Source organism: Pseudomonas sp. NPDC008258 (genome assembly GCF_042956345.1).
Taxonomy (GTDB): Bacteria; Pseudomonadota; Gammaproteobacteria; order Pseudomonadales; family Pseudomonadaceae; genus Aquipseudomonas.
Genome location: NZ_JBIBGE010000027.1, coordinates 1 through 57,442 on the forward strand (window position 1 = coordinate 1; position 57,442 = coordinate 57,442).

The 57,442-nt window shown below is 64.0% G+C and carries 48 protein-coding genes and 1 pseudogene (1 of these 49 cut by a window edge); 27 read left to right on the forward strand and 22 right to left on the reverse strand.

Annotated features, from left to right (window positions below; genetic code table 11):
* Positions 1-118 precede the first annotated feature (118 nt).
* On the reverse strand, positions 119-1,306 hold the full coding sequence (pobA, locus tag ACFY9W_RS20550) for a 4-hydroxybenzoate 3-monooxygenase (protein WP_391133838.1): 1,188 nt from the start codon (positions 1,304-1,306) through the stop codon (positions 119-121).
* Positions 1,307-1,478: 172 nt separating this feature from the next.
* Here pobA and ACFY9W_RS20555 point away from each other — a divergent pair, with 172 nt between their 5' ends.
* The 7 genes from ACFY9W_RS20555 (at position 1,479) to ACFY9W_RS20585 (ending at position 9,881) form a co-directional block, all read left to right on the forward strand.
* Positions 1,479-2,357 carry a helix-turn-helix domain-containing protein gene (locus ACFY9W_RS20555; RefSeq protein ID WP_391133840.1) on the forward strand — a complete coding sequence of 293 codons (879 nt, stop codon included), beginning with the start codon at positions 1,479-1,481 and terminating at the stop codon, positions 2,355-2,357.
* Positions 2,358-2,555: 198 nt separating this feature from the next.
* Complete coding sequence (locus tag ACFY9W_RS20560) at positions 2,556-2,954, forward strand: MerR family DNA-binding transcriptional regulator (RefSeq protein WP_346645690.1); 399 nt, start codon at positions 2,556-2,558, stop codon at positions 2,952-2,954.
* 18 nt (positions 2,955-2,972) lie between these two features.
* Positions 2,973-3,872 (forward strand): hydroxymethylglutaryl-CoA lyase, encoded by a 900-nt coding sequence (locus ACFY9W_RS20565; RefSeq protein ID WP_391133842.1) that lies wholly within the window; start codon positions 2,973-2,975, stop codon positions 3,870-3,872.
* A 636-nt stretch (positions 3,873-4,508) separates the two neighbouring features.
* Positions 4,509-4,748: a DUF3203 family protein gene (locus ACFY9W_RS20570; RefSeq protein ID WP_391133844.1), complete on the forward strand. Its 240-nt coding sequence runs from the start codon at positions 4,509-4,511 to the stop codon at positions 4,746-4,748.
* A 121-nt stretch (positions 4,749-4,869) separates the two neighbouring features.
* A complete protein-coding gene (gene ccoG, locus ACFY9W_RS20575) occupies positions 4,870-6,273 on the forward strand; it encodes a cytochrome c oxidase accessory protein CcoG (protein ID WP_391133846.1) in 1,404 nt (467 codons plus the stop codon).
* A gap of 50 nt (positions 6,274-6,323) precedes the next feature.
* Positions 6,324-7,733, forward strand: a complete 1,410-nt coding sequence (mapR, locus tag ACFY9W_RS20580; protein ID WP_391133848.1) for a GntR family transcriptional regulator MpaR — start codon at positions 6,324-6,326, stop codon at positions 7,731-7,733.
* An 81-nt stretch (positions 7,734-7,814) separates the two neighbouring features.
* Positions 7,815-9,881 carry a PAS domain-containing protein gene (locus tag ACFY9W_RS20585; protein ID WP_391133850.1) on the forward strand — a complete coding sequence of 689 codons (2,067 nt, stop codon included), beginning with the start codon at positions 7,815-7,817 and terminating at the stop codon, positions 9,879-9,881.
* Between the two features lie 9 nt (positions 9,882-9,890).
* Here the strand turns inward: ACFY9W_RS20585 and ACFY9W_RS20590 are convergent, their stop codons facing one another.
* The 6 genes from ACFY9W_RS20590 to ACFY9W_RS20615 form a co-directional block, all read right to left on the reverse strand.
* On the reverse strand, positions 9,891-10,637 hold the full coding sequence (locus tag ACFY9W_RS20590) for an SDR family oxidoreductase (protein ID WP_391133852.1): 747 nt from the start codon (positions 10,635-10,637) through the stop codon (positions 9,891-9,893).
* Between the two features lie 496 nt (positions 10,638-11,133).
* Positions 11,134-12,669, reverse strand: a complete 1,536-nt coding sequence (locus tag ACFY9W_RS20595; protein ID WP_391133855.1) for a DHA2 family efflux MFS transporter permease subunit — start codon at positions 12,667-12,669, stop codon at positions 11,134-11,136.
* Entirely contained in the window at positions 12,666-13,859 is a 1,194-nt protein-coding gene (locus ACFY9W_RS20600; RefSeq protein WP_391133858.1) for an HlyD family efflux transporter periplasmic adaptor subunit, read from the reverse strand. The genes ACFY9W_RS20595 and ACFY9W_RS20600 overlap by 4 nt, the downstream gene beginning before the upstream one ends.
* Positions 13,860-13,889: 30 nt before the next feature.
* On the reverse strand, positions 13,890-14,363 hold the full coding sequence (locus ACFY9W_RS20605) for a MarR family winged helix-turn-helix transcriptional regulator (RefSeq protein ID WP_012272018.1): 474 nt from the start codon (positions 14,361-14,363) through the stop codon (positions 13,890-13,892).
* A gap of 259 nt (positions 14,364-14,622) precedes the next feature.
* Entirely contained in the window at positions 14,623-15,252 is a 630-nt protein-coding gene (locus ACFY9W_RS20610) for a response regulator (protein ID WP_391133862.1), read from the reverse strand.
* Positions 15,253-15,262: 10 nt separating this feature from the next.
* On the reverse strand, positions 15,263-16,669 hold the full coding sequence (locus ACFY9W_RS20615) for an ATP-binding protein (protein ID WP_391133865.1): 1,407 nt from the start codon (positions 16,667-16,669) through the stop codon (positions 15,263-15,265).
* Between the two features lie 195 nt (positions 16,670-16,864).
* Between ACFY9W_RS20615 and ACFY9W_RS20620 the strand changes: the two genes are divergently transcribed.
* The 3 genes from ACFY9W_RS20620 (at position 16,865) to ACFY9W_RS20630 (ending at position 21,566) form a co-directional block, all read left to right on the forward strand.
* Positions 16,865-18,487: an AMP-binding protein gene (locus tag ACFY9W_RS20620; RefSeq protein WP_391133868.1), complete on the forward strand. Its 1,623-nt coding sequence runs from the start codon at positions 16,865-16,867 to the stop codon at positions 18,485-18,487.
* Positions 18,488-18,621: 134 nt separating this feature from the next.
* Positions 18,622-20,391, forward strand: a complete 1,770-nt coding sequence (locus tag ACFY9W_RS20625; protein WP_391133871.1) for an acyl-CoA dehydrogenase C-terminal domain-containing protein — start codon at positions 18,622-18,624, stop codon at positions 20,389-20,391.
* Between the two features lie 167 nt (positions 20,392-20,558).
* Positions 20,559-21,566: a FecR domain-containing protein gene (locus ACFY9W_RS20630; RefSeq protein ID WP_391133874.1), complete on the forward strand. Its 1,008-nt coding sequence runs from the start codon at positions 20,559-20,561 to the stop codon at positions 21,564-21,566.
* Between the two features lie 13 nt (positions 21,567-21,579).
* Here the strand turns inward: ACFY9W_RS20630 and ACFY9W_RS20635 are convergent, their stop codons facing one another.
* Positions 21,580-22,899, reverse strand: a complete 1,320-nt coding sequence (locus ACFY9W_RS20635; RefSeq protein WP_391133877.1) for a Na+/H+ antiporter NhaC family protein — start codon at positions 22,897-22,899, stop codon at positions 21,580-21,582.
* Positions 22,900-23,428: 529 nt separating this feature from the next.
* On the opposite strand from ACFY9W_RS20635, the pseudogene ACFY9W_RS20640 reads away from it, so the two are divergent.
* The 7 genes and pseudogenes from ACFY9W_RS20640 to ACFY9W_RS20670 all read left to right on the forward strand — a co-directional run.
* Positions 23,429-24,394: pseudogene (locus tag ACFY9W_RS20640) on the forward strand (HAMP domain-containing protein); the annotation flags it as partial.
* A 102-nt stretch (positions 24,395-24,496) separates the two neighbouring features.
* Positions 24,497-25,252, forward strand: coding sequence for a methyl-accepting chemotaxis protein (locus ACFY9W_RS20645; protein WP_391134077.1), 756 nt, complete (start codon positions 24,497-24,499; stop codon positions 25,250-25,252).
* Between the two features lie 96 nt (positions 25,253-25,348).
* Positions 25,349-26,365 carry a glycine betaine ABC transporter substrate-binding protein gene (locus ACFY9W_RS20650; protein ID WP_391133880.1) on the forward strand — a complete coding sequence of 339 codons (1,017 nt, stop codon included), beginning with the start codon at positions 25,349-25,351 and terminating at the stop codon, positions 26,363-26,365.
* Positions 26,362-27,210 carry an ABC transporter permease subunit gene (locus ACFY9W_RS20655; RefSeq protein WP_391133883.1) on the forward strand — a complete coding sequence of 283 codons (849 nt, stop codon included), beginning with the start codon at positions 26,362-26,364 and terminating at the stop codon, positions 27,208-27,210. Before ACFY9W_RS20650 ends, ACFY9W_RS20655 begins: the two co-directional genes overlap by 4 nt.
* Positions 27,211-27,522: 312 nt before the next feature.
* Positions 27,523-28,386, forward strand: coding sequence for a LysR substrate-binding domain-containing protein (locus tag ACFY9W_RS20660; protein WP_391133886.1), 864 nt, complete (start codon positions 27,523-27,525; stop codon positions 28,384-28,386).
* A 252-nt stretch (positions 28,387-28,638) separates the two neighbouring features.
* Positions 28,639-29,556: an AEC family transporter gene (locus ACFY9W_RS20665; RefSeq protein ID WP_391133889.1), complete on the forward strand. Its 918-nt coding sequence runs from the start codon at positions 28,639-28,641 to the stop codon at positions 29,554-29,556.
* Between the two features lie 34 nt (positions 29,557-29,590).
* Positions 29,591-30,202, forward strand: a complete 612-nt coding sequence (locus ACFY9W_RS20670; protein ID WP_391133892.1) for a cell wall hydrolase — start codon at positions 29,591-29,593, stop codon at positions 30,200-30,202.
* A 1-nt stretch (position 30,203) separates the two neighbouring features.
* Here the strand turns inward: ACFY9W_RS20670 and ACFY9W_RS20675 are convergent, their stop codons facing one another.
* On the reverse strand, positions 30,204-32,372 hold the full coding sequence (locus ACFY9W_RS20675) for a TonB-dependent siderophore receptor (protein ID WP_391133895.1): 2,169 nt from the start codon (positions 32,370-32,372) through the stop codon (positions 30,204-30,206).
* A gap of 260 nt (positions 32,373-32,632) precedes the next feature.
* Between ACFY9W_RS20675 and ACFY9W_RS20680 the strand changes: the two genes are divergently transcribed.
* Complete coding sequence (locus tag ACFY9W_RS20680) at positions 32,633-33,484, forward strand: CAP domain-containing protein (protein WP_391133898.1); 852 nt, start codon at positions 32,633-32,635, stop codon at positions 33,482-33,484.
* Here the strand turns inward: ACFY9W_RS20680 and ACFY9W_RS20685 are convergent.
* Entirely contained in the window at positions 33,451-34,455 is a 1,005-nt protein-coding gene (locus ACFY9W_RS20685; protein ID WP_391133901.1) for a helix-turn-helix domain-containing protein, read from the reverse strand. The genes ACFY9W_RS20680 and ACFY9W_RS20685 overlap by 34 nt on opposite strands.
* A 105-nt stretch (positions 34,456-34,560) precedes the next feature.
* Here ACFY9W_RS20685 and ACFY9W_RS20690 point away from each other — a divergent pair, with 105 nt between their 5' ends.
* Positions 34,561-35,172: a LysE family transporter gene (locus ACFY9W_RS20690; protein WP_391133904.1), complete on the forward strand. Its 612-nt coding sequence runs from the start codon at positions 34,561-34,563 to the stop codon at positions 35,170-35,172.
* A 210-nt stretch (positions 35,173-35,382) separates the two neighbouring features.
* Here ACFY9W_RS20690 and ACFY9W_RS20695 read toward each other — a convergent pair whose 3' ends face one another.
* Positions 35,383-36,582: an MFS transporter gene (locus ACFY9W_RS20695; protein ID WP_391133907.1), complete on the reverse strand. Its 1,200-nt coding sequence runs from the start codon at positions 36,580-36,582 to the stop codon at positions 35,383-35,385.
* Between the two features lie 105 nt (positions 36,583-36,687).
* The gene (locus ACFY9W_RS20700; protein WP_391133910.1) at positions 36,688-37,593 is read right to left on the reverse strand and encodes a LysR substrate-binding domain-containing protein; all 906 of its coding nucleotides are present in this window, start codon (positions 37,591-37,593) and stop codon (positions 36,688-36,690) included.
* Between the two features lie 117 nt (positions 37,594-37,710).
* Here ACFY9W_RS20700 and ACFY9W_RS20705 point away from each other — a divergent pair, with 117 nt between their 5' ends.
* From ACFY9W_RS20705 to ACFY9W_RS20720, 4 genes are all read left to right on the forward strand, one after another.
* Positions 37,711-38,061 carry a cupin gene (locus ACFY9W_RS20705; protein WP_391133912.1) on the forward strand — a complete coding sequence of 117 codons (351 nt, stop codon included), beginning with the start codon at positions 37,711-37,713 and terminating at the stop codon, positions 38,059-38,061.
* A gap of 211 nt (positions 38,062-38,272) precedes the next feature.
* Positions 38,273-40,690 carry a membrane-bound PQQ-dependent dehydrogenase, glucose/quinate/shikimate family gene (locus ACFY9W_RS20710; protein WP_391133915.1) on the forward strand — a complete coding sequence of 806 codons (2,418 nt, stop codon included), beginning with the start codon at positions 38,273-38,275 and terminating at the stop codon, positions 40,688-40,690.
* A 108-nt stretch (positions 40,691-40,798) separates the two neighbouring features.
* Positions 40,799-42,067, forward strand: a complete 1,269-nt coding sequence (locus ACFY9W_RS20715) for a carbohydrate porin (RefSeq protein ID WP_391133918.1) — start codon at positions 40,799-40,801, stop codon at positions 42,065-42,067.
* 117 nt (positions 42,068-42,184) lie between these two features.
* Positions 42,185-43,687: an amino acid permease gene (locus ACFY9W_RS20720; protein WP_391133921.1), complete on the forward strand. Its 1,503-nt coding sequence runs from the start codon at positions 42,185-42,187 to the stop codon at positions 43,685-43,687.
* A gap of 114 nt (positions 43,688-43,801) precedes the next feature.
* Here the strand turns inward: ACFY9W_RS20720 and argE are convergent, their stop codons facing one another.
* Both argE and ACFY9W_RS20730 read right to left on the reverse strand, forming a co-directional pair.
* Positions 43,802-44,962, reverse strand: a complete 1,161-nt coding sequence (gene argE, locus ACFY9W_RS20725) for an acetylornithine deacetylase (RefSeq protein ID WP_391133924.1) — start codon at positions 44,960-44,962, stop codon at positions 43,802-43,804.
* Positions 44,955-45,632, reverse strand: coding sequence for a DUF1028 domain-containing protein (locus tag ACFY9W_RS20730; protein ID WP_391133927.1), 678 nt, complete (start codon positions 45,630-45,632; stop codon positions 44,955-44,957). Before ACFY9W_RS20730 ends, argE begins: the two co-directional genes overlap by 8 nt.
* Here ACFY9W_RS20730 and ACFY9W_RS20735 point away from each other — a divergent pair.
* The 3 genes from ACFY9W_RS20735 (at position 45,631) to ACFY9W_RS20745 (ending at position 47,706) form a co-directional block, all read left to right on the forward strand.
* Entirely contained in the window at positions 45,631-45,870 is a 240-nt protein-coding gene (locus tag ACFY9W_RS20735) for a hypothetical protein (RefSeq protein ID WP_391133930.1), read from the forward strand. The genes ACFY9W_RS20730 and ACFY9W_RS20735 overlap by 2 nt on opposite strands.
* Before the next feature lie 100 nt (positions 45,871-45,970).
* On the forward strand, positions 45,971-47,290 hold the full coding sequence (locus ACFY9W_RS20740) for an NAD(P)-binding domain-containing protein (RefSeq protein ID WP_391133933.1): 1,320 nt from the start codon (positions 45,971-45,973) through the stop codon (positions 47,288-47,290).
* Positions 47,290-47,706 (forward strand): Rid family hydrolase, encoded by a 417-nt coding sequence (locus tag ACFY9W_RS20745; RefSeq protein ID WP_391133936.1) that lies wholly within the window; start codon positions 47,290-47,292, stop codon positions 47,704-47,706. Before ACFY9W_RS20740 ends, ACFY9W_RS20745 begins: the two co-directional genes overlap by 1 nt.
* On the opposite strand, the gene ACFY9W_RS20750 is transcribed toward ACFY9W_RS20745, so the two are convergent.
* From ACFY9W_RS20750 to ACFY9W_RS20765, 4 genes are read right to left on the reverse strand one after another with little or no spacing between them, the layout of a single operon-like run.
* Positions 47,697-48,527, reverse strand: coding sequence for a TIM barrel protein (locus tag ACFY9W_RS20750; protein WP_391133939.1), 831 nt, complete (start codon positions 48,525-48,527; stop codon positions 47,697-47,699). The genes ACFY9W_RS20745 and ACFY9W_RS20750 overlap by 10 nt on opposite strands.
* A complete protein-coding gene (locus ACFY9W_RS20755; protein WP_391133942.1) occupies positions 48,524-49,264 on the reverse strand; it encodes an SDR family oxidoreductase in 741 nt (246 codons plus the stop codon). Before ACFY9W_RS20755 ends, ACFY9W_RS20750 begins: the two co-directional genes overlap by 4 nt.
* On the reverse strand, positions 49,261-50,610 hold the full coding sequence (locus tag ACFY9W_RS20760; RefSeq protein WP_391133945.1) for an MFS transporter: 1,350 nt from the start codon (positions 50,608-50,610) through the stop codon (positions 49,261-49,263). The genes ACFY9W_RS20755 and ACFY9W_RS20760 overlap by 4 nt, the downstream gene beginning before the upstream one ends.
* Positions 50,611-50,651: 41 nt before the next feature.
* Complete coding sequence (locus ACFY9W_RS20765; protein WP_391133948.1) at positions 50,652-51,479, reverse strand: amidohydrolase family protein; 828 nt, start codon at positions 51,477-51,479, stop codon at positions 50,652-50,654.
* A gap of 147 nt (positions 51,480-51,626) precedes the next feature.
* On the opposite strand from ACFY9W_RS20765, the gene ACFY9W_RS20770 reads away from it, so the two are divergent.
* On the forward strand, positions 51,627-52,565 hold the full coding sequence (locus tag ACFY9W_RS20770) for a LysR substrate-binding domain-containing protein (RefSeq protein ID WP_391133951.1): 939 nt from the start codon (positions 51,627-51,629) through the stop codon (positions 52,563-52,565).
* 146 nt (positions 52,566-52,711) lie between these two features.
* Here the strand turns inward: ACFY9W_RS20770 and ACFY9W_RS20775 are convergent, their stop codons facing one another.
* The 4 genes from ACFY9W_RS20775 to pgm all read right to left on the reverse strand — a co-directional run.
* A complete protein-coding gene (locus ACFY9W_RS20775; protein ID WP_391133954.1) occupies positions 52,712-55,117 on the reverse strand; it encodes a TonB-dependent siderophore receptor in 2,406 nt (801 codons plus the stop codon).
* A 67-nt stretch (positions 55,118-55,184) separates the two neighbouring features.
* Complete coding sequence (locus ACFY9W_RS20780) at positions 55,185-56,129, reverse strand: FecR domain-containing protein (protein WP_391133957.1); 945 nt, start codon at positions 56,127-56,129, stop codon at positions 55,185-55,187.
* Positions 56,126-56,638, reverse strand: coding sequence for a sigma-70 family RNA polymerase sigma factor (locus tag ACFY9W_RS20785; protein WP_391133960.1), 513 nt, complete (start codon positions 56,636-56,638; stop codon positions 56,126-56,128). Before ACFY9W_RS20785 ends, ACFY9W_RS20780 begins: the two co-directional genes overlap by 4 nt.
* A 78-nt stretch (positions 56,639-56,716) precedes the next feature.
* Positions 56,717-57,442: the end of a phosphoglucomutase (alpha-D-glucose-1,6-bisphosphate-dependent) gene (gene pgm / locus ACFY9W_RS20790; RefSeq protein ID WP_391133963.1), read on the reverse strand. Its footprint extends 912 nt past the window's final position; only the last 726 of its 1,638 coding nucleotides appear in the window; its start codon lies beyond the right edge, outside the window; it ends in the stop codon at positions 56,717-56,719.

Sequence of the window (57,442 nt, forward strand, 5' to 3'; positions counted from 1 at the left end):
TTGGAATTGACTTGAGACTTTGGGGCCGCTGCGCAGCCCATCGCCGGCAAGCGCGGCTCCCACACCGAAGGCAGCGGGCTTGCGGGCAGAGTTCCTTGCGCGACAGCGCAGCCAGAAATCAGGCCACTTCTTCGTACGGCAGCCCCACATAGTTCTCGGCAATGTTCACCAACCCCGCCGGCGAGTTCAGGAAGTACTCGCGGTCGGCCTCCTGCATCTTCTGGTCCCAGGCATCCTTGTGGCTGCCGAAGTCATGCAGCAACTGGGTCATGAACCAGCTGAAGCGTTCGCCCTTCCATACCCGGCGCAGGGCCAGCGGCGAATATTGCTGCAGCAGGTCGGTGCGCCCTTCGCGGTACACCTTGACCAGAATGCGGTAGAGGTAGTTTACGTCCGAGGCAGCCAGGTTCAGGCCTTTGGCACCGGTAGGCGGGACAATATGCGCGGCGTCGCCGACCAGGAACAGGTGGCCATATTGCATGGGCTCGACCACCAGGCTGCGCAGCGGGGCGATGCTTTTTTCCAGGGCTGGGCCAGTCACCAGGTCAGCCGCCACATCAGCAGGCAAACGGGCTTTGAGTTCGTCCCAGAAACGCTCGTCAGACCATTCCTCGACCCGGTCCTGCAAGGGGACCTGCACGTAGTAGCGGCTGCGTGTTTGCGAGCGTTGGCTGCACAACGCAAAACCGCGCTCGTGATGGGCATAGATCAGCTCGTGATTGACCGGCGGTGTGTCCGACAGCAAGCCCAGCCAGCCAAACGGGTAAACCCGCTCGTACTGCTTCAGCACACCCTCGGGGATGCTTTGCCGCGAAACACCATGGAAGCCGTCACAGCCGGCGATATGGTCGCAGTCCACCCGGTGCACGCGGCCATCTTTTTCGAAGGTGATGTAAGGCTTCTCGCCTTTCAGTTCATGCGGCTGGACATTGCTGGCGCAATAGATAATCGGCGCACCGCTGGCTTCACGGGCCTGCATCAGGTCACGGGTGACTTCGGTCTGACCGTACACCATCACCGTCTTGCCACCGGTCAGGGCCTTGAGGTCCAGGCGCTGACGGCGCCCGCCAACCAGCAGCTCGACCCCTTCGTGCACCAGGCCTTCACGGTCCATGCGCTCAGCTACACCGGCTTCGCGCAGCAGGTCGACCGTGCCTTGCTCCAGCACCCCGGCGCGGATGCGGCCCAGTACGTACTCGGGCGTCTGGCGCTCGACAATGATGTTGTCGATGCCGGCCTTGTGCAGCAGCTGACCCAGCAGCAGGCCAGACGGACCTGCACCAATAATTGCAACCTGAGTTTTCATTGTTGTTGTCTCTGTTCGGACGATGCCGGCCCTGGACTGGCAGTGGGGCGGCATCTGCTGTTAGGGTTTGCCCTTGCATTTTTACTGGCAGAAACCGCCAGATAAGTGTGCTATCCCATGGGAAATCTGCACTTTTACAAAAAACGTTCGATTAACGGACAGGCGAACCTGCATGAAATCCACCCTCCCCGGCGTCCCGTTGTTCAAGCTGTATGGCGAAAACCAGGCCTGGCCCGGCACCGACCTGCTGCACTGCGAGTCGATCCCGGCGCGTAGCCGCCTGCACCACTGGGAGATCAAGCCGCACCAGCATGCCGAGTTGTTCCAGTTGCTTTACGTACAGCGCGGCCAGGCCCAGGTGGAGATCGAGGGCGCGCGCAGTGCCATCGGCGAGGCAGCGATCCAGGTGGTGCCGCCGATGACCGTGCACGGCTTTCGCTTCAGCGCCGATATCCAGGGGTATGTGCTGACTTTCGGCATGGCGCTGGTGGCGAACCTGGAGCAGCGCCTGGGCGCGCCGCTGACGGTGCTGGCAAAACCGGCGTGTTACCCGCTGGGCCGTGATCGCGTGCACCTGCGCAGCCTGATCGGCACTTTGCAGCAGGAGTACCAAGGCAGTGCGCCGGGGCGGGCCACGCTGCTGGAGGCATTGGTGACTGCGTTGATGGTATGGATCAGCCGCCGCCAGCAACTGGGCCAGGCGCCGCGTACCCGGGATGAACGTGACCGGCAGTTGCTGGGGCAGTACCTGCGCCTGGTCGAGGCGCATTACCGTGAGCACCTTTCGGTGGAGGATTTTGCCGCCCGGCTGAATGTGCCGAGCCTGCAGCTGAACCAGCTGTGCCGGGCCTTGAGCGGGCAGACCGCATTGCAGGTGGTGCATCAGCGGTTGTTGCTGGAGGCCCGGCGTAACCTGACTTATACGCGGATGAGCATCGGGCAGTTGTCGGATAGCCTGGGCTTTACCGACCCGACCTACTTTGCACGGTGGTTCAAGCGGTTGAGTGGGCAGACGCCCAATGGGTATCGCAGGTCGGGTTTGGCTGAATGATTGCCGTGGCCTGTGGGGGCCTCTTCGCGGGCACGCCCGCTCCCACAGTGACCGCGCCGCTCTCAAAGTTTGCTCAGTACCTGTGGGAGCGGGCGTGCCCGCGAAGAGGCCCCCACAGGCGGCACACATCTACAGTTTGCTTGACGTTTACGTCAACCTACCCTCAGGATACCGGCATACCCCACGCCGAGCCCCAGCATGAGCACCCAGACCTACAGCATCTCCGACCTGTCCCGCGAGCTGGACATCACCACCCGGGCCATCCGCTTCTATGAAGAGCAAGGCTTGCTGAGCCCCGAACGCCGTGGCCTGGAGCGTATCTACTCGGCGCGTGACAAGGTCAGCCTGAAACTCATCCTGCGCGGCAAGCGCATCGGCTTTTCGCTGGCGGAGTGCCGTGAACTGATCGAACTCTACGACCCCACCAGCGGCAACCTCAAGCAGCTCCACAGCATGCTGGCAAAAATCGCCGAACGGCGCGCCCAGCTGGAGCAGCAGATGCTCGACATCCACCAGATGCAACTGGAACTGGACACCGCCCAGGAGCGCTGCGAACAAGCCCTGGCCGCCACCCTGAACAACAAAGACAACCGCTGACGCCACAGGAAACCCGCCATGTCCTTGCCCAAAGAAGTCCGCCTGGTCGAAGTCGGCCCCCGCGACGGTTTGCAGAACGAAGCCCAGCCCATCAGCGTCGCCGACAAGGTGCGCCTGGTGGACGACCTCACCGAAGCAGGCCTGGCCTACATCGAAGTGGGCAGTTTTGTCTCGCCCAAGTGGGTGCCGCAAATGGCCGGCTCCGCCGAGGTGTTTGCCGGTATCCGGCAGCGCCCTGGCGTTACCTATGCAGCACTGGCCCCCAACCTGCGCGGTTTCGAGGACGCCCTGGCGGCGGGGGTAAAGGAAGTGGCGGTATTCGCGGCCGCCTCTGAAGCCTTCTCGCAGCGCAATATCAACTGCTCGATCAGCGACAGCCTGACGCGCTTCGAGCCGATAATGGAAGCGGCTCGTAACCACGGCGTACGCGTGCGCGGCTACGTGTCATGCGTGCTCGGCTGCCCCTACGAAGGCAAGGTCAGCGCCGAGCAGGTAGCACCGGTGGCCCGCGCCCTGCACGACATGGGCTGCTATGAGGTGTCGCTGGGTGACACCATCGGCACCGGCACGGCCGGCGATACCCGCCGCCTGTTCGAGGTGGTTTCGGCCCAGGTACCGCGCGAACAGCTGGCGGGGCACTTCCACGACACTTATGGCCAGGCCCTGGCCAACGTCTATGCCAGCCTGCTCGAAGGCATCAGCGTGTTCGACAGCTCGGTAGCCGGGCTGGGTGGCTGCCCCTACGCCAAAGGCGCGACGGGCAACATCGCCACCGAAGACGTGGTGTACCTGCTACAGGGGCTTGGGATTCACACCGGCATCGACCTGGAGCGGCTGATTGCCGCTGGCCAGCGGATCAGCAGCGTGCTGGGCCGCGGCAATGGGTCGCGGGTAGCACGGGCGCGTAGCGCGCAGTGAGTCACACGGGTGTCACAAAGGTGTGGGCGGAGTGTTACCGCCCCCACGTTTCACAGCAAAAAATCGGGTAACAGGGAAACAAATCGACAGAATTTCAGGGCTGGCTATTTTGGCGCTATACGCTAAGTGCTTGATTTTAAAGGATTTGAAAAAGTTGGCACGCACTCTGCTATATATTTGGTACAAGAACAAAAAAAACAACGTGACACCCAATAAAAACAACAGATAACGGCTCTGACATAACAAGAACAACACGGCAGAGGCGCAGCAAGCAGATCTTTTTGGAGTCGACACGCTTTTCAGGGGTACGCCCCGCGGTCTGGCACAGAACAATAAAACTACCTCAAGGTAGCAGCAGCCAGGTTCGGATCAGCAATGATGAAGGCAGGTCAGCGCTCAAAAAAATACGTTTGCTCTTGACCCCGCATGGGGGTCGCCCGCAACACCAAGGCAGGCTTACAAAAACAACAAAAAGCCCGTCTCAATAATAAAAAAAGAGCAAGCAACAACGCTTTGGGGGGAGCTACGGCTCCCCTTAGTGCTTCCTGTCTCCCCCTTCCCCTCCGTTCAGCCTGCTGATGCAGCAATCTGCCTTGTACTGCGGTCCACCCTGTAACCCCACAGGAGGACAACGCCATGCCGGTTGAAATCGATGAAACCACTCGCCGCTGTACCCTGATCGGCGAAGACTCGCGCATCGAGGGTGATGGCCCTGATATCGAAATCATCACCGACGAGCAGCTGCGCATGTCGGTGGCCTTGCTTGCAGGCCATCGCGTACCCATTACCGAAGCCGAGGCCGATGCACTGACCGTGGCGGGTGCGGTGGATAGCCGCAGGCATCTGAAAGCTAGCGTGCCAGGCTCGGTAATCTAAGGGCTGGCGGGGTGAAGGGGACAATCTGATACGGTTTTTATCGCGAAACCTGAGCCTGTGCTGATAACAGCCTCAGGGCCATAGTGCTCATGCCTGATCGAGGCCTGATGAGCACCGAGCCATGAACAATAGAATCCCTTTCACAGAGATCGCCACCGCCCCAGCCAGTTCTCAACCGCGACGCGCCGACAGCGGCATCCACACCCGCAGCTTCACCGGGCTGTACCGCACACTGCGCATCAGCTTTGCCGGCGCCCTGTTCGTGCTGTTCTTCGGCACGGCCTGGCTGAACTGGAACGGCCGCCAGGCTGTACTGTGGGATTTGGCCAACAGCAAATTCCATATCTTTGGTGCCACCTTCTGGCCGCAAGACTTCATCCTGCTGTCGGCGCTACTGATCATCTGCGCCTTCGGCCTGTTCGCCATCACCGTGTACGCTGGCCGCGTGTGGTGTGGCTACAGTTGCCCGCAGAGCACCTGGACGTGGCTATACATGTGGTGCGAAAAGGTTACCGAGGGCGATCGCAACCAGCGTATCAGGCTGGCCGCCGCCCCCTGGAGCCTGAACAAACTGGCGCGTCGTGCCTTGAAGCACAGCCTGTGGCTGGCCATTGGTGTCGCCACTGCCCTCACCTTCGTCGGCTACTTCACGCCCATTCGCCCGCTGGCCGCGGAACTGTTCACCCTGCAACTGGGCGGCGTGGCGCTGTTCTGGGTGCTGTTCTTCACTGCCGCCACCTACATCAATGCCGGCCTGCTGCGTGAAGCGGTGTGCCTGCACATGTGCCCGTATGCACGCTTCCAGAGCGTGATGTTCGACAAGGACACCCTGGCAGTTGCCTACGACCCGCGCCGCGGCGAGGCCCGCGGCCCGCGCAAGAAAGGCAGTGACGTACAAGCCCAAGGCCTTGGCGACTGCATCGACTGCACGCTGTGCGTGCAGGTGTGCCCCACCGGCATCGACATCCGCGATGGCCTGCAAATGGCCTGCATCGGCTGCGCAGCGTGCATCGACGCCTGCGACGGGGTGATGGACAAGATGGGCTACGCCCGCGGCCTGATTGGCTACAAGTCCGAGCACAGCTTGCAGGGCGGCACTACCCACTGGCTGCGCCCGCGCCTGATCGGCTACGCGGTCGCGCTGGTGGTGATGATCGGTGCGCTGGTGGTGGCCTTGCAACTGCGCCCGATGGTATCGCTGGACGTCATCAAGGACCGTGGCCTGTTCCGGGAGAATGCCCAGGGCCAGATCGAGAACATCTACCTGCTCAAGGTCATCAACAAGACCGAGCGCACCCAGCACTACGAAGTGCGCCTGCTGGACGCAGAAGGTTTCACCTTGCAGGGCAACACCACCTTGGTAATCCCCGCTGGCGAAATGAGCGAACTGCCGGTGTCGGTGGCGATGCTGGCCGAACGCCCGGCCAGCAGCTCGCAAACCCTCAGCTTCGAAATTCGCGAGCGTGACGACGCCGCCATCCGCAGCGTTGCCCAAAGCCGCTTCGTCGCACCGATGAACCGCTGATCCCTTACACTGACTCCACCTTGCCTGCCAGGCTTCGATAGAAGGCCAGAATGAAACGCTACGAACGCTTCGCCGACGACATTGCCGAACTGATCCGCTCCGGGGTACTGGGCCCCGGCCAGCGCGTGCCTTCGGTGCGCTATGCCAGCCAGACCCACGGGGTCAGCCCGTCCACCGTGTTCCAGGCCTATTACCTGCTGGAACGGCGCGGGCTGATCCGCGCCCGGCCGCGCTCGGGCTATTTCGTCAACGCCCACGCCCCGCGCCAGTTCAGCGAGCCCCAGGCGTTGCAGCCCGTCAGCGAATCCACTGACGTGGACGTCAGCGCACTGGTGTTCTCGATCCTCGACTCTATCAAGGACCCCAACACCATCCCGTTCGGCTCAGCCTTCCCCAGCCCCGAGCTGTTCCCGCTGCAGCGCCTGTCGCGCTCGCTGGCAAGCGCCAGCCGCAGCATGGACCCGCGCATGGTGGTGACCGACCTGTCGCCTGGCAACCCACAGCTGCGCCGGCAAATTGCCCTGCGCTACATGGTCGGTGGGCTGATGCTGCCCATGGAGGAGTTGCTGATCACCAACGGTGCACTGGAAGCCCTGAACCTGTGCCTGCAGGCGGTGACCCAGCCGGGAGACCTGGTGGCCATCGAAGCCCCTGCCTTCTACGCCTGCCTGCAAGTACTGGAGCGCCTCAAGCTCAAGGCGGTGGAAATCCCCGTGCACCCACGCGAAGGCATGGACCTCGGGGTACTGGCACAAACGCTGGAAAAGCATCCGGTGAAAGCCGTCTGGTGCATGACCAACTTCCAGAACCCTGTTGGCGCGAGCATGCCGGAGGCGAAGAAGCAGGCGCTGGTGGAACTGCTGACGCGTCACCAGGTGCCGTTGATCGAGGACGATGTATACGCCGAGCTGTATTACGCGCAACAGGCGCCCAAACCCGCCAAGGCCTTCGATACGCAAGGCCTGGTGATGCATTGCGGTTCGTTCGCCAAAAGCCTTGCGCCCGGTTACCGCATCGGCTGGGTGGCGGCCGGGCGCTTTGCGCAGAAAATCGAGCGGCTCAAGCTGATGACCTCGCTGTGCGCCTCGATGCCGGCCCAGGCAGCCATCGCCGACTACCTCCAGCACGGCGGCTACGACCGCCACCTGCGCAAGCTGCGCTATGCACTTGAAGGCCAACAGGCCAACATGCTGGCGGCCATCACCCGCTACTTCCCGGCACCCACGCAGGTCAGCCAGCCGTCGGGTGGCTACTTCCTGTGGCTGGAGCTGCCCGAGCAGATGGACGCGCTGAAGCTGTTCCACATGGCCCTGGCCCAAGGCATCAGCATCGCCCCCGGGCCGATCTTCTCGCCTACCCGGCGCTTCGGCAATTGCATCCGCCTGAACTATGGCAGCCCCTGGCATGACGGGGCCGAACGGGCCATGGACACCCTGGGGCGGATCATTCGCTCGTTCTGATGGATGATGGCCCGGCGGGCGACTGTTCGCTTGAAGGCGAACGCGATAAAGTCTGTGTTTCCCCTTTTGTCGGACGTCGGCATGCCCTCCCGCGACCTGCTTTCACTGCGCCAACAAGTCGAAGCCCTTCAGCGGCAGAACGCGCAATTGCAATCACAGCTTGCCGGCCATCAGGCCCACGACCAGAACTTTTATCGTTCGCTGTTCGACACCATGGACGAGGGCTTTTGCATCATCGAGTTCTTCGACGGCCCACACGGCCCGTTGAGTGACTATGTGCATGTGCTGGCCAACGCAGCCTACGCCAAGCATGCCGGCATCCCCAACGTGGTCGGGCAGAAGCTGCGCGAAATGGTGCCCGATGAGGCCGATGACTGGGTGGCCCGTTATGGCGCGGTGTTGCGCACGGGGGAGCCGCTGCACTTCGAGCAGGAACTGGTTGCCACCGGCCGCGTACTGTCCGTCACCACGTTCCGCGTAGAACCCGCCGAAAAACGCCAGGTCGCCGTACTGTTCAAGGACGTTACCGAACGCCGGCTGACAGAGCAGGCCCTGCAGCACCTGAACGAAGAGCTTGAACAGCGGGTGAGCGCTGCACTGGCAGGGCGCCGGCTGTTTGCCGAACTGGTCGACCACAGCATGGCGAATGTGCATGTGGTCGACAGGGGCATGCGCTGGCTGGCCATCAATCGCCAGGCCAAGCATGACTTTCAGCTGCTGTTCGGGCGTACGCCTGCAATCGGTGATTACTTGCCAGAGCTGATCAGTCATGAGCCCGAAGTCCGGGCACTGAGCGTGGCCATGTGGCAGCGTGCCCTGGCAGGCGAGCAGTTCGTCGAGGTCGGCACCTTCGGCAAGGTGCCCGAGCAGCGCCACTTTGAACTGCGCTTCAATGCCTTGCGCGACCATGAAGGCGAAATACAGTGCGCCTTCCTCTTCGCTTATGACATCACCGAGCGGGTGCAGGAGCAAGACCGCCTGGCCCAAGCCGAAGAGGCCTTGCGCCAGGCCCAGAAGATGGAAGCGGTGGGCCAGCTCAGCGGCGGCATCGCCCACGACTTCAACAACCTGCTGGGCGGCATCCTGGGCGCTCAGGAGCTGATGCGCCAACGCCTGGACCAGTCTCGTTTCGACACCCTGCAGCCACTGCTGGAGCTGTCCAGCAGCTCGGCGCAACGTGCATCCTCACTGGTTCACAGGCTGCTGGCCTTCGCTCGCCAGCAAACCCTGCAGCCTTGCTCCACGCAGGTGGCCACGCTGGTGGCCGGCATGGAAGAACTGCTGCGCCGCACCATGGGCCCGGCCATCACCCTGGGCAGCCAGTTTCCCAACCAGCTATGGCCGACCTTCATCGACCCGCCGCAGCTTGAAAGTGCGCTGCTCAATGTGTGCATCAACGCCCGCGATGCCATGCCGGCAGGCGGGGTGATCGAGATCATCGGCGACAACCTGCTGCTGGACGAGGTACAGGCTCAGGCGCTGGAACTGCCCGCCGGCGAGTACGTGCGCCTGAGCATCTCCGACAACGGCAATGGCATGTCGGCAGAGGTGGCCGAGCGTGCCGTCGACCCGTTCTTTACCACCAAGCCCATGGGCCAGGGTACCGGCCTGGGTTTGTCGATGACCTACGGTTTCGTCCGCCAGTCGGGTGGCCAACTGCGCGTCCTTTCCACGCTGGGTGAAGGCACGCGCATCGAATTGCTGCTCCCCCGCTACTACAGGCAACCCAAGGCACCCGTTCCCAAGCCACAGCGCATGTTGCAGGAGAGAAGCGGCACGGCGGTGCAGCGCATCCTGCTGGTCGAGGACCAGACGGCGTTGCGCCTGGTGGTTTGCGAAGTGCTGGAGGAGCTGGGTTACCTGGTGGATGCGTTCGAGGATGGCCCCTCTGCCCTGGCCTACCTGCAAAACAGTGAACGCCCAGACCTGCTGCTAAGCGATATCGGCTTGCCCGGCGGCCTGAATGGCCGCCAGGTGGCCGAGCGTTGCCGCGAGCGCTACCCCGACCTCAAGGTGCTGTTCATCACCGGTTACGACGAAAGCGCGGCGCTCAGTGACGGCCAACTGCTGCAAGGCACCGCGGTGCTGACCAAGCCGTTCGATCTGGAGGTGTTGGCCGAGCACGTACGCACCCTGCTTGAGGCGTGACGGGCGCGTTCAGCGCCCACCGCCCAGGTCGATGAAGCTACCAGTGGAGTAGGACGCGTTGTCCGACAGCAGCCAGAGAATGGCCTGCGTCACTTCGTCAGGGCGCCCGCCGCGGCCCATGGGCAAGCCGGGTTCGAGCTTGCTGACCCGGTCGGGGTCGCCGGATAGCGCATGAAAACCGGTGTGGATGTAGCCCGGCCTTACACCATTGACCCGCACGCCTTCTCCTGCCACTTCCTTGGCCAGGCCGATGGTGAAGGTATCGAGTGCACCTTTGGAGGCGGCATAGTCGACATATTCGTTGGGCGAGCCCAGGCGTGCCGCTACCGAAGACACGTTGACGATGGCGCCGCCCTGCCCGCCGTGCCGACGGGCCATACGCAGCAGGGCGTGCTTGGCGCAGAGCATGGGGCCGACGACGTTGGTCTTCATGACCTTGAGCAGGCGGAACTCGGACATGTCCTCGACCCGGCTCTGCTGGCCGATGGTGCCGGCATTGTTGACCAGTGCGGTAACCGGGCCGAGTGCTTCGTCGACGTGCTGGAACAGCTGGATGATTTCATCTTCGACGCTGGCGTCGGCGCGCACGGCAATGGCTTCGGCGCCGAGGGCGCGGACCTGGCCGAGTGTGCTTTCTGCGGCCTGCTCGTCGGCGTGGTAGTTGATGCAGATGCGGTAGCCCTGGCGGGCGGCCAGCAGCGCCGTGGCAGCGCCGATGCCACGGCTGCCGCCGGTGATGACGATGACTTTGTCCATGGCTTTGTCTATCGCTCTGGGGAGGGAGAGCCGACAATAGGCGAATTAACTGTGCAGGGGAATGACCACGGTCAGCACAGACACTTCTTGGTTTTTGGTTTTTGGGTGTGGGCATTTACATCGCGTAGCTATTCATTGCCGAGGGTGGCGCTCAATCACCTTTCCGCCCTTACGGCGGGTCCCTTTTTGTCGTGGCAAAAAGGAACCAAAAACCGTTCGCTCCCATCATGCGGCCCCTACGCTGCGCTCCGGGGTTCCCTCGCTACGGGCTTGCTCCCGGGAGTACGCGCTGCAGGCCCCATCCATGGGGCCTCAGCGCTTGACGGGCATCCATGCCCGTCACCTCCCTCCGCAAGCCCTCCGCTCGGCCTCCTGAAGTCGCAATCGGCGGCGCCTGGACTATCGCGCGCTTAGAAGCAAAAGCCGAAGCAAGAGCAAGAGCAAGAGCAAGAGCAAGAGCAAGAGCAACGCATGTGGTCTGGTCTCTCGGATTGCCTCAATGGCCCGCCGACGCGGGCCCCGCCTTCGCGGTAAACGGCGGTTTGGCGAACCACACGAGCAGGATCAACCCTGCAAACACCCAGGTCATCAGGGTGAAGTAGTCCACGGTCGACATCATGTACGCCTGCCCGTTGAGTATCTGCTCAAGCTGCGCATAGCTTTGCGGGTTGGCCCCGCCCAGCTGCTCAAGCGTGTGCCGCGTTGCCGGGTCGAACTGGCTGATGTTCTCGCTCAGGTAAGCATGGTGCTGGTCCGCCCGGCGAATCCAGATCCAGGTCGTCAACGACGCTGCAAAACTCCCGCCCAGGGTACGCAGGAAGGTCGCCAGCCCCGAGCCATCGGCAATCTGGTGCGGCGGCAGGTCGGACAGCAGGATGCTCAAGGTCGGCATGAAGAACAGCGCCACGCCAATGCCCATGAACAACTGCACCAGGGCCACATGCTGGAAGTCCACCTCACTGGTGAAGCCCGCACGCATGTAGCAACTGGTGCCGATCGCCAGAAACGCCAGCCCCGCCAGCACACGCAGGTCGAAGCGGTGCGCATACTTGCCCACGAACGGCGACATGACTACCGGCAACAGGCCGATCGGCGCCACCGCCAGGCCCGCCCAGGTGGCGGTGTAACCCATCTGTGTCTGCAACCACTGCGGCAGGATCAGGTTGATGCCGAAGAACCCGGCATAGCCCCCTACCAGCACAATGGTGCCGACGCGGAAGTTGCGGTGCACGAACAGGCGCAGGTTCACTACCGGGTGGCGGTCGGTCAGCTCCCAGATCACGAACACCGCCAGGAACACCACCGAGATCAGGCTACCGATAATGATGAACGACGACTCGAACCAGTCCAGGTCATTGCCTTTGTCCAGCACCACCTGCAACGCACCAACACCGATAATCAGCGTCAGCAGGCCGATGTAGTCCATTGGCTGGCGGCTGGTGACCACTGGCCGCGTGCGCATCTGCTGGCGCACCACGGCAGCGGCAAACAGGCCGATGGGTATGTTGATGAAGAAGATCCACGGCCAGCTGTAGCTGTCGGTTATCCAGCCGCCAAGAATAGGCCCGGCAATCGGCGCCACCACCGTAACCATCGCCAACAGCGCCAGGGCCATGCCTCGCTTGGCGGGCGGGTAGACAGCAATCAGCAACGTCTGCGTCATGGGGTACAGCGGCCCCGCTACAACGCCCTGCAACACGCGAAACCCGACCAGCTCAGGCATCGACTGGGCAATACCGCACAGGAACGAGGCCAGCACGAACAGCAGCGTGGCCCAGATGAACAGTTTCACTTCGCCAAACCGCCGGCTTAGCCAGCCCGTCAGTGGCAAGGCGATGGCGTTGCTCACCGCAAACGAGGTGATAACCCAGGTGCCCTGCTCGTAACTCACCCCGAGGTTGCCGGAAATGGTCGGCAACGCCACGTTGGCGATGGTGGTGTCGAGCACCTGCATGAACGTGGCCAGCGACAGGCCGATGGTGGTCAGCAGCAGGCTGGGCGGCGTGAACTGGGCTGCGGCATTGTTGCTCATCGCTGGGCCGTCTTGCCGGTTGCGCTGTTTTCGTGGATCAAGCGGGCGATCAGGTCATCGGCCTCGACCAACTGACGGTCGTACACCTGCGTGGTGTAGCTGGCCTGTTGCGGCGGCTGTTGGGCCAGCGCCGGGCCGCTCTGGTCATGAAGGTCGACTTCCACCACGGTGGAAAGGCCAATGCGCAGCGGGTGGTCCTTGAGCTGATCCGGGCTCAGGTGAATACGCACCGGGACACGTTGCACGATCTTGATCCAGTTGCCAGTTGCGTTTTGCGCTGGTAGCAAGGCAAAGGCGCTGCCGGTACCGGCGCCAAGGCTGTCGACCGTACCGCTGTACTTGACCTCGCTGCCATACAGGTCGGCGCTGATCTGTACCGGCTGGCCGATACGCATCTCGCGCAACTGGGTTTCCTTGAAGTTGGCGTCGATCCATACCTGGTCCAGCGGGATCACCGCCATGGTCGCAGTGCCCGGCTGCAAGCGCTGGCCCAGTTGCACGGTACGCTTGGCAACATAACCGGTAACCGGTGCCACCAGGGTGGTGCGGGCGTGGTCGAGGTAGGCCTGGCGCAGGTCGGCAGCAGCGGCCATCACCTCAGGGTGCGAGGACACCACGGTGTCGTCGACCAGCGCACTGCTGGTGCTGAGTTGCTGGCGGGCACTGTTGACGGCGGCCTGGGCCACGCTCAGGTCATCGCGGGCATGGGACAGCTCTTCGGCAGCAATCGCACCGCTGTCGGCCAGCACCTTGCGCCGGTTGAAATCCTGCTGGGCCTTGCGCAGTTCGGCCTGGCGGGTTTCCAGCTGGGCCTTGAGCGAGTCGACGTTGCTGTACAGCCCGCGCACCTGGCGCACACTGCGCGCCAGCTTGGCTTCGGCAGACTGCAAGGCCACCTCGCTTTCGGCCGGGTCGAATTGCAGCAACACCTGGCCGGCATGGACCAGGTCGCCGTCATCGGCGCCAATGCTGGTGACCGTGCCGGTAACCAGCGGGGTGATCTCCACCACGTTGCCGTTGACGTAGGCATCGTCAGTGCTTTCGTGCCAGCGCCCGACCAGGCTGTACCAGGCCCAGGTACACGCACCGGCAACAATCAGCAGCAACAGCAGGCCTAGCAGCCAGGCCTTGCGCTTGCGTGACGGCTCGGGCGTGGCGGAGGGAGTCGGGGTGTCTGCGGGGGTAGCCATGGCAATACCTTGGATAATTCGTGACAGGGTTCAACGGTCGCCAAAGCGGCGGATCGTCAACGGGTCGCCGGCACCGAGCAGGACCTTGGCCAGCAGGCCTTCCAGGGTCTTGAGCTCTTCGGGAGCCAGCACGCCGCACAACTCGTTCATGGCGGCGGCGCCAATTTCCGGCAGGCGGTCGGCCAGGCGCTGGCCGTCGGCGGTAAGCGCCAGGCGCACCAGGCGGCGGTCGTCGGCGCAGCGGTTGCGCACGATCAGCTCCTTCTGCTCGAGGCGGTCGAGCATGCGGGTCATCGAACCGCTGTCCAGGCCCAGGTAGCGGCACAGCTCGGCCGGGGTATCCACCTGGTACTGGGTGACGATGATCAGCACCTTGAACTGCGCGGCGGTGACGCCCTCTGATTCAAGGTGCCAGTCGAGAATGCGGTCCTTCAGGATCGCCGCGCGGCCGAGCAGCATGCCGATGGCGCAGGTCTGGAAGTTTTCGGGAGAGAAATGGGCCATTGGGGACTGCTCAGGCAATTGTTTAAAAATATTACTGCTTAGGCAGTGAATGTCAAAGCTTTGATTAGCTTGCTATGGAAAATTTCATGAATTGGCGCTTTTCTCGCTTGGAATGCCCGCCCTTTGTGGGAGCGGCCTTGCGTCGCGAAAGGGCTGCGCAGCGGCCCCGGCAATCTTCGCTATGACGCGGGATTCTGGGGCTGCTGCGCAGCCCTTTCGCGACGCAAGGCCGCTCCCACAGGGGCCGCGCTCGTCGCTGTTACAACGCCCCCAGGCCCAGCGCCTGCACGGCCCCGCAGGCAATCGCCATACCCACCAGCTCCGCCAGGCTGCCGGCCTGCAAACGCTTCATCACCCGCCCCCGGTACAGGTCTACGGTCTTCACGCTGATGCCCAGCAGCTCGGCAATCTCACGATTACTCAACCCTTGGGCCAGCGGCACGAACACGTCACGCTCGCGCGGGGTGAGGCCGTCGATACGCGCCTGTACCTGGGCCAATGCCTGGTCGCCCTGGCGCGCACGCTCAGCCTGTTCCAGCGCGGCCTGCACACTGTCGAGCAGCAACTGGTCGTTGTAGGGCTTTTCGATGAAGTCGCAGGCACCAGCCTTGAACGCACGCACCACGATCGGCACATCGGCATGGCCGCTGACAAAGATCACCGGCAGCGCCAGGCCGCGCGCGCGCATCGCCTGCTGCACCGCCAGGCCGCCCAACCCTGGCATGCGCACATCCAGCAGCACGCAGGCGGGCCCATCGTCGACGCAGGCGTCGAGAAACGCCTGCCCACTGGCAAACGGCAACGCCTGCAACCCTACCGATTGCAGAAGCCAGACCGTTGAATCACGCATACCCTGATCGTCATCGACCACATACACTTTTGCTTGCACCCTTACCCCCCTATCCCCTGCTTACCGCCAGCCGGCAGCACAATACCAAACCGCCGTTTTCACCCGCCCGCGCCCACAGGCTGCCGCCAAAGCCTTCGATCAGGCTGCGGCTCATGCTCAAGCCCAGGCCCAGGCCATCGGCCTTGCTGGTGGTGAACGAGGTGAAGATTTCATCCAGCCGCTCGGGCGCGACACCTGGGCCCTGGTCGGCCACCTCCACCAGTACGCCGTCGCCATCACGCACAGCGCCAAGCAGGATACGTGACGGCTGTTCGCCATGCCGCTCGCGGTTGGCATCGATGGCATTGCGCAACAGGTTGAGCAGCACCTGCTCCAGCAGCACCCGGTCGGCATACACCGAGGGCAGTTGCGCGCTCATGCGCAAATCGACCGTTACCTGGTCGCGTGCGGCCTCCCAGGCGCAAAGGCGCATGGCTTCGCCGGCCACCTCGACCACGTCCAGTGCCTGCAGGCGCCGTGGCCCCTTGCGCAGGAACGCCCGCAGGCGGCGGATTACTTCAGCGGCATGGGTGGCCTGCTCGCTGATGCGCTGCAGGCCCTGCCCTACCCGCTCGCGGGCCTGGGGGTCGCGCTCGATACCCGCGAGGTAGCGCTGGCTGGCGTTGGCATAGTTGACCACAGCGGCCAAGGGTTGGTTGATTTCGTGGGCAATGCCCGAGGCCAGCTCGCCCAGCGTGGCCAACCGGGCACTGTGCGCCAGGTTTTCCTGGGCTTCGATGCGCAAGGTGATGTCGCGGGATACGCTGACCACTTCCACCACCGCGCCGGTGTAGGTTTCGCGGATGGCACGGCTGGCGATTTCGAACCAGCGGTAGCCCCCGGCAGCCTGGCGCACCCGGCAAGTCATGGTGTGGTAGCCATCCTGGTCCAGGGCGGCGGCGGCCTGGCGCAGCACCTGGCGACGCTCGCCCGGGTGCAGCAAGCTGTGTACGGCCATGCCACGCAACTGCTCGGGCCACAGGCCAAGCAGACGAAAAGCGGCCGGCGATGCATCGAGGAAACGGCCATCCGGGCTGTGCCGGGAGATCAGGTCGGTGGTGTTCTCGATGATTAGCCGGTACAGGCGCCGGGCGCGGCTGGCTTCGCGGGCGCCGCGGCGCTCTTCGCTGGCGTCACGGCAGCGCCCCAGCACCTGCTGGCGCTGATCATCCGGAATGAACGACCACAGCACGGTGCGCTCCCCCACCTGCACCTCGACATCGGCAATCGCCCGGTGCTGGCGCAGGCAGGCACGCACCAGGGCGGCGCAGTTGGCCGGCAGCCAGCTGGCCAGCGGCGGGCCTTCATCGACCCAGGCTTGCAGCGCCCGGTTGAGCACCAGCGGCGTGGCATCCCCCGCCAGCAACAGGCTGGGTTGTGGGTCTTTGGCAAGCAACGGATAAGCAGTCTTGTCCACGGTAGGCGGCTCGTTGTTATAGTAGTTTTACCATATTGCTATAGTCGATATTCCTACTACCATAGCGAATCGCGTAAAACTGCGACAGAGGAAGGCGGCCTACCGTACGCCTTCCCGCACCCTGAACAGAGCTAACAATCAGCCACCGGGGGCCAAGCGCACAGGCTGCGCCTGCCTCCCTTACAGGATTACCGCATGTCGATCTATGCCCAGGGCCTGATGCCCGCTGCCGTCAACCATGTCGCCCTCACCCCGCTGAGTTTCATCGAACGCACCGCTGCCGTTTACGGCCAGTATCCGGCCGTGATCCACGGTGCCATCCGCCGCAACTGGCAGCAAACCTATCAACGCTGCCGGCGCCTGGCCAGTGCCCTTGCGGGCCGTGGCATCAGCCGTGGCGACACCGTGGCAGTCATGCTGCCCAATACCCCGGCCATGCTTGAAGCCCACTTTGGCGTACCCATGACCGGTGCCGTGCTCAATACCCTGAATGTGCGCCTGGACGCCGAGGCCATTGCTTTCATGCTGCAGCACGGCGAGGCCAAGGTGCTGATTACCGACCGCGAGTTCCATACGGTGGTCGAAGCCGCCCTGGCGTTGCTTGATCACCCGCCGCTGGTGGTGGATGTGGATGACCCGGAGTACGGCGAAGGCCGTGCAGTCAGCGCACTGGACTACGAGGCGCTGCTCGCCGAGGGCGACCCGGAGTTTGCCTGGGAATGGCCCGATGACGAGTGGCAAGCCATTTCGCTCAACTACACCTCCGGCACCACCGGCAACCCCAAAGGCGTGGTTTACCACCACCGCGGCGCCTACCTGAACGCCCTGGGCAACCAGATGACCTGGGCCATGGGCCACCGCCCGGTGTACCTGTGGACCCTGCCGATGTTCCACTGCAACGGCTGGTGCTACCCCTGGACCATCACCGCCCTGGCCGGCACCCACGTGTTCCTGCGCCGGGTCGACCCGCAGAAGATCCTGACCCTGATCCGCGAACACCGGGTCAGCCACCTGTGCGGCGCGCCCATCGTGCTCAACGCCCTGGTCAACATGCCCGAGTCAGCCAAGGCGGCCATCGAGCACCCGGTACAGGCCATGGTCGCCGGTGCTGCACCGCCGGCCAAGGTAATCGGCGCAGTCGAGGAGATGGGCATCCAGGTCACCCATACGTATGGCCTGACCGAAGTCTACGGCCCGGTGACCGTGTGCGCCTGGCATGACGAGTGGGATGAACTGACGCTGGAAGAGCGCGCGCGCATCAAGTCACGCCAAGGCGTGCGCTACCCGACCCTTGACGGGCTGATGGTCGCCGACCCGCAAACCCTTGAGCCGGTGCCGCGCGACGGCAACACCCTGGGCGAGATTTTCATGCGCGGCAACACGGTGATGAAGGGCTACCTGAAAAACCCCGAAGCCACCGCCGAAGCCTTCCGTGGCGGCTGGTTCCATACCGGCGACCTGGCCGTGTGGCATGCCGACGGCTATGTGGAGATCAAGGACCGGCTCAAGGACATCATCATTTCCGGTGGCGAGAACATCTCCACTATCGAAGTCGAGGACGCCCTGTACAAACACCCGGCAGTGCTTGAAGCCGCCGTGGTGGCGCGACCGGACGAAAAATGGGGAGAGACGCCGTGCGCGTTCGTTGCCCTGAAGCCAGGCCGGGAAGACACCCGCGAAGCCGATATCACCAGCTGGTGCCGCGAGCACCTGGCCGGGTTCAAGGTGCCGAAGACCGTGGTGTTTGGCGAATTGCCAAAGACCTCGACCGGCAAGATCCAGAAGTACGTGCTGCGCGATCGGGCCAAAGCCCTCTGATCCCGTAGTGGCCTTTTCGCGGGCGCGCCCGCTCCCACAGGTATTGCATAAGGCCCAGGTTGGTGCGGTCCCTGTGGGAGCGGGCGTGCCCGCGAAGAGGCCCGCCCAGATTTCCACTATCCCGAGAGCTACCGATGACCACCTACGCCGCCCCCCTGCGCGACATGCGCTTCATCCTGCATGACGTATTCAACGCCCCGGCCCTGTGGGCCCGCCTGCCCGCCCTGGCCGAGCGCATCGATGCCGACACCGCCGACGCCATCCTCGAAGAGGCAGCCAAAGTCACCGGCCAGCTGATAGCCCCGCTCAGCCGCAACGGCGATGAACAAGGCGTGCACTTCGATGCCGGCAAGGTCACCACGCCAGACGGTTTCCGCCAGGCCTGGCACACCTACCGTGAAGGCGGCTGGGTCGGCCTGGGCGGTAACCCGGAATATGGCGGCATGGGCATGCCGAAAATGCTTGGCGTGCTGTTCGAAGAAATGCTCTACGCCGCCGATTGCAGCTTCAGCCTGTATTCGGCGTTAAGCGCCGGCAGTTGCCTGGCAATCGATGCCCACGCCAGCGAAGCGCTCAAGGCCACTTACCTGCCCCCCCTGTACGAAGGCCGCTGGGCCGGCACCATGTGCCTGACCGAACCCCAGGCCGGCACTGACCTGGGGCTGATCCGCACGCGCGCCGAACCCCAGGCGGATGGCAGCTACCGCATCAGCGGCAGCAAGATTTTCATCACCGGCGGTGAGCAGGACCTGACCGAGAACATCATCCACCTGGTGTTGGCCAAGCTGCCGGATGCACCCAGCGGCGCCAAGGGCATTTCGCTGTTCCTGGTGCCAAAGTACCGGGTCGAGGCCACTGGCAGCCTGGGCGAACGCAACGCCGCCCATTGCGGCTCGATCGAGCACAAGATGGGCATCAAGGCCTCTGCGACCTGCGTGATGAACTTCGACGGTGCCATTGGCTACCTGGTGGGCGAGCCGAACAAGGGCCTGGCGGCGATGTTCACCATGATGAACTACGAGCGCCTGTCCATCGGCATCCAGGGCATCGGCTGCGCCGAAGCCTCGTACCAGAGCGCCGCCCGTTACGCCAACGAGCGCCTGCAAAGCCGCGCCGCCGGTGGCGCGCAGGCACAGGACAAGGCTGCCGACCCCATCATCCACCATGGCGATGTGCGGCGCATGCTGCTGACCATGCGCACCCTGACCGAGGGTGGCCGGGCGTTTGCCGCCTACGTTGGCCAGCAACTGGACCTGGCGCGCTATGCCGAGGACGCCGGCGAACGTGAGCATGCCCAGCGCCTGGTGGCGCTGTTGACGCCAGTGGCCAAGGCCTTCTTCACCGACAATGGCCTGGAAAGCTGCGTGCTTGGCCAGCAGGTGTTTGGCGGCCATGGCTACATCCGCGAATGGGGACAGGAGCAGCGCGTACGTGACGTGCGCATTGCGCAGATCTATGAAGGCACCAACGGTATCCAGGCCCTCGACCTGCTGGGGCGCAAGGTGCTGGCCGACGGCGGCCAGGCCTTGGCCGGTTTTGCCGCCGAGGTGCGGGGCTTTGCCGTGGATGCGCCGTTGCACCGTGCGCCCCTGCAGGCCAGCCTGGCGCGGTTGGAGGCGACGAGCGCGTGGTTGCAGGCGCGTGCCGGGGAGGATGCCAACCTGGTCAGTGCGGTGGCGGTTGAGTACCTGCAACTGTTCGGGCTTACGGCGTATGCCTACATGTGGGCACGGATGGCGGCAGTGGCATTGGCCAGGCATGACGAGGATGCGGGTTTCCACGGGGCCAAGCTGGCGTGTGCCGAATTCTTCTTCCAGCGGGTGCTGCCGCGGGGGCTGGGGCTTGAGGCCAGCATTCGCGCAGGCAGTGGCAGCTTGTACAAGCTGGAAGCAACACACTTCTAATCCGCAAAGCGGTTACAGCTACGTGGTCTTGTGCGCGAAGGGTTCTCAAACGCTGAAAAACCATTGCAAATCCGACGAAAAACCGTCACAACTGATAGTCATTCGCCATTACGTCGGTTCTCGGGAGCCCTCTAGCAAGGGTAGAATGCGCAAAACCCGGAGCCGCAATGAACCAAGACCGCCTCAACCCCAGCCCAGACGATGCCATCACCGACGCCGCAGCGCATTGGTGCATGCGCCTGCATGCCGAAGATTGCACGGCGGCCGAGCGCGAGGCGTTCGCTGGCTGGCTGGCGGCGGACCCGCGGCATGCCGAGGAATACCAGGCGATGCTGGAAATCTGGCAAACCGCCGACCTGTTGCCGCGCAACGCCACCGTGGTCGACTTCAACCCGCCCGTTCGCCAACCTGCGCGCCCGCGCAACTGGCGCCCGCTGGCATCCGCCGCCGCCATTGCCCTGGCGGTCCTGCCGCTGGCCGGCTGGGTGGGCTGGGAACAAGGCTGGCTGCCCAACCACTACCAGCACTTCGAAGCCGGCGACCGCATGCAGACCGTGGAGTTGAGCGACGGCAGCACGGTGCAACTCAACCTCAATACCGAACTGACCTACCTCAATTACAAGGACCAGCGCCAGGTCACCCTCAAGCGTGGGGAGGCATTCTTCAAGGTGCAGCACGACAGCAGCCACCCGTTCATCGTGCATGCCGGCCGTGGTCAGACCCGCGTCACCGGTACGCAATTCAACGTGTGGAAGTACCAGGATCAGGTCAAGGTCACCCTGGTGGAGGGCTCGGTGCTGGTGACCAGTGACGGCAGTGCCGGCGGCTACCGCCTGGGCCCAGGCATGCAGGCCAGCTACCACAAGGGCGACTTTGAGCCACAGCTGGAACAGAGCGATGACTATGGCAACAGCCTGGCCTGGCGCAGCGGCAAGCTGGTGCTCGACAACCTGAGCCTGGAACAGGCGCTGCCGGTGATCAACCGCTACCTCGACGCGCCGCTGCTGCTGGCCGATGCCAGCACCGGCCGCATCCGTATCAGCGGCATCTACAACACCCGCGAGGTGGGTCGCCTGGTCAACAACCTGCCCAAGGTGCTGCCGGTCTACCTGACCCGCAGCAAGGACGGCAGCACCGTGCTGAACCGCATCTCGCCGCCGCCCGACAAGGGCTGACACCCTCCCCGCGTTACAAGGTCATTGCTGCCAGCCAGCCGAACGCCAGCAGCGGCAGGTTGTAGTGGATGAAGGTCGGCACCACGGTGTCCCAGATATGGTGGTGCTGGCCATCCACGTTCAGGCCCGAGGTCGGCCCCAGGGTCGAGTCCGAGGCCGGTGAACCTGCATCGCCCAACGCACCCGCAGTACCGACGATGCACACGGTGGCCACCGGGTCGAAGCCCAGTTGCACGCACAGCGGCACAAAGATCGCGGCCAGGATCGGCACCGTGGAGAACGACGAGCCGATGCCCATGGTCACCAGCAGGCCTACCAGCAGCATCAGCAAGGCACCGATGCCCTTGCTATGGTCGATCCACTGCGCCGAGGTTTCCACCAGGCTTTTCACTTCACCCGTGGCCTTCATCACATCGGCAAAGCCCGAGGCGGCAATCATGATGAAGCCGATCATGGCCATCATTTTCATGCCTTCGGTGAACAGGTCGTCGGTGTCCTTCCACTTGACGATGCCCGACAGCGAGAAGATCAGGAAACCGACCATGGCACCGATGATCATCGAGTCGAGCAACAGTTGCACGATGAACGCCGCGGCAATGGCCAGCCCCGCCACCAGCAGTGTCAGCGGGTTGTACTGCACGCTCACCTGCTCCACCTGCTCGATGCGCGCCAGGTCGTAGTCACGCTTCTTGCGGTAGCTGATGAACACCGCCAGCAGCAGGCCGACAAGCATGCCGGCAGCCGGGATGGCCATGGCATGGGTGACATTGACACCACTCACATCGACACCGGCACGGGCAACGTTGGCCAGCAGGATTTCGTTGAGGAAAATGTTGCCAAAGCCTACCGGCAGGAACATGTACGGGGTAATCAGGCCGAACGTGATCACGCAGGCGATCAGCCGGCGGTCGATGCGCAGCCGGGTCAGCACGTACAACAGCGGCGGCACCAGCAGCGGAATGAAGGCGATATGAATGGGCAGGATGTTCTGCGACGACACCGCCACCGTCAGCATCAGGCCGATCATCAGCCATTTCACCTTGCCGCCATTGGCGTGGCCCTGGCGATCGATCATGGCCAGGGCGCGGTCAGCCAGCGCATGCGCCAGCCCGGACTTGGCGATGGCCACGGCAAACGCACCCAGCAGCGCATAGGACAAAGCCACCGTAGCACCACCGCCCAACCCGCCGTTGAAGGCCTTGAGCGTACCTTCGATACCCAGGCCCCCGACCAGCCCACCGACCAGGGCGCCAATGATCAGGGCGATGACCACGTGCACGCGGGACAGGCTGAGTATCAGCATGATGCCGACCGCGGCGATCACTGCATTCATGGTTGGCTTACCTCATTACGACAGAAAAAAAGCGCGAACTCTGAAGCAGTGGGGGGCAGATGTCAAAAATGCCATGTTGCGGCGCATTACCAATGCCCTACAACGGGACCACGCAGGCCTGAAATTAAATTGAACGTTTGAATAAAGAAAAAACCGCACCCGCCGACACAAACGCTAGCCACACTCTTATTACAAGGGATCCGCCCCCATGCCTTTGCGACAACTTTCCATCCAGTGGAAGATCACCCTGCTCGCCGGTCTCTGCCTGGCCGGCATCGTCACCTTGCTTGTCGGCCTGTCGCTGTACCGCATGGACCACAGCTCGGACCTGGTCAAGGCCAGCAGCATGCAGATGCTGACCGAAGCGGCGCAGTCGCGCATCGAGTCGCAGGGTGAGGTGCAAGCCCTGAATATCCGCCGCCAGTTCATGGACGCCTATCAATACGGTGCAGGCTTCGCCCGCCAGGTGTTGTTCCTGCGCGAGCAGGCGGAAAAGCGCTATCTCGATGCCTTCGACCTGCGCGAGGACATGACCCGCCAGGTGCGCGCCGCCCTGCAGGCCAACCCCGACCTGCTTGGCCTGTCGCTGGTGTTCGAACCCAACGCACTGGACAGCAAGGACAGCCTGTTCGCCGGCAAGGCAGAGCTTGGCAGCAACGAAACCGGGCGCTTTGCCCTGTACTGGTCGCAGCCGCGTGCCGGCCAACTGACCGCCATGGCGTTGCCCGAGCATGACATGGCCAACACCGAGATCGGCCCCAGCGGCCAGCCGGCCAACACCTGGTGGGTGTGCCCACGCACAACCGGCAAGGTGTGCGTGGTGGAGCCCTACTTCTACGAGATTGATGGCCAACAGGTGCTGATGACCAGCATCGTCTTCCCGCTGGCCGTCAACGGCAAGACCATTGCCACCCTGTCCATCGACATCAACCTAAACAGCCTCCAGGCCCTGAGCCAGGAAGCAAGCCGCAGCCTGTACGAAGGCCGCACGACGGTCGGCATCCTCAGCCCGGTCGGCCTGCTCGCCGGCTACAGCGCCGACGCCAGCAAGCTGGCCCAGCGCTTCGACCAGGTAGACACGGCCAAGGGTGCCGAGCTGGTGCGCAAGCTGGCCGATGGCAAGTTGACCATCCTGCACGACCAGCAGCGCCTGAAGGTGCTGGCCGCGTTCCGCCCGATCCCCGACGCGCAACCCTGGGGTGTGCTGCTGGACGTGCCGGAAAACGCCCTGACCGGGCCTGCCGAAAAACTGAAGCAGGAACTGGACGCACTGAACACCAGCGGTACCCTGCTGGAGCTGGGCCTGGGCCTGGCGGCGGCCATTGCCGGCCTGCTTATGGTGTGGCTGATGGCGCGCGGGGTTACCCGGCCGATTCTTGGCGTGGCCGCCATGCTCAAGGACATTGCCAGTGGTGAAGGCGACCTCACCCGCCGCCTGGCCTACCAGAAGCAGGACGAGCTGGGCGAGCTGGCCGGCTGGTTCAACCGCTTCCTCGACAAGTTGCAGCCGACCATCGCCGAAGTAAAACGCTCGGTGCAGGCTGCCCGCGGCACCGCCGACCAGTCCTCGGCCATTGCCACGCAAACCAGCGCTGGCATGGAACAGCAGTACCGCCAGGTCGACCAGGTGGCCACCGCCTCGCACGAGATGAGTGCCACCGCACAGGACGTGGCCCGCAGCGCGGCCCAGGCTGCGCAGGCCGCCCGTGACGCCGACCAGGCCACCCGTGAGGGGCTGGCGGTGATCGACCGCACCACCACCAGCATCGATGCCCTGGCCGCCAACATGAGCGACGCCATGGCCGAAGTCGAAGGCCTGGCACAGAACAGCGAGAAGATCGGTTCGGTGCTGGAGGTGATTCGTTCGATTGCCGAACAGACCAACCTGCTGGCCCTCAACGCCGCCATCGAGGCGGCCCGCGCAGGTGAAGCCGGCCGTGGCTTTGCCGTGGTTGCCGATGAAGTACGCAACCTGGCCCGGCGCACCCAGGAGTCGGTGGAAGAAACCCGCCAGGTGATCGAGGCCTTGCAGGACGGCACCCGCGAAGTGGTCGGCGCCATGGACAACAGCCACCGCCAGGCCCAGGGCGGTGTCGAGCAGGTCGGTCAGGCCGTCACGGCGTTGCAGCGCATCGGCCAGGCAGTGACAGTGATCACCGACATGAACCTGCAGATCGCTTCTGCCGCCGAGGAGCAAAGTGCGGTGGCCGAGGAGATCAACAGCAACGTGGCGACCATCCGCGATGTCACCGAATCGCTGTCGGGGCAGGCCAACGAGTCTGCACGCGTCAGCCAGTCCTTGAACAGCCTGGCCAACCAGCAGCAGGCGCTGATGGACCAGTTCCGCGTGTGAGGCAAACAGGGCCGCCCCGTGCGGCCCTGAATCCCCCCCTACCTCGTCGTCTACACTTGCCCCCACCCCCAAGGCGCGGCAAACGACGAGGTCTGGATGAAGACATTTCAAACACTGCTGGCCGGCCTTCTGCTGGCCGCAGGCTTGGCAAGTACCGACACTGCCGCTTCGGCAGAGCAACGCCCGCCTATCCACTTTGGCGCCATCGGCTGGGAAAGCGGCGCCCTCACCACCGAAATCCTGCGCCTGATCGTGGAACGTGGCTACGGCTACCCCACCGACACCCTGCCCGGTAGCACCGTCAGCATGGAAGTGGCCCTGGCCCGCAACGACCTGCAAGTGATCGCCGAAGAATGGGCCGGACGCAGCCCTGCATGGGTCAAGGCCGAGCAGGCGGGCCAGGTGTTTGCGCTGGGTGACACGGTCAAGCATGCCGAAGAAGGCTGGTGGGTACCGGCGTATGTGATCGAAGGCGACGCTGCCCGCAAGCTCAAGCCCGTGGCGCCAGAGTTGCGCAGCGTCGACGACCTCAAGCGCTACCCGCAGGTGTTTCGTGACCCCGAGTCGCCCGACAAGGGCCGCTTCCTGAACAGCCCCAGCGGCTGGACATCGGAAACAGTCAACAGCCAGAAGCTCAAGGCGTATGGCCTGAACGACCTGTACACCAACTTCCGCAGCGGGTCCGGGGCGGCGATGGATGCCGAAATCGGCTCGGCCATTCGCCGCGGCCAGCCGGTGCTGTTCTACTACTGGAACCCGACCCCGTTGATGGGGCGCTACAAACTGATCCGCCTGGAAGAACCAGCATTCGATCCCCAGGCCTGGGCCACGCTGACGGATGCCGGCAACCCCAACCCGAAGGGCAGCCGCTCGCTGCCAGCGAAGTTGTCGATTGGTGTGTCCAAGGCCTTCCGCGACGGCTACCCGGACCTGGTGGCGGTGTTCGAACAGGTCGACCTGCCGATCGACCGGCTTAACCGGGCGCTGGCGCAGATGAGCGAGAAACGCACGCCACCACGCGAAGCCGCCCTCGCCTTCCTGCGTGACAACCGTGACGTCTGGAAGCCCTGGCTGCCCGGTGAGGTAGCAGCCAAGGTCGAGGCCAGCCTGTGAGCGATGGTTTCCCGCAAGCTTTGCAGTTTTCCTTCGCCGACAGCGTCAACCGGCTGGTTGACTGGCTGGTGATGCATTACGGCGACCACCTGCGCTCCGTTTCGGACCAGTTGCTGCAACTGCTGGTTGGCCTGGAAAACCTGCTGCGCCTGCTGCCTTGGTGGCTGCTGTTGCTGCTGGTTGGCCTGCTGGCCTGGCACGCCAGCCGCAACCTGCTGCGCAGCGCGGTGCTGGTGGCGCTGCTGGCCCTGATCGGCATGCTCGGGCTGTGGGACAAACTGCTGCAGACCTTGGCCCTGGTGCTGGTGAGTACAGGCCTGTGCGTGCTGGTGGGTGTGCCGCTGGGCATCTTGCTGGCGTCCCGCCCCCTGGCGAAGCGCCTGCTGTTGCCGGTGCTGGATGTGATGCAGACCCTGCCCGCCTTCGTATACCTGATCCCGGTGCTGATGCTGTTCGGCCTGGGCAAGGTGCCCGCCGTGTTTGCCACACTGATCTATGCCCTGCCGCCACTGGTGCGATTGACCGAGCTGGGCCTGAGCCAGATCGCCCCCTCGTTGTTGCAGGCCGCGCACGGCCTGGGCGCCAGCCGCTGGCAGCGCTTGCGGCGTATTGCCCTGCCACTGGCGCTGCCAAGCATCATGGCCGGGCTGAACCAGTCGGTGATGATGGCCTTGTCGATGGTGGTGGTGGCGTCGATGATCGGCGCCCGCGGGCTGGGTGAGGATGTGCTGTCCGGGATCCAGACGCTGAACGTGGGCCAAGGTGTGGAGGCCGGTTTGGCGATTGTCGCGCTGGCCATGGTGATCGACCGCATAAGCCAGGCGTATGGGCGCCCTGCGCGCTGAACAGTGCAGCCTGTAGCGGCCCTATCGCCGGCAAGCCACACAGGGATCGCGTCAAGGCTGGCAGGTGTTGGCCATAAGGTATGCAGCGCCTGTGAGATCGAGCGCCGCGCGGGCGGCGCTCGATCTCACAGGCGCTGAAGATGCCGTGGCGAGCACCTGGCAACCCTGATGCCATTGCAAGAAACCATAGAATCTCCCACAGGGTCACCACAATGGGCGCTGCGTGTGGGGCACTTGTGGGAGCTGGCTTGCCGGCGATAGGGCCGGGCCTGACAATACCGCCTTGTCAGCTTGCAACCGGACCTCATCCGCATGTCCCTCAAAGCCCTGCGCACCCTGGTGACCATTGCCCGCCACGGCACCTTCGCCCGCGCCGCCGACCTGCTAAGCCTCACGCCCTCGGCAGTGAGCCTGCACATCAAGACCCTTGAAGACGAGCTGCAGGTAACCTTGTTCGACCGCAGCCGCCGGCAGGTGGTGCTGACCGAAGCCGGCCAGCTGGCAGTGGCACGCGCCGAGACCATCCTGGGCGCCTATGACGAACTGGCCGACGCGCTGGCCAGCGGCCCGAGCCTGCGCGGCCGCCTGCGGCTAGGGGCCATCCACACAGTACTGGCGCGGCGCCTGCCCAAGGCGCTGGTGTGGATCAAGGCCAACCACCCGCAATTGCATATCAGCGTGGCCTCGGGCATGTCGGCAGAGCTGGCACGCCGCGTGGAAGACGGTGAGCTGGACGCGGCAATCACCACCGAACCGGTCAGCCCGTACCCACAAAGCCTGGATTTCACCCCGTTGTTCGAAGACCGCTTCTGGGCTATCGCCAGCCCCGAACTGGCCGGGCACAGCGTGCCTGAATTGCTGGCCAGTCAACCGTTCCTGCGCTTTGACAAACGCGCCTGGGCCGGGCGGCAGATCGAACAGGAACTGCGCCGGCAGCATTTGCAGGTGAGCGAGCAGATGGAACTGGACAGCCAGGAAGCCCTGGCAAGCATGGCGGTAATGGGCCTGGGCGTGGCGATCATCCCCATGGCGGACGACGACCTGCAACGCTTGCCACCCGCCACCTGCTTGCCATTTGGCGAACCGCAGCTGACCCGGCGGGTGGTGTTGCTGGAGCATGAGAAGAGCCAGCGCAGGCATTTGAGTGCGGTGCTGAAAACTGCGCTGGAGGCGTAGTAGCCCATTACTGGCTGTTCTAGCAGGACCTCTGTGGGAGCGGGCGTGCCCGCGAACACCGGCACAGCCGGTGCCATCCCTCGCGTTGGATTCTTCGCGGCGGTTCGACGCCTCGACATGCCCGCTCCCACAGCGACCGCTGTAATACCTCAACCATGCATTTTTCCTCAACGGTCAGTGCAGAAAACAACGTTTTTACAAATGCTTTGTCACCCCTAGTCTATGCACGTACCCGACCACGGAACGTCGACCATGCTCCACTTGCTGCTGACCACCCTGCTACCGATCATCCTGCTGATTGCCCTGGGCACCTTCCTGCGCGTGCGGGGCTTCCTGGCCGAGAGCTTCTGGCCCGGCGCCGAGCGCCTGAGCTATTACGTACTGCTTCCCTCGCTGTTCCTGCACGGCCTGGCCACTGCCAACCTCGACGGCGTACCGGTAATGGGCATGGTCGGCGTGCTGATGCTCTCGACCTTGGCCGGGGCCGTGCTGCTGGTGCTGTACCAGGGTGCGATCAACCACGACGGCGCTGACTTCACCTCGGTGTTCCAGGGCGGCATCCGCTTCAACAACTACATTGGCGCCACCCTCGCCGCCGGCATCTACGGCAGCGCCGGCATCGCCCTGGCGGCGGTGGCCAATGCTGCCATCGTGCCCTTGGTCAACCTGCTGTGCGTGCTGGTGTTCGCCCGCTTCAGCGCCCGCCACAGCTCTGCGGCCACGGTGCTACGGGCAATCTTTGCCAACCCGCTGATCGTCGGCTGTGCGGGCGGGCTGCTGCTGCGGGTAACAGGGCTGGGCTTGCCGCCTGGCATCGAACCCACGGTCAAGGCACTGGGCCAGGCCGCTCTGCCGCTGGGCCTGCTGTGTGTGGGCGCGGCGCTGGGAGGGGCCCGCCTGGGCCAGCAGGTGCGCCCGCTGATGGCAGCCTCGGCGTTCAAGTTCCTGGTCATGCCATTGACCACCTGGGGCCTGTGCCGCGTGCTTGGCCTGAGTGGCCAGGCAGCGGTGGTGGCGGTGCTGTTCCAGGCCTTGCCCACCGCTTCGTCCTCGTATGTGATGGCCAGGCAAATGGGTGGCAACGCCCCCCTGATGGCCACCATCATTGCCCTGCAGACTGTTGCCGCTGCTGCAACCCTGCCTTTGGTGCTAATGCTTACGCTTGGCTAGACTGGGAAGCAGCCCCCCATTCGGAAGCTTTGCCATGCGCCTTGCCTGCATCGTGATCAGCTTGACCTCGGCCCTGCTCACAGGCCCTTTGCATGCAGCCGACACAGCCAAGGCTGCGGTGGCTGAAGACAAAGCCGAAGTGCTGGAAGAAAAGGTGGTCAACGATGCCCCACCGCCGAAAAAGGCAGAAAAACTGACCTCAAGCGAAGCCCAGGCCGTGGACCCGGCCGGCCAGGCGCCGCTGGACGACAGCATCACCTGCCTGGCCCGTACCATCTACTGGGAAGCCAAAGGTGCCGATGCCGAAGACATGTCGGCCGTGGCCAGTGTGGTGCTGAACCGACTGGGCCATGACGGCTTCCCCGATACCATCTGCGGCGTGGTCAAGCAGGGCGTGGAGACCAAGGCCTGCCAGTTTTCCTGGTGGTGCGACGGGCGCCCGGACCAGGTCGAGGAAGCGCAGCGCTACGATGTCGCCAAGGAGATCGCCCGCAAGGCGCTCAACCAGCAATTGAAAGACCCAACCGGCGGTGCGCTGTACTTCCACGACCGCACGGTGCACCCCGACTGGGCCAAGGCCTACCGCAAAACTGCACAAACCACGCACTTTCTGTTCTACAAGCCGAACCAGGCGTTGGCGCGGTGAATCAGAAATCGACCGTGCCCGAAAACTTGACCAGCCGTGGGTCACCCTGGGTCAGATAGCCGCCATTGGCTGATGCCCAGTAGTTCTTGTCGGTCAGGTTTTCCACGTTCACGCGCAGCGTGACGGCTTTGTCTTGTACTTTGAAGCTGTAACGCGCGCCCACGTCGAAGCGGTTCCAGGTCGGCAGGCTGAGGGTATTGGACGGGTTGGCATACTGGCCGCCCGTGCGCAGCATGCGGGCGTTCACTGCCACGCCCTGCAGCCCCGGCACATCCCAATCGACACTGGCGTTGAGCTGGAAGGTGGGCACCCCGACGGCATGGTTGCCGTCGTCGGCGCCACCCTGGGTGTTCTTCAATTCGGTGTCCATGCGCGTGCCACCCGCCATCAGGCGCAGCCCCTGCAACGGTTCGCCAAACACGCTCAGCTCGATGCCCTTGTTGACCTGCTCGCCATCCTGCACAAACACATTGCCCTGGACAAAGCCATCGGTGGGCCGCTCGATGCGGAACACTGCCAGGTTGGCGCCGAACGTCTGGTAGTCGAGTTTGACGCCCGCTTCCACTTGCTTGGTCTTGGCCGGTGGAAACACCTCGCCCACGTTGACGATACCCTGCCCGGAAGCCGTCGCCCCCTGGGCCAGGCCCTCGATGCGGTTGGCATACAGCGAGATCGACGGGTTGACCTTGTAGACGATGCCATACACCGGCGTGGTGACCGACTCGTCGTAGAACGCGTTGCGCCCCAGGTCCGGCCCTTCGCCATCGTAGGCGTAGCCCTCCACCCGCAGCTGTTGACGGCGTACGCCCAGTGTTACCAGCAAGCTGTCATCGAACAGGCCCACCGTATCGGACACCGCGAGGCTGCGGTTGCGCGTTTTGCCGGTAACCCCCGGGTCGTCCAGCTTGCCGCCGGTAAAGGTCGGTGTGGTCGGCCTGGGCAATGGGTCGGTGTGGTAGATATTGGTGTCTTGCGAGTTGTAGAAGACGAAGGCGTTTTCCTGCTGGGTCCAGATGCTGGCCGCGCCCAGGTTGAGCTGGTGGCTGATCGGGCCAGTCTGGAAGCGCCCGTTGATGCCGCCCATCAACGTGGTGTTGTCTTCGTTGTGAGGGATCTCGGAGCCGGCGATGGTGGCATCGCCGGTGGCCGCATCGGTCAGGATCGGCGTGCCGTAGAAGCCGTTCTCGTGGGTGTGCTTGATGCCCCCGGCCAGGTAGCCGCTCCAGTTGTCGTTGAAGTCGTAGTCACCACGGACCATGCCGAAGGTGTCTTCGGTTTCGGTCCATGACCAATCCTGACCGTAGTTATGGTCGGCGGCCGGTGCACGCGGAATGTCGGTCAGGCCAGCCCCCAGGCGCACGCTGTTGCGCATGTGGTTGACGCGTTGCTTCTGGTAGCCGACGTCGGTAGACAGGCGAAAGCTGTCGCCGCGGTAATCGAACCCGACAATGAACAGCTTGCTGCGCTGATGCTGGTCGTCCACCGCGGTTTCGCCTTCGCGCTGCGACAGGTTCAGGCGCACGCCAAAGCGGTTGTCCTCGCCGAAACGCTGGCCGATGTCCAGGTGTTCGCCAAGGCGGCCATCGCTGCTGATGTCCTGGGTATAGCGCCGGGTGGGTGTGTCCCCGGCCCGTTTGGGTTGCAGGTTGACGTTGCCACCCAGGCCAGTGCCTGTGGGGCTGGCGCCGTTGAGGAAGGCATTGGGGCCTTTGAGCACCTCCACCCGCTCGATGGCGTCGGTGGAGATCATCTGCCGTGGCAGTACGCCGTACAGGCCATTGAACGCCACATCGTCACCATTGAGCGGCAGGCCGCGAATGACGAATACCTGTGACTGGTTGCCGAAGCCAAACGACTGGCGCACGGAGGGGTCGTTGAGCAGCACGTCACCAATGTCTTCAGCTTGCTGGTCCTCGATCAGCTGCGAGGTGTAGCTGGTCATGGTGAATGGCACATCCATCATGTCCTGGTTGCCCAGGATACCCATCTGCCCGCCCCGCGCTACCTGGCCGCCGGCAAATGGCTCCGGTGGCTCGCCCTTGGGCCTTGTGGCCTCGGCATTGACGGCGGTGGCATCCAGCTCGATGACACCCTCGGCGGCCTGGGCATTGACCGCAACGGAACAGCAGACAGCAAGAAAGGTCGATTGATACGGACGGACTCGTGCCATGGAAGGCTCCCGGTCTTGTGGGTACTGGCCTTCCTGGCAGGTTGGGAATAACTGGCGTTTGAGTATTGTTTCTAGTCGATGTTACGAATGATTACCAAGTGATCGCACTTTTCCGGCGACCAGTGGTCTACTCCCTCTTTTGCCGCCAGCAACGATTGCCGGCGTTTTCATTGCTTTGCACCCGCCAGGGGCCAAAAGCCCCGGGCTTGTGTAGGATGAGCAGCGCATACCACGACGCTGCCAGTCATAGGGAGATCCACATGCGCGTCCTGTCATCCGTTGCTGCCTTGTCGCTGGGCCTGGTCGTCTCGACCGGGGCGCTGGCTGTCACCGGCGAAGAGGCGCAACTGATCGATTCGATCAATGTCTACCGCAGCCAGGCCCAACCCTGCGGTGGCGAAGCGTCGCTGGAGCTGCCGCCGCTCAACAGCGACACCCGCCTGGCGCTGTCGCCAGAAGGCACCCGTGACCTGCAGCAGGCCATGACCCGCGCCGCCTACCCCATGGTCAACGTACAGGCCATCAGCCTGTCGGGGCCACGCGATGCGCGCGCGGCCATGCATGCCATCGAAGAAAGCTTCTGCCAGGTGGTGCTCGACCCGCAGTTCGTCGATATCGGTGTCAGCCAGGAGGGCCGCGACTGGCGCATCGTGCTGGCCCGGCCGCTGCTCAGCGGCCGCCTGGGCGACTGGCAGGCCGAGGGGCAGAAGGTATTGCAAGAGATCAACGCTGCGCGCAAGGTACCGCGCCAATGCGGCGGCCAGCCGTTTGCTGCAGCCCCCGCACTGAGCTGGAGCACGGTACTGGCCGGGGTCGCCGCCAACCACACACGGGCCATGGCCAACCAGAACTTCTTCGACCACATCGACAAGGATGGCCGCACCCCCGGTGACCGGGCGGAGCTGGCCGGCTACCTGTACCAGCAGGTGGGCGAAAATATCGCCGCCGGGCGTGACACCGCACACAAGGTGGTAGATGGCTGGCTGGAGAGCCCCGGGCATTGCGCCACGCTGATGAACCCGGAGTTCCGTGAGCTGGGCGCCGCCTATGCCGTAGACCCGAAAAGCGATGCAGGCATCTACTGGACAGGCTTGTTCGGGACGCGGCAGTAAGCCGGGTGTTTGGCTGCCCGCAACGCCAAGGCTGTGCAGCCAAACCGCCGCCGTACCCATTTGCCCAGGTAACTGGCATCGCCTAACCCCGTTTCGTCGGCAATCTGCGCCAGGCTGTGGCTGGAATTCTGCAAGCGCCAGCGCGCCTGCTGCAAGCGCATCTCCAGCCACCAGGCCTTGGCACTCATGCCGTGGCTGGCCTGGAACTGCCGGTCCAGTTGGCGCCGGCTGATACCCAGCTCTGCAGCCAGCTGCTCCACCGCCAGCGGGGTGCCCAAGTGGTGACGCATCAAGGCCTGCGCCCGCTGCACCTGGCGCCCCTGGCCCACGCCCAGCTCCAGCGAGCGCAAGGCGTGGCGGCTGTCGCGGGTTTCGTCCACCAGCATGTCCGCCAGCCCTTTGAGCGCCCGGGTGCGTCCACAGGCTTGTGACAACAGCGCCACCGCCAGGTCGATGGCTGCCGTGCCGCCAGCGCAGGTAATACGGCCTGCGTCGATGCAATACAGTTGATCGCGCAGCACCTGCAACTGTGGAAACGCTGCACGAAACTCGGCTTCGTGACGCCAGTGCACGACCACCTTGTGGCCCCGTAACAACCCACACGCCGCCAACAAGAAGGCGCCATTGTCGACCCCCACCAGCTTGACCCCGGCTTTGCCGGCCTGCCTGAGCAAGCTCTGGTAGTGCGGCGCCAAAGCAGCTGTAGCCATGGCGTTGCGCCCGCCGAACACCACCAGGTAGTCGAAACTGGACAGGTCAAGCTGGCCGGCCACCGCCTCCACCTGCACCACCGCCCCACTGCTCGATGCCACCGGGTCGAGGGTGAGCCCTGCCACAGTCCAGCTGCAATAGCGCTGCTGGCTGTAGTCTTCGTCGTCGGCGCTGAAGCGCAACTTGTCGAGAAAACCGCCGAATGGCAGCAGGGCGAAGTCCGGTAATGGCAGGATCAGCAGGCGGATATCAGGCAGCATGGCATTGCGTCCAGAAACGACTATTCAATGTCCAGATCATACGCTTGCCGAGCGGGCATCGCGCCATAGACTGGCACCCTCTCCATCACCAAGGCTGCAACCCCCATGGCACTCGACACCTGGCTCATCTACCTGCTGGCCAGCATCGGCCTGTCGCTGACACCAGGCCCGAACAGCCTGCTGGCCCTGACCCATGGCGCCCTGTATGGCGCGCGCCGCACGTTGTTCACCATTGTGGGCGGCGTGTTCGGCTTCAGCGCACTCATTGCCCTGGCCATGTTTGGCCTCAGCGCGCTGCTGCAAACCTCGGCCTCGGTGTTGAGCGTGCTGAAGTGGGTGGGCGGCGCCTACCTGGTCTGGCTGGGTATCCAGCTGTGGCGCAGCCCGGGCCTGCATCTGGAGTTGACCGAACGCAGCACACGGCTTGGCAATGCTGGCTTGTTCCGCCAAGGCTTGTTGTCGGCCATGGCCAACCCCAAGGTACTGTTGTTTTATGGCGCTTTTCTGCCGCAATTCATCGACCCGCAGCGCGGGCTGATGCTGCAGTTCGTGGTGATGGCGGCGACCTTTGCCAGCATCGAGTTTGTGGTTGAGTACCTGCTGGCGCGCCTGGCGTTTCGTATCAGGCCGTGGCTGGCCAAGGGTGGCAAAGGTTTCAACCGCTGCTGCGGCAGCCTGTTTGCCTTGATTGGCGTGGCGCTGCCGCTTAGCCGCTAACACTTGGTGCAGGTATCCACGGCCTTTGTGGGAGCGGGCATGCCCGCGAACACCGGCGCAGCCGGTGCCATGCACCGCGTTGGATTCTTCGCGGGCACGCCCGCTCCCACAGGGTACGCGGTGCGCCCGGAATCAGTTCTCTGCGCGACAGCGCGGCCCAATGGGCTGGGCAATCCCCCACGGCGACAGCGAACGTCGGCAGCCCCTCGTTCAGGCACGCCGGGCTTTGAGCAGGAAGACCAGCAACGCCACCCCCGGCAACCCCGCCCCCACCAGCGCCACCCCCTGCCAGCCAAACTGGCTGAACAGCGCACTGGCCACGGCCGACCCCAGCGCCCCACCCAGGAAGATGCTGGTCATGTACACCGCGTTCAGCCGACCGCGGCTGGCCGGGTCCAGTGCATACACTTCGCGCTGGCCGATGACCATGTTCATCTGCACCGCAAAGTCCAGCAGCACGCCGGTCAAGCCCAGGCCGATCACGCTATAGCCCGGCACCGTCAAGCCCAGCAGCAAGGCAGCCGGCGCCAGCAACAGCGCCAGCAGCGATCCGGCCCGCGCATGCCCGGCGTCTGCCAGGCGCCCAGCCAACGGCGCAGCAACGGCCCCCACCGCGCCCACCAGGGCGAACACGGCAATCTGGCTCTGCGACAGGCCATGTTCACCCGCCAGCGCCATGGGCACTGCCGTCCAGTAAAGGCTGAACGCTGCGAACATCAGTGCCTGGTACAACGAACGCTGGCGCAGCAGCGGATAGCGGCGCAACAAGGTGAGCAACGACAGCATCAAACCGGCATAGCTGGCTTTGTGTTCGGGCCGCCGCTGCGGCAGGGTCAGGGCCAGCAGCAGGATGATCGCCAGCATCACCCCGGCAGCGCCAATGAACACCGCGCGCCAGCCAAAGTGGTCGGCCACCAGGCTGGACAACGGCCGCGCCAGCAGGATACCCAGCAACAACCCGCCCATGATGTTACCGACCACGCGGCCACGCTGTTGCTCCGGTGCCAGGTGCGCCGCCAGTGGAATGAGCATCTGCACCGCCACCGAACTGAACCCGATCAACAGCGCATAGCCCAGGAACAGCTGGCCCTGGCCGCTGCTGCTGGTCCCTGCCAGCAGCAGGCTGACGCAGGCCAGCACAGCGGTGGCGACCATCAGGCGGCGGTTTTCCAGCAGGTCAGCCAGCGGAACCAGCAACAGCAGGCCCAGGGCATAACCCAACTGAGTGAGCGAAACGATCAGGCTGGCATGCTCGGTGGACAGCCCTAGGTCCGGGGCGATCAAACCGACAATAGGCTGGGCGTAGTAGATGTTGGCAACGATCGCGCCGCAGCAGAACGCCAGCAGCACGACCAGCGCCCGGCTCAGGCTGGTGGCTGCGGGCTGCGTGGCAGCAAGGGAGGGATTCATGCGTGGTTCCTCGACAAGGGGTGGTCTATGCCGGCTACGTTACCCATCTACGTCGTTGGCGAGAATCCGGCCTGGGCGCAATGCGGCTTTGCGTACTGCGCAACGCTAAGCGCCGCGTTGCAGCAAATTCTCGCAAAAGTCGATGAACGCATTCACCCGCCGCGAACCACGGTGGTTGGGCAGGTAGAGGGCGTTGATGCTGTTGTTGGCCATGCCCGGGCTCACCTGCCAGTCGGGGAATACCCGTTGCAAGCGCCCGGCCAGCACATCCTCGCGCACCAGCCAGTCGGCCAGCAGCGCGATGCCGCTGCCCGCCAACGCGGTTTCACGCAACATGTCGGCATTGGCACTGCGCAGCGGCCCGGTTACGTCCAGCTCCAGGCTGTCCTGCCCACGCGCCAGGCGCCAGGGCCGGGCTTTTTGCCCATAGCGAAAGCGCAGGCAGGCGTGCTCCAGCAGTTGCCGGGGGTGCTGCAGCGGGTCACGCCCGGCCAGATATACCGGGCTGGCCACCAGCCAACGCTCAAAGCGGCCAAGTTGGCGGCACACCAGTTCGTCATTGGGCGAAGGGTCGCCCAGGCGGATCGACAGGTCATAACGCCCGTCCAGCAGGTCATCCAGCCGGTCACTGAGGTCTATATCCAGTTCCAGCGCCGGGTGCCGCATCAGGAAGGGCCCCAGGTACGGTGCAATGACCCGCCTGCCGAACTCCACCGGCAGGCACAGCCGCAAGACACCAACCGGTTCCTCGCCACGGTCGGCAACACTGGCATCGGCTTCGTCCAGCGCCTCGAAAATGCCCCGGGCGCGCTCATAGTAACGGGCGCCGGCTTCGGTCAGGCTGACCTGGCGCGTCGAGCGGTTGAGCAACGTGGCACCCAACGCGGCTTCCAGGGCATCGACCAGGCGGGTTACCGACGATGTCGCCAGCCCAAGCCTGCGCGCAGCGGCAGAAAAGCCCTGGGCATCTACGGTGGTCACGAACATCTTCATCGCCAGGAGTTTGTCCATCTGCTGCCCGTTTTCCAAATCTCAGAAAGTTCTTACAAACCGCAGGGTGGGTCAAGAAGCGCGCTACAAAGCAATCACGTCCATAGTGGAACAACTCCTGTTCACGCGAGGCTTCCCATGACACCTAACAACCTGCTGACTGCCCTGCCCCCCTGCGATCCCACCAGTGCCGAATGCGTAGACGAATTGCTCAGCCGCCCTGGCGTGCGGGTGGAGCGCATCGTTTCCAGCGGCCAAGCCAGCCCGCCCGGGTTCTGGTACGACCAGGCCGAAGGCGAATGGATCGTGCTACTCAGTGGTGCTGCCGGCCTACGCTTCGAACACGAGCAGTACACCCGCCTGCTGGCACCGGGCGATTGCCTCGACATTCCGCCGCACTACCGCCACCGCGTGGAATGGACCGCACCCGGCACAGCCACCGTCTGGCTCGCCGTGTTTTACAGCAACAGCGCGCCATGGCCGGCGTAGGGCAGCGCAGTCGACCAAAGTATGAATGCAGGTTGACTAACCTGCATGAACACTTCGTTTGATGCATTTTTAAAGACATGATCTAGACTTTTAGCCACACCTTCGCAAGTTCAGCCCTGCGACAATCAGCCTCACAAAATTATGTACCAACTTGTTAATTAGCAAGCTAAGGGCTTAGACTGCGCGCATTCCACCTGCTGAGATCCCTGGCATGAACGAAACACCGCGCGCCTCTGGCGCCACAAACATCATCCTGATCGGCCTGGGCGTGATCATCGCCCTGCTCGGTCTTCTCCTGGCTGCCGGCGGCGTCAAGCTCGCCGGCCTGGGCGGTTCCTGGTACTTCCTGATCGGCGGCCTGGCCATGGCCATCGCCGGTGTCCTCATCGCCCGCCGCAAGGCGGCTGGTGCCTGGCTGTACGCTGCATTCCTGGTCGGCACTGCGGTCTGGGCGTTGATCGATACTGGCCTGGTGTTCTGGCCGCTGTTCTCGCGTCTGTTCATGTTTGCCGCCATCGGCATGGTGGTGGCGCTGGTCTACCCGCTGCTGGCGCGTGCCAACGGCGCCAGCGCTGGCCGTGGTGCCTACGGCGTTGCCGGGGTGATGGCCGTGGCACTGGTGATCGCCGCCGGTAACATGTTCGTTGCCCACCCGAGCGTCGCCCCTACCGGCAAAGGGCCTGGCATGACCCCGGTTGAAGCCGGCAAAGAGCAGAAAGACTGGGCCCACTACGGCAACACCGAAGGTGGCAGCCGCTTCGCCGCGCTGGACCAGATCAACCGCGACAACGTCAACAAGCTGAAGGTGGCCTGGACCTACCACACCGGTGACGTGGCCATCAGCGATGGCAACGGTGCCGAAGATCAGTTGACCCCGCTTCAGATCGGCAACAAGGTGTTCATCTGCACCCCGCACAACAACCTGATCGCCCTTGATGCCGACACCGGCAAAGAGCTGTGGAAGAACGCAATCAACGCCCAGTCCAAGGTCTGGCAGCGTTGCCGTGGCATGGCTTATTTCGACGCCACTGCCGCCATCGCCCAGCCGACCCAGCCGAACAGCTCCCCGGTCGCCGGCGGTAGCGTACCGGCCGGTGCCAACTGCCAGCGTCGCCTGCTGACCAACACCATCGACGGCCGCCTGATTGCTGTCGACGCCGACAACGGCGAGTTCTGCCAGGGCTTTGGCAACAACGGCCAGGTCAACCTGATGGCCGGCCTGGGCAATGTGCCAGACTCCTACTACCAGCTGTCCTCCGCGCCGCTGATGGCCGGTACCACCGTGGTGGTTGGCGGCCGTGTTGCCGACAACGTCCAGACCGACATGCCAGGCGGCGTGATCCGTGGCTTCGACGTGATCACCGGGGAAATGCGCTGGGCCTTCGACCCAGGTAACCCGGAAGACCGCCAGGCACCGCAGGGCGACAGCACCTACGTACGCAGCACCCCGAACAGCTGGGCGCCAATGTCCTACGACCCGGCGATGAACACCGTGTTCCTGCCAATGGGCTCGTCGTCCACCGACATCTATGGCGTTGAGCGAAGCAAGCTGGACCACACCTACGGCGCTTCGGTGCTGGCCCTGGACGCCACCACTGGCAACCAGAAGTGGGTGTTCCAGACCGTGCACAACGACCTGTGGGACTTCGACCTGCCGATGCAGCCAAGCCTGATCGACTTCACCAAGGACGACGGCCAGTCGGTACCTGCGGTGGTGATCGGCACCAAGGCCGGGCAGATCTACGTGCTCGACCGCGCCACCGGCAAGCCGCTGACCCAGGTCGACGAAGTACCGGTCAAGCCAAGCAACATCCCGAACGAGCCGTACTCCCCAACCCAGCCGAAGTCGGTGGGCATGCCGCAGATCGGCGCGCAGACCCTGACCGAATCGGACATGTGGGGCGCCACCCCGTATGACCAGCTGCTGTGCCGCATCGACTTCAAGAAAATGCGCTACGACGGCCTGTACACCGCGCCGGGCACCGACCTGTCGCTGAGCTTCCCGGGTTCGCTGGGCGGCATGAACTGGGGCAGCATTTCCACCGACCCGGTACATGGCTTCATCTTCGTCAACGACATGCGCCTGGGCCTGTGGATCCAGATGATTCCGTCGCAGAACAAAGGCGGTGCGTCCTCCGGTGGCGAAGCGCTGAACACCGGCATGGGCGCAGTCCCGCTCAAGGGCACCCCGTATGCCGTGAACAAGAACCGCTTCCTGTCGGTAGCCGGCATTCCGTGCCAGGCACCACCGTTCGGCACCCTGACCGCCATCGACATGAAGACCCGCCAGGTTGCCTGGCAGGTACCGGTGGGCACTGTTGAAGACACCGGCCCGCTCGGCATCCGCATGCACCTGCCGATCAAGATCGGCCTGCCAACCCTGGGCGGCACCCTGTCGACCCAAGGCGGCCTGGTGTTCATCGCCGGCACCCAGGACTTCTACCTGCGCGCCTACGACAGCAGCAACGGCAACGAGATCTGGAAGGCCCGCCTGCCAGTAGGCAGCCAGGGTGGCCCGATGACCTACGTCTCGCCGAAGACCGGCAAGCAGTACGTGGTGATCACGGCTGGCGGTGCACGCCAGTCGACTGACCGTGGCGACTACGTGATTTCTTACGCTCTGCCGTAAGACCGCGTCGCCTACTTCGCGGGCATGCCCGCTCCCACAGGTTCTGCCTTGAACCTTGTGGGAGCGGGCGCGCCCGCGAATGGCCCATAGACAATTCGAGACAACGCAATGCCATCCGCAATCCGCATCACCCCGACCCTGTTGCTGGCCCTGGCCAGCACCACCGCCCTCGCCAACGACGACCTGCTGACCCGCAGCACCCTGACCGGTGACTGGGGCGGCCTGCGCCACCAGCTGGAAGAAGACGGCGTGAAAATCACCGGCGACTACAGCGGCGAAACCGCCTACAACGCCCACGGCGGCCTGCACCGCTCGGCGCGTTACTCGCAGAACGTCAAGCTGGGCGTACAGTTCGACTTGTCGAAACTGTATGGCCTGGAGAACGGCGGCAAGGTCCAGCTGACCATCAACGACCGCCGCGGCAACAGCGCTTCTGAAGACCTGGTAGGCAACCGCCTGCCGATCCAGGAAAACTTCGGTGGCCTGTACACCCGCCTGACCGAACTGAGCTACGAGCGCACCCTGTTCACCCCGGCACTCAACGTCAAGCTGGGCTACATGGCCATGGGTAACGACCTGGGCGGCCTGGACAGCGGCATCCTGTGCAACTTCATGAACGCCGGCTTTTGCGGCCACCCGCTGAACATGTCCGGTGGCAGCGGCTGGACCAACTACCCCAACGCCCACCTGGGCGTACGGGTGAAGTATGACCTGTCGCCTGCCTGGCAACTGCGCGTGGCGGCGTTCAACGTCGACCCCGAAAGCAATGGCAACTCCAGCCGCGCCTGGCACCTGGGCCCCAAGCACACTGCCGGCACCGTGGTACCGGTGGAACTCGTGTACAAGCTGCAGGGTGAACTGCCGGGCGAGTACAAGCTGGGCTACTACTACGACAGCTCCGATGTGAAACGCATCGGCAGCGATGATGAAGTGTCCGGCCGCGGCGGCCACTACCTGCTGGTGGACCAGGCCGTGTGGAACGACCAGGGCTCGCCAGGCCGCAGCCTGCATGCCTTCGGCCAGTACTCGGCGTCGAGCAAGGCCGCCTCGCCGTTCACCAAGTGGTATGGCGCGGGCGTGGTGCTGTACAAGCCGTTCGAAGGCCGGCCGAAAGACACCGTGGCACTGGGTTACGGCCGTGCCGTTCCCAACCCGCGTAGCCGCGATGTGCTGGAAGATGCAGCCTTCAATGCTGGCCAGCAGTTCCCCGACATCGACAGCGCCGAGCAGTTGATCGAGCTGAGCTACGGCTACCAGGCCACGCCGTGGCTGAACCTGCGCCCGGATGTGCAGTACATCATTGAGCCGGGTGCGTTCTCTGGGAAAGACATCGACAACGCGCTGGTGGTTGGCCTGCAGGTCAAGGCAACCTTCTGAATCGCCGGGGCCGCGCTGCGGCCCATTCGCAGGCCATCAGCCATAACCCTCAACAACTGGCACACCCCCTTTCCCCGGTCTTTACTCAACCCTTCACTGCAAGGGAGAGCAAAGCCAATGAGCAGCGCAACGGAAGGCAAACTCAACGTCTGGTCGCTCACCGCCCTGGTGGTGGGCTCCATGGTCGGTGCCGGCATCTTCTCGCTGCCGGCCACCTTCGGCCGTGCCACCGGGGGCCTTGGCGCCATCATTGCCTGGTGCATCGCCGGCCTGGGCATGCTGATGCTGGCCTTCGTATTCCAGACCCTTGCCCGCCGCCGCCCGGACCTTGACTCGGGCATCTATGCCTACGCCAGCGCCGGGTTCGGCAGCTACCTGGGCTTTGCCTCGGCCTTTGGCTTCTGGGCCGGCACCTGCATCGGCAACGTGTCCTACTTCATCCTGATCAAATCCACACTCGGTGCTTTCTTCCCGGTCTTTGGCGAAGGCAACACCGTGGCTGCCATCGCCGTTTCATCAGTATTGTTGTGGGCCTTCCACTTCCTGGTCTTGCGCGGGGTACAACAGGCGGCAGTCATCAACACCATTGCCACGGTGGCGAAGATGATCCCGATCCTGGTGTTCATCGTGGTCATCATCGCCGCATTCGACGGTGGGCTGTTCAGCCAGAACTTCTGGGGCACCCCCATGGCCGGGCCGGCAGCCGACCTGGAGCACCTCGAAGACTTTGGCCGGGTCGGGCATGCTGCGGCCGAACTGCTGCCGCCGGGCGAGTCGCTGTTCGAGCAGGTGCGTAGCACCATGCTGGTAACGGTGTTCGTGTTCCTGGGTATCGAAGGCGCCAGCGTCTATTCACGCTACGCGCGCAACCGCCGTGACGTGGGCATTGCCACGGTGCTCGGTTTTGTCGGCGTACTGTGCCTGCTGGTGCTGATCACCCTGCTCAGCTATGGCGTGATGCTTCGCCCGGAACTGGCCGGCCTGCGGCAGCCATCGATGGCCGGGGTGCTGGAGGCGATTGTCGGGCGCTGGGGCGCGATCTTCATCAGCATCGGCCTGATCATCTCGGTGCTGGGTGCGTACTTGTCATGGACCTTGCTGGCCGCCGAGGTGCTGTACTCGGCCGCCCACGACCAGGCCATGCCGGCCTTTCTTACCCGGCAGAACCCGCAACAGGTGCCCTCGGCGGCGCTGTGGCTGACCACTTTGTTCGTACAATTGTTCCTGTTGCTGACGTGGTTCACCGAGTATGCATTTACCTTGGCGCTGGAGCTGACCAGCTCGCTGACCTTGATCCCCTATCTGTTGGTGGCGGCTTATGCGCTGAAGTTGGCGGTAAGCCGGGAGACCTATGAAAACGACACGGCCGAACGCGGCAAGGACCTGCTGGTGGCCTTGCTGGCAACCGCCTATGCGGTGCTGATGGTCTGGGCGGGCGGGATGAAGTACCTGCTGCTGTCGGCGGTTATCTATGGGCCGGGGACGGTGCTGTACATCATGGCGCGAATGGAGCAGCAGCGGCAGGTGTTCAACGGGCTGGAGCGGGTGGTTTTTGCTGTGGTGGTGCTGGGGGCGGTGATTGCCGTTTATGGGTTGGTCAGTGGGGCGATCGAGATCTGAGTTTCAAGCTGATGGCCTCTTCGCGGGCTCGCCCGCTCCCACAGGGACCCCACTGGTCTCATGGACTGCGCAGTACCTGTGGGAGCGGGCAAGCCCGCGAAGAAGCCAACTCGATCAATCCTGCTTAAGGTAATCCACCAGCCTGAGCAACATGGCATCACAGCCCTGCAACTGTTCGACACTGACAAACTCATCCGGCTTGTGCCCTTGGTCCATGCTGCCAGGTCCACACACCACGGTCGGAATGCCCGCCTGGTCGAACAGCCCGCCTTCGGTACCAAACGCCACCGTGCCGAATTCATCCGAGCCACTGAGCAACGCCACCAGCCGCGCAGCTTCGCTGTCCTCCGGTGTCGCCAGCCCAGGGTATGCACTCAGCGGTTCCAGGCGAATATCACTGCCTGCGTGGACCTTGCGCATACGCGGCAGCAACTCCGCTTCGGCATACGTCTGCAACTGGTCGGCCACTGCCTGTGCTTCAAACCCCGGCAAGGCGCGCACTTCGAAATCGAACTCGCACTCCGCCGGCACGATGTTAAGCGCCCTGCCCCCTTTGATCACCCCGGTCTGCACCGTGGAGAATGGCGGGTCGAAGCGCTCGTCGTGATGCTGTGGCAAGGCCAGTGCATCACCGATATCACCCAACTTGCCGATGAGCTTCGCCGCGTACTCGATGGCATTCACCCCATAGGGCGCATACGCCGAGTGGCAGGCCGCGCCATGCACCTGACAGCGCATCGCCAGCTTGCCCTTGTGCCCTAGCACCGGCTTGAGTTCGGTGGGTTCGCCAATCAGGCACAGACGCGGCTTGTGCGGGCGCTGTTCCAGCGCGGCGAGCATCGAGCGTACGCCCAGGCAACCGACCTCTTCGTCGTAGGAGAACGCCAGGTGCACCGGCATGCGCAGCGGCTGGGCAAGAAACGCTGGTACCGCTGCCAGCACCGATGCAATGAAGCCTTTCATGTCAGCCGTGCCACGGCCATAAAGGCGGCCATCACGTTCGCTGAGCGCAAACGGCTCGACCGTCCAGGCCTGGCCGTCCACCGGTACTACATCGGTGTGGCCCGACAGCACCACCCCACCTACGTCCCGAGGGCCGATGGTGGCGAACAGGTTGGCCTTGGTGCCCTCCGGGTTATGGAACAGTTCACTTTCCACGCCCAACCCGGCCAGGTAATCACGGATGAAGCCAATCAGCTCAAGGTTGGAGTCGCGGCTGACCGTGGCAAAGCCCACCAGCCGGGCCAGCAGCGTACGGCTGGCAACATCACTCATCGCCTGGCACCCCGTAGCTTGGCGCGGCGGTCGGGTTGAGGGCGCGGGTTACGTAATCCTGCATCTGCGGGCGGTACGCCTGCCACAGGCCATCGAGAACACCGATGGGGTCTGCTTCGGCCCAGTCCACGCGCAGGTCCACCAGCGGCCAGGTCAGTTCACCGGCAATCTTCAACGCCGCCGAATGCACCGGCCCCGCCTCACCGCCAGCAGCCATTGCCGCGTGCATGGCCGCCAGCAGGCGGTCGGCCAAGTGCCCACCCGCTTGTTCGAAGGCCACTACCATGGCTTCGATCACCTGGGTCGAGGACAACAGGTTACCTGCCGCGGCGCATTGCTCACCTGCCACGGCGTTGTGCGTGCCCAATGCCTCGCGACCGGTGAACAACGCCACCTGGCCATGGCTGTCGATCACCGTGACCTGGCGGTACTCGCTCCAGCCATTGGCGCTCAGCACCCGGTCCAGCACAGCAGCGGGCGGCAACTGGCCCTGCTCCAGCGCATCGAGAATCTGCGGCCCCAGCGCCGGCAAGGTGATGTTCTGCGTGGCAACAGCGCCGACACCCGCACGCACCCAAGGGCAACGGGCGCCCACGGCGATGCTCGAAGAACTGATGGCGATGCCGACCTGGCCGGTTTCCTGGCAGCGGCCGATGATGGAGAAGGTCATGGTAAAGCTCCTGTTGTCCTGTGCTATGCAGGGCATTCTGGGCGCAACCTTCTACCTCACGAAACCAACATTTTCCGAGGGGTTAGGCAGGAAAAAACTGTGCTGTGGCAGAGACCGCGCGCCGCCCGCGCGGCGCATCGCGAGCAAGCTCGCTCCTACAATTGTTTCGGGCCAGTTTCTCATGTGCGAGGCCACAGAATTCGAGGCCTTCGCCGTTTTATCGGCAAGCACCAGCTAAATACTATTTTCGCCATTTGTGCCGCATCCCTAGTCTGGCTCCAGGCAACGGCGGTCCTCCAAACCGACCTCACAAAAACCGCCTGAACAAGGGCTCGGACATGACACTGAACAACCTCGAAATCGACACCCTCGTCGTGGGCGCCGGCCAGGCCGGCGTGGCCATCAGCGAACACCTGAACAAGCTTGGCGTGCCGCACCTGGTGCTGGAGCGCAACCGCATCGCCGAGGCCTGGCGCACTGGCCGCTGGGACTCGCTGGTGGCCAACGGCCCGGTCTGGCACGACCGCTTCCCGGGCCTGGAATTCAACCTCGACGCCGACGCCTTCGCCGGCAAGGACCAGGTAGCCGACTACTTCGAACAGTACGTACGCAAATACAACCTGCCGGTGCGCACCGGCATTGAAGTGAAGCGCGTGGTGCGCAACAGCGACCGCCCTGGCTTCACCATCGAAACCAACGAAGGCGTGATTCGCGCCAACCGCGTGGTCGCCGCCACCGGCCCGTTCCAGAAACCGGTGATCCCGGCCATCGCACCGAAAGACAGCAACCTGCACCAGATACACTCCGCCGCCTACTACAACCCCGAGCAGTTGCCGCAAGGCGCGGTGCTGGTGGTGGGTGCCGGGTCCTCTGGTGTGCAGATCGCCGAAGAACTGATGCGGGCAGGCCGCCAGGTGTACCTGTCGGTCGGCGCACACGACCGCCCGCCACGGGCCTATCGCAACCGCGACTTCTGCTGGTGGCTGGGCGTGCTGGGTGAGTGGGATGCAGAAATCGCCAAGCCTGGCCGCGAGCACGTGACCATTGCCGTCAGCGGCGCCCGAGGCGGCCACACCGTGGACTTCCGTGCCCTCGCCCACCAAGGCATGACCCTGGTCGGCCTGACCCAGTCGTTCGAAAACGGCGTAGCGCGCTTCCAGGACAACCTGGTCGAGAACATCAACCGTGGCGACGAAAACTACCTGGCCCTGCTGGATGCCGCCGACGCCTATATCGAACGCAACGGCCTGGACCTGCCAGAGGAACCCGAAGCCCGCACACGCCTGGCCGACCCCGCCTGCATGAGCAACCCACTGCGCGAACTGGACCTGGCACAGGCTGGCGTCGCCAGCATCATCTGGGCCACCGGCTACGGCGTGGACTTCAGCTGGTTGCAGGTGGACACCTTCGATGCCAACGGCAAGCCCCAGCACCAGCGCGGCGTGGCCCGCGAGCCGGGCGTGTACTTCCTTGGCCTGCCGTGGCTGTCACGCCGTGGTTCGTCGTTCATCTGGGGGGTATGGCACGACGCCAAGCACGTCGCCGGCCACATCGCCACGCAACGCACCTATCTGGCCTACCGCGACCGCGAGCAGCGCGACGCGGATGCGCAGCACGAAAACACGATCAGCAACGTCAGCACCCTCGGAGCCCACTGATGCCTACCCATACTCGCATCCGCATGTTCAACACCAAGGAAACCTACCCCAACCAGACCCTGGACAATGACCTGTGCCAGGCCGTGCGGGCCGGTAACACCATTTATGTGCGCGGCCAGGTCGGCACCGACTTCGAAGGCAAGCTGGTGGGCCTGGGTGACCCCCGCGCACAGACCGAGCAGGCGATGAAAAACGTCAAGCAGCTGCTTGAAGAAGCGGGCTCGGACCTGTCGCACATCGTCAAGACCACCACCTACATCACCGACCCGCGTTACCGCGAGCCGGTGTACAAGGAAGTGGGCAAGTGGCTGAAGGGCGTGTTCCCGATCTCCACCGGGCTGGTGGTGGCCGGGTTGGCCCAGGCCGAGTGGCTGATGGAGATCGATGTGATCGCCGTGGTACCGGATCAGGCGTGACCGACAACCTGCACGGCGGGTGACGCCTGTCGCCTGTCGTGCAGCCAGGCGTGGGTCACCTGCCCCGCCGCTTGCAGCCGCTGCGCTGCGGGCAAGCCGGCGGACGGCACTTCCACGCTGATGCACCCATCCCCCGGCAACGCCGCCAGCAACGCTGCCAACGGCAGTTGCCCTTGGCCCGGCAGCAGGCGGCCCTCGCGGGCCTCCGGAATGATCAGCTCGTGCGCAGGTGCCAGCAGCGGTGCATCGCACAGCTGCACGGCACGCAGCAGGCGCGGGTCGATTGCGGCGATATCTGCCACCTGGCCACCGGAGCGGAACAGGTGCAAGGCATCGACCAGCACGCCACCGTTGTGCTGCCCGGCCCCTGTCACCACCGCACACGCCTGTTGCAACGTCGCCACCGGCCGCCAGCGCATGAACTCCAGGTCCACCCGCAAGCCATGGCCATGCGCCATTTCACAAAGCGCTGCAAAGTTGCCGGTCAGCCGTGCAACATCGTCATCGTCACCGGACACCGTCAGGCTTGCCGCACCCAGCTCGGCACCAGCGGCTAACAGGGCCTGGTAATCTGAGACCCGGGTTTGCGGGGTAAGCGAGACAAACTCGATGTCCGTCACACGTACGCCCTCCCCGGCCATGACCGCCCGCAGTTCACGCATGCCCTGGCTGCCAGCCGACAGCGGATAGCCCAGCGCGCCCGGCATCACCGGGTGCAGCCGCAACCCCACCGCGCTGAAGCCGGCGCACCGCGCCTCGCGAACCAACACTGGCGGTGGCAGTTCCAGCGCCGTCAGGTGCGCCACGCCCAGGCCATTCAATAGGTCGCCCTCCCACCACTGAGGTCGAATACAAAGCCGGTGGTAAAGCTGCACTCGGGCCCGGCGATCCAGCTGACCATGTTGGCGATCTCCTCGGCCTTGAGGAAGCGCCCCATGGGGATCTTGGCCTTGCTCGCGGCAATATGCTCCGCTGTCATTTCGGCCATCAGCGGCGTCTCGACCATGGCCGGTGCCACGCAGTTGAGCAGCACGCCGTCCTGCGCCAGCTCCTTGGCGGCTGCCTTGGTGAAGGCGATGACCCCGGCCTTGGCTGCCGAATAGGCCGAGATGTACTGCACGCCGTCCTTGCCGGCCATGGAGGCGATGTTGACGATACGCCCGTAGCCACGTTCACGCATGTGCGGGATGGCGGTACGGCAGCAATAGAACACACCATTCAGGTCGATGGCGATGACCTTGTCCCACGCCTCTGGCGGGTAGTCCCACGAGGCCACCACCGGGCCGTTGATGCCGGCATTGTTGACCAGAATCTGCACCTGCCCCACACGCGCCAGTGCCTCGGCAAAAGCCGCCTCCACCGAGGCCAGCGACGACACGTCCACCGCCTGGCGCAGCACCGGTTCAAAGCCGTTTTCTGCACTGTCCCAGCCGTCGACGGCGAGGTCCCAGATCACCACCTGGGCGCCGGCGCTGTGCAGGCGCCGGGCAATCGCCAGGCCGATGCCACGCATGCCCCCGGTCACGATTGCGGTCTGGCCTTGCAGGTACTGGCTCATTGTTTAGCTCCATTTTCGACAGAAGGAATTTCCGGCAAGCGACGCAGGTCGCTGACCATGAACAGGTAGCACAGCGCACCCAGCACGGTGATCGACGACACGAACGCCAGGGCCCAGACGAACGAGCCGGTGAGCGACACGATGATGCCGATGGTCAAGGGGGTGACGATGCCAGCCGCATTGGCAAACAGGTTGAACAGGCCGCCACTGAGGCCCAGCAGGCCCTTGGGGGCGATATCGGACACGATCATCCAGGCCAGCGCCGACATGCCCTGGGCGAAATAGGCGATGCACAGGATGGTGATGACCAGTGCATCGGACTCGACGTAGTTGGCCAGCACGATCACCGAAGCAGTCAGCAGCCCGGCGATCACCGGCAGCTTGCGCGCCACGTTCAGCGAGTAGCCACGGCGCAGCAAGGCGTCCGACAACCAGCCACCCACCAGCGTACCCAGCGAGGCGGCAATGAACGGCAGCACCGCCACCCAGCCGACCTTGAGCCAGGGCATGTGCCGCTCGGTCACCAGGTAGGTAGGGAACCAGGTGAGGAAGAACACGTTGGTGGAGTTGCAGGCGAACTGCCCCAGGCAGATGCCCAGCATGTTGCGGTGCTTGAGCAGCGCCGGAATCTGCGACCAGCGGAATACCGTGGCTTTCTGCCCGCCATCGACCACCCCGCCACCGGCGGCGATGTAGTCCAGTTCAGCCTGGTTGGCCGTGGTCGACTCGTGCGGCTCGTGGTATTTGCGCCACCACACCAGGCCATAGAGGATGCCCATCAGGCCTACGGCCATCAGCAGGAAGCGCCAGCCGTAGGCGTGCAGCACCCAGAACAGCAGCGGCGTCAGGAAAGCCAGCCCGGTGTATTCGGCAAAGGTGTAGATACCCGTCGCCCTTGCCCGCTCGCTCTGCGGGAACCAGGTAGCCACCACCCGGCTGTTGGTAGGGAAGCACGGGGCCTCGGTCACCCCCACCAGAAAGCGCATGCCCAGCAACGACAGGAAGCCCTGCGCCAGCCCTTGCAGGCCGGTGAACAGCGACCACAGGGTCAGCGCCAGCCAGTAGGTGAGTTTGGTGCCCAGCCGGTCGATGAGGATGCCACCCGGGATCTGTGCGGCAGCGTAGGTCCACGAGAAGGCAGAAAAGATCACCCCCATCATCGCTGCGTTCAGGCCCAGGTCGGCGCTGATGCTGGGTGCGGCAATACCCATCACGCTGCGGTCGAGGTAGTTGATCATGGTGCCACCGGAAATCAGCGCCAGGATCATGAAGCGGGTGCGGGTGCGTTGTTGCGCGCGTGCCGGGGTGTCGAACACCCCGAGGCTGGCGTTCTGTTCTGTGTTCATGACGATTGCTCTCTTGTTATTGGAATGGCAAAAACGAGGTTCTAGGCGAACCCGAACAGACGTCGAGGGGTGTCCCACATCACCGTGCGGCGTAGCTGGGCATCCGGCATCAGCCGCTCGGCCAGTTTCAGCAGCGGGCCGTAGTCCACACGCGAGCGCTGGCGAATGAACGGCCAGTCCGAGCCCCACACGCAGGCTTCGGCACCAAACGCTTCAAGCAGGGCATGGACGTAGGCACGGCTCTGCTCCAGCAGCGCATCGGCCGCAGCGAACTTTTGCATGCCTGACAGCTTGACGCTGGCGCGGCCACTGTCCGCCAGTTGCAACAACGCCTGGAAGCCAGGCTGCTGTACCCCAGCCGCCACGTCTGGCCGGCCGCAATGGTCGATCAGCAGGCGTGCACGCGAGCCCTGAACCAGGCTGCGCAGTTCAAGCAACTGGTCTTCGCAGACCTGCACCTGGGCGAACAGGTCGAGCTCGGCGAGCTTGCCGAACAGGCCGTCAACGTCCTTCAAGCTGGCCACCCCGTACAACGCGGGGTTGAAGGCGATACCGACCACCCCCTGCGCCTGCAGCGCAGCCAGTGCATCGAGGTGTATGTCCGCCTCGACCACCGCCACACCCTTGAACCGCCCCTGCCCGGTAGCCAGGGCATGCAGCAGGCAGCGGTTGTCGGTGTGATAGCCGCTGTTGGGCCCCACCAGCAAGGCATGCTGCACACCGTAGGTGTCCATTACCCGGCTGAACTGCTCCTGGGTGGCGACTTCCTGGCCGGAAGGCGCATAGGGTGCGTCGGGGTGGTAAGGGAAACGGGCAGGATCAAACAAATGGTTATGGCAATCGATCTTAGGTTCGTCAAAGATGCTCACATGGCACTCCCGGCAAGCACCGCTGCGCTTGCCTGCAGATCTTGTTATTGTGCGCCGCAAGGGCGATTTGGCTGGGTTCAAGATACTGCGTGGCCAGGTTTGACGCTCATACCCAGATGGCAAAGACCATAACCTAAGGTAATACACATGCAGCTTGGCAACGAAGGCGCAGACGCAAGCCCCATGGTGTTCAAACTGCGCCACATGGAAGTGTTCCGCGCGGTGATGCTGACCGGCTCGATCAGCGCGGCGGCCAAGCTGCTGTATGTGTCGCAGCCAGCCGTCAGCAAGTTGATCCAGTACATCGAAGGGCGTTTGAGCTACCGCCTGTTCGAGCGCATCAACAACCGCCTGGTGCCCACGGCCGAGGCGCAGGTGCTGTTCCGTGAGGTCGAGCGGGTGTATCAGGCAGCGCTGGAAGTCAACGAGTGCGCCCTGTCACTGGGCGCAGGCGGCCACCGCAAGCTGCGCATCTCGTGCAGCGCTTCGCTGTCGACGGTGGTCATCCCGATTGCCCTGGCGCAGCTCAAGCGGGAGGCGCCGTCGCTTAACATCGAATGGCAAACCTCGCTGATGGGCGAAATGCCCAACCAGATCCTGTCGAAAAAGGTCGACCTGTCGATTGCCGCCCTGCCCGTGCAGCACGACCACCTGCATTCGCAGGCGTTCATGCGTGGGCGCATGGTGGTGGTGATGCCACCCGATCACGCTTTGGCCGGGCACACCTCGCTGACCTTGCGGCAACTGGAAGGCCACGCGCTGCTGCTGTTCAGGCCAGACATGCCGTTTGGCAAACTGCTGGCCGGGCACATCGAACGGTGCGGGGCGCAGTTGGTATCACTGTTGTCGTTCACCAATGCCAACGAGGCTGTGGCATTGGTAAAGCAGGGTATGGGCATTAGCGTGATCGACGAATTCGTGGCGCAGGACAGTGGGCTGGCGGTGGTGCCGCTGGCCGATGAGATTCACTTCGACATCAGCTTTGTCTATTCGCGCTTCGAGCCGCCTTCGCATGCGGCGATGCATTTGATGCGGGTGTTGCAGGGGCAGGCGCAGAAGCTTGGGCGGGCGATTGCGCCAACCTGATCGTCTACAAGAGCGACTGTCTTGCACGAGCCCCTGTGGGAGCGGGCATGCCCGCGAACACCGGCGGAGCCGGTGCCATCCACCGAGTCGCCTGATTCGCGGGCACGCCCGCTCCCACAGGGTATGCAGAAGGCTTGCGGGACGGCTTAGAAGCCAACGGTTGCCGAGAGCAGGTAAGTACGCGGCGTGGACAGGGTCAACCCCGGCTCACTGTCATCCGAAGCCCCCGCCGAGCTCCAGTAGCGATCATCCAGTACGTTCTCCACACTGGCCCGCAACGTCACCTCGGTGGCATCCACCTTGAACGCATAACGCGCCCCCACGTCATAACGCTCCCAGCCATCGATCTGCTTGCTGTTGTTCTGGTCCAGGTACTGCGAGCTGGAGTGAATGCCCCGCGCCGTCAGGGTCAGGCCATTCACGCCCGGCACGTCCCATTCGGCACCGAGGTTGACGTTGTATTCGGGTGTGGCCGGCGCGCGGTTGCCGTCAAAGGCGCCACCCACGGTGTCGGTCAGTTCGCTGTCGATGTACATCACCCCACCCAGCACACGCACGCCTTGCACCGGTTCACCGAACACGCTCAACTCGATACCCCGGTTGTCACGCTTGCCATTGGGGCCGAACACCCGCGAGGTGGCATTGGTCTCGTAAGCCGGCTGGCGAATGCGGAAGGCACTGGCAGTAAAGGCCACCCTGCCCAGGTCATATTTGGCCCCAACCTCGACCTGGCGGCTGGTGAACGGTGGGAAGATCTGGTCTTCGTTGACCGACGTCGAAGGCGCGATCTTGCCCTGGCTCAGGCCTTCCATGTAATTGGCGTAAAGCGATAGCTGGTCGGTAACCTTGAGCAGCACACCGCCCGAAGGCGAGACCTTTTCTTCGTCATAGGCAGTGTCGCCTTTGACGCCGTCGCTCCAGTCATCCACCTGCACGCGTTGCCAGCGTGCGCCCAGCGTCAGTAGCAGGCGGCCATCGAAAAAGCCGAGGGTGTCGGCCAGGGCTACGCCGGAAAAGCGGTTCTCCGTGTAAACCTCGGGGTCGATGCGGGTGGGCGTACCCGGGGTCGGTGTGGCCACCGGGTTGTAGAGGTTGCTGGGCGCCGACGCATAGCGGGCGCCGCCGTTGGTGAAGTCCATGTAGAAGTAGCTGGCCGCCAGATTCAGCTCATGGCTGACCGGCCCGGTATGGAACCAGTTGCGCAGGCCGGCCATGGCGGTGCGCACCGACTCATCGCGGGTAAAGTCGCGTGGCTGCACGGTGAAGTCACCGGCATCGTTGACGATGGAGACGTTGTGCCGCAGGAAGTCATGGTTGCTTTTGCGCGCGCCGACCGCGCCGTAGGCTAGCAGCGATTCGCTGATGTCGTACTCGGCATGCAGTGCGCCAAACGTGTCGTTGGTGCGCGCCTTGCTCCAGGCCTGGGCGTAGTTGTGGCGAACATCGTTGGCATCCGGCACCTTGGCGTTTGTGCCGATCAGCACGCGTTCCTGCGGTGCATCGGTGTCACGCTCGGTGTGGCCGAGGTCCGCCGACAGGCGCAGGCGCTCGCCGCGAAAGTCCAGGCCCAGCACTGCCATTTCACGCTCGACGCGCTGGTGGTCCCATTCGGTATCGCCGGCCTGCTTCACGCCATTGAAGCGCACGCCAAACTGCTGGCCTTCGCCAAAGCGCCGGCCAACATCCACCGCCCCGCCCGCCTGGCCAGCCGAGGCATAGCTGCCGGTAAACTCGGTGATTGGCTTGTCGCCAGCGCGCTTGGGCTGCACATTGATGCCGCCGCCCACGCTGCCACGCGGCGAAATGCCGTTGATCAACTGGCTGGGGCCTTTGATGATATCGACCCGGTCGGCCATTTCCATGTCGATCGAGTAGGTCGGCAAAATGCCGTACAAACCGTTGTAGGCCACATCACTGTTGAACAGGCTGAAGCCGCGAATGGTGAATTGCTCGAAGCGCCCGCCTGCCGGATTGGTGGCCCGAACCGAAGGGTCGGTGGCGATCAGTTCGCCCAAGGTTCGCGCTTGCTGGTTCTTCACCAGTTCGCTGGTATAGCTGGTGATGCTGAACGGGGTTTCCATGAAGTCACGCGACCCCAAAAGGCCCTGCGCGCCCTGCCGAGCCACCTGGCCGCCAGCATACGGCTGCGTTTCGTTGCTTGCGGCCAGCCCGCCAACGATGCTGGTCGGGGCGATTTCCAGAGCATCACCGGCCTCGGGTGCTGGCATCAGGGTGAAGGCCCCCTCACCCACCGGCAGCAACTGCAGGCCGCTGCCGCGTAGCAGCTGCATGAAACCTTCTTCGACACTGTAGCTACCAGACAGGCCGTTACTCTGCCGGCCCTGAACCAGTGCCGGGTCCAGCGAAAGGCTCACGCCGGCCTGGTCGGCAAACCGGGTGAGCACAGCGCCCAGGCTGGCGGCCGGCACCTGATAGGCACGCCGCACCGGCTCATCAGCCCAGGCGGGTGCGGACAACAACAGGCTCATGGCAAACAACGGGCGCACTGCGCGCGCCAGTGGGCGCAGGCGGCAAGACATTACTGCTGACATTGAACAAGGCTCCCCTTTATTTTCTTCCTACCGGTAATGACCGGCGAGTGAAAAAAAGGGGACAGCCTCAAGCACGGTTTTCTCGTGTCGCCAGGCTGACCCAGTAGCGTGTGCGTGCGTGCACCTGCAACGGCAGGCTGGCGACGAGCAAGGCAAGAATCCGGTCGGTATCGTCAAGGCGGAAAGTGCCAGTCACCCGCAGGCGCTCCAGCTCCGGCGCCCAGCGCAGCACCCCGGGGCGGTACCTGCGCAACTCGTGCAACAACTCGCCCAAGGGGCGGTCGTCCAGCCGCAGCACGCCCTCACGCCAGCCCAGGCGCCATTCATCCAGGCCTGTCACCGGCCCCACGCCTGCCACCTGCAGGTTGGCCTGCTGCCCGGCGTGCAGCACGTGTGCCGGACCGCGCAGTGGCTGCAGGCTGGCTAACCCATCGGCGACCGATACCCGGCAGGCCTGGTCGACCAGCCGCAGGCACACTTCACCACTGCCGAGCACCACCTGGCCGTAAGGCACCTGCAACGTCAGGTTCAGGTTGGCGGGCACCTTCACCGCCACTTCTCCGCGAAGCAATGTCAGGCGACGTGCATTCATGTCGATATCCACCGCACTGTCGGTGTTCAGCTGCACGAATGTGCCATCGCTCAACAGCACCTGCCGACGCTCGCCTACCGAGGTGTGCATGTCGGCGGTCCAGGCCTCCAGTGGTAGCTCTCGGCTGACCAGCCAGGCCGTGGGCAACAGCACCGCGATACCCAGGGCTTGCTTGAGCAATGCGCGACGCCCGGTATCCGGGCGGTCCAGGGTGGCCATGGCCAGCGCGCCGGGTAGCGCGGTAAACCGCTGGCGCAGCAATGATGCCTTCTGCCATGCATCTTCGTGCAAGCTGCTGCTGGCCCGCCATTTCGCCAGGCGCAGCAAGTCGCTCTCACTGGCGTCACCAGAGTCCAGCAGCGCCAGCCAACGGGCGGCAGCACGCACGGCTTCGCGGGTTTCAGGCGAGTGGGTGGTCATTGCAACTCGGCCAGCAGGCAATGTTCGTATGCCTGCGCCATATAGCGCTTTACCGAACGCTCGCAAACGCCCAGGCGCTTGCCGATTTCGGCGTAGCCCAGCCCTTCAAGCTGGCTCCAGAGAAAGGCCTTGCGTACCGGGGCCTTGAGGCCATCGAGCAATTCGTCGAGTGCTTGCAGGGTTTCCAGCAATATCCAGCGTTTTTCTGGCGAGGGCACATGCTGCTCGGGCAAGGTGGCCAAAGCGTCGAGGTAAGCCTGTTCCAGGCTGCGCCGTTGGTGGAAGTTGCTCAGCAGGCGTTTGCCCACTGTCAGCAGGTAGGCCCTTGGCTCGCGAATGTCAGCCAGGGGTTGGGCACTGGTCAGTACCCGTAGAAAAGTATCCTGGCTGAGGTCGGCGGCATCCCAGGCATTGCCCAGGCGCCGACGTAGCCAGGTTTCGAGCCAGCCGCGATGCTCCCGGTACAGGGCAGGCAGGCTAGGCTCCGGTGGCGGCGCGGCGTCGATCATGGGAATGGCCCTGCGGCGGCGTAAATAGGATTAATTCTAATTTACGTTGCGCCGCAGCACCAAGCGGTTTGTTACCGATCAGGCAATCGCCGCATCCACCAGCACTTGCGCTTCCTGTACCAGGCGCTGCAGGTGCGCTTCATCGATGAAGCTTTCGGCGTAGATCTTGTAGATGTCTTCGGTGCCCGATGGGCGCGCAGCGAACCAGCCATTGGCGGTCATCACCTTCAGCCCGCCAATCGCCTGGCCATTGCCCGGCGCGTGGCTGAGGATCTGCACGATCGGCTCCCCGGCCAGTTCGGTCGACTTGACCTGCTCTGGTGCCAGCTTGCTCAGCAACGCCTTCTGCCGCACATCGGCCTTGGCCTCGACGCGGGTGGCGTACGGTTTGCCCAGTGCCTCGGTCAGGTCGGCATAGGCCTGGCTCGGGTTGCGCCCGGTACGGGCAGTCATTTCGGCAGCCAGCAAGGCCGGGATCAGCCCGTCCTTGTCGGTGGCCCAGACCGAGCCATCGCGGCGCAGGAACGACGCACCGGCACTCTCTTCGCCACCAAAGCCAAGCGTACCGTCGAACAGCCCTTGGGCGAAGAACTTGAAGCCCACTGGCACTTCGTACAACTCACGGCCCAGGCGCTGGGTGACGCGGTCGATCATGCCGCTGGACACCACGGTCTTGCCCACGGCGGCGTCGCTGCGCCACTGCGGGCGGTGGCGATACAGGTAGTCGATGGCCACGGCCAGGTAGTTGTTCGGCTGCAGCAGGCCGTCGGAGGTCACGATACCGTGGCGGTCGTGGTCCGGGTC

Coding starts and splice junctions, on each gene's coding strand:
- pobA (WP_391133838.1), bottom strand. CDS start 1,306: ATGAAAACTCAGGTTGCAATTATTGGTGCAGGTCCGTCTGGCCTGCTG.
- ACFY9W_RS20555 (WP_391133840.1), top strand. CDS start 1,479: ATGAAATCCACCCTCCCCGGCGTCCCGTTGTTCAAGCTGTATGGCGAA.
- ACFY9W_RS20560 (WP_346645690.1), top strand. CDS start 2,556: ATGAGCACCCAGACCTACAGCATCTCCGACCTGTCCCGCGAGCTGGAC.
- ACFY9W_RS20565 (WP_391133842.1), top strand. CDS start 2,973: ATGTCCTTGCCCAAAGAAGTCCGCCTGGTCGAAGTCGGCCCCCGCGAC.
- ACFY9W_RS20570 (WP_391133844.1), top strand. CDS start 4,509: ATGCCGGTTGAAATCGATGAAACCACTCGCCGCTGTACCCTGATCGGC.
- ccoG (WP_391133846.1), top strand. CDS start 4,870: ATGAACAATAGAATCCCTTTCACAGAGATCGCCACCGCCCCAGCCAGT.
- mapR (WP_391133848.1), top strand. CDS start 6,324: ATGAAACGCTACGAACGCTTCGCCGACGACATTGCCGAACTGATCCGC.
- ACFY9W_RS20585 (WP_391133850.1), top strand. CDS start 7,815: ATGCCCTCCCGCGACCTGCTTTCACTGCGCCAACAAGTCGAAGCCCTT.
- ACFY9W_RS20590 (WP_391133852.1), bottom strand. CDS start 10,637: ATGGACAAAGTCATCGTCATCACCGGCGGCAGCCGTGGCATCGGCGCT.
- ACFY9W_RS20595 (WP_391133855.1), bottom strand. CDS start 12,669: ATGAGCAACAATGCCGCAGCCCAGTTCACGCCGCCCAGCCTGCTGCTG.
- ACFY9W_RS20600 (WP_391133858.1), bottom strand. CDS start 13,859: ATGGCTACCCCCGCAGACACCCCGACTCCCTCCGCCACGCCCGAGCCG.
- ACFY9W_RS20605 (WP_012272018.1), bottom strand. CDS start 14,363: ATGGCCCATTTCTCTCCCGAAAACTTCCAGACCTGCGCCATCGGCATG.
- ACFY9W_RS20620 (WP_391133868.1), top strand. CDS start 16,865: ATGTCGATCTATGCCCAGGGCCTGATGCCCGCTGCCGTCAACCATGTC.
- ACFY9W_RS20625 (WP_391133871.1), top strand. CDS start 18,622: ATGACCACCTACGCCGCCCCCCTGCGCGACATGCGCTTCATCCTGCAT.
- ACFY9W_RS20630 (WP_391133874.1), top strand. CDS start 20,559: ATGAACCAAGACCGCCTCAACCCCAGCCCAGACGATGCCATCACCGAC.
- ACFY9W_RS20635 (WP_391133877.1), bottom strand. CDS start 22,899: ATGAATGCAGTGATCGCCGCGGTCGGCATCATGCTGATACTCAGCCTG.
- ACFY9W_RS20645 (WP_391134077.1), top strand. CDS start 24,497: ATGGAACAGCAGTACCGCCAGGTCGACCAGGTGGCCACCGCCTCGCAC.
- ACFY9W_RS20650 (WP_391133880.1), top strand. CDS start 25,349: ATGAAGACATTTCAAACACTGCTGGCCGGCCTTCTGCTGGCCGCAGGC.
- ACFY9W_RS20660 (WP_391133886.1), top strand. CDS start 27,523: ATGTCCCTCAAAGCCCTGCGCACCCTGGTGACCATTGCCCGCCACGGC.
- ACFY9W_RS20665 (WP_391133889.1), top strand. CDS start 28,639: ATGCTCCACTTGCTGCTGACCACCCTGCTACCGATCATCCTGCTGATT.
- ACFY9W_RS20670 (WP_391133892.1), top strand. CDS start 29,591: ATGCGCCTTGCCTGCATCGTGATCAGCTTGACCTCGGCCCTGCTCACA.
- ACFY9W_RS20675 (WP_391133895.1), bottom strand. CDS start 32,372: ATGGCACGAGTCCGTCCGTATCAATCGACCTTTCTTGCTGTCTGCTGT.
- ACFY9W_RS20680 (WP_391133898.1), top strand. CDS start 32,633: ATGCGCGTCCTGTCATCCGTTGCTGCCTTGTCGCTGGGCCTGGTCGTC.
- ACFY9W_RS20685 (WP_391133901.1), bottom strand. CDS start 34,455: ATGCTGCCTGATATCCGCCTGCTGATCCTGCCATTACCGGACTTCGCC.
- ACFY9W_RS20690 (WP_391133904.1), top strand. CDS start 34,561: ATGGCACTCGACACCTGGCTCATCTACCTGCTGGCCAGCATCGGCCTG.
- ACFY9W_RS20695 (WP_391133907.1), bottom strand. CDS start 36,582: ATGAATCCCTCCCTTGCTGCCACGCAGCCCGCAGCCACCAGCCTGAGC.
- ACFY9W_RS20700 (WP_391133910.1), bottom strand. CDS start 37,593: ATGGACAAACTCCTGGCGATGAAGATGTTCGTGACCACCGTAGATGCC.
- ACFY9W_RS20705 (WP_391133912.1), top strand. CDS start 37,711: ATGACACCTAACAACCTGCTGACTGCCCTGCCCCCCTGCGATCCCACC.
- ACFY9W_RS20710 (WP_391133915.1), top strand. CDS start 38,273: ATGAACGAAACACCGCGCGCCTCTGGCGCCACAAACATCATCCTGATC.
- ACFY9W_RS20715 (WP_391133918.1), top strand. CDS start 40,799: ATGCCATCCGCAATCCGCATCACCCCGACCCTGTTGCTGGCCCTGGCC.
- ACFY9W_RS20720 (WP_391133921.1), top strand. CDS start 42,185: ATGAGCAGCGCAACGGAAGGCAAACTCAACGTCTGGTCGCTCACCGCC.
- argE (WP_391133924.1), bottom strand. CDS start 44,962: ATGAGTGATGTTGCCAGCCGTACGCTGCTGGCCCGGCTGGTGGGCTTT.
- ACFY9W_RS20735 (WP_391133930.1), top strand. CDS start 45,631: ATGGTAAAGCTCCTGTTGTCCTGTGCTATGCAGGGCATTCTGGGCGCA.
- ACFY9W_RS20730 (WP_391133927.1), bottom strand. CDS start 45,632: ATGACCTTCTCCATCATCGGCCGCTGCCAGGAAACCGGCCAGGTCGGC.
- ACFY9W_RS20740 (WP_391133933.1), top strand. CDS start 45,971: ATGACACTGAACAACCTCGAAATCGACACCCTCGTCGTGGGCGCCGGC.
- ACFY9W_RS20745 (WP_391133936.1), top strand. CDS start 47,290: ATGCCTACCCATACTCGCATCCGCATGTTCAACACCAAGGAAACCTAC.
- ACFY9W_RS20755 (WP_391133942.1), bottom strand. CDS start 49,264: ATGAGCCAGTACCTGCAAGGCCAGACCGCAATCGTGACCGGGGGCATG.
- ACFY9W_RS20760 (WP_391133945.1), bottom strand. CDS start 50,610: ATGAACACAGAACAGAACGCCAGCCTCGGGGTGTTCGACACCCCGGCA.
- ACFY9W_RS20770 (WP_391133951.1), top strand. CDS start 51,627: ATGCAGCTTGGCAACGAAGGCGCAGACGCAAGCCCCATGGTGTTCAAA.
- ACFY9W_RS20775 (WP_391133954.1), bottom strand. CDS start 55,117: ATGTCAGCAGTAATGTCTTGCCGCCTGCGCCCACTGGCGCGCGCAGTG.
- ACFY9W_RS20780 (WP_391133957.1), bottom strand. CDS start 56,129: ATGACCACCCACTCGCCTGAAACCCGCGAAGCCGTGCGTGCTGCCGCC.
- ACFY9W_RS20785 (WP_391133960.1), bottom strand. CDS start 56,638: ATGATCGACGCCGCGCCGCCACCGGAGCCTAGCCTGCCTGCCCTGTAC.